The sequence below is a fragment of the Akkermansia sp. AE01SA01 genome, from assembly GCF_036417395.1.
GTDB lineage: Bacteria > Verrucomicrobiota > Verrucomicrobiia > Verrucomicrobiales > Akkermansiaceae > Akkermansia.
Genome location: NZ_CP143890.1, coordinates 3052784 through 3110454 on the forward strand (window position 1 = coordinate 3052784; position 57671 = coordinate 3110454).

The window sequence follows — 57671 nt, forward strand, 5'->3', positions numbered from 1 at the left end:
ATTCTGTTCATGCAGCTCCATGTTATTCCGCGAAGGAATCCCATACATGGATATCCCGATCCACACGGCATGAACGCGCGGCAATATCCTCCCACTGCCATAGCCGAAACTAAAAGCATGAACAATATGGCCGTTCCTGTCCATCACCAGCCACGAACTTAAATTAAGAAACTCGCCACTGAAGGAGAATACATAATATTTTCCTATCTTCAGATTATTTTTCAGGTCCAGTTTCTCCGGCAAAGGTTCCTGAAGGTCCATGTGGGCGCCCATCAGAGAGTCATACATGATGCCGAGAAGCTCCCGGGGTGTTTCCGGTTTTTGATCCGGAGGCCCTATGGTCATCCAGTCGCACCATTCTGACATCGACTTCTTCTCCACCGGGAACTGTTCCATTCCGTCAACGAAATACATGCCCACCCCGGCATGCAAGGGAACCGCCGTCCCGAACAATAAAAATGCCATCAATAATCTTTTCATATCAGTTAATCAATCGGTGTTCCGTATCTCCGTCAGAAATATACCATCGGTCATGGTCATCCACTATTCCTTCATTCCGTTGGTCAATGAATTCATCCAGGGTCACAGTTCCTGCTTTAGACGTTCCCAATGGAGGCCTCGGCTCATTCCCTTTTCTTTTATAAGGGGTACCGTCGTAAACTTTTCCTTCATAGATCCCGACCTCGTGGCCCCAGTCATGCTTGCGCAGGATGTCCTGCGCCACGGCTTCTCCATCCGTCACCATGTTCTGCATCGATCGGAACAAAGCCGCAGCTTCCACGCAAATGAGAAACATTTTTTTCTCAAAAAAAATCGTTCACCATTTTGTTGAGGAGAATGTCATACACATATCCCTTTCCTTTCGGATATTTGCGACTGTAATTTGTAATAAAAACTCCAGGATACCAGCTCTTCTGATAAATCCCCTGCACCAGCATCTTGGCATATTCCCCAGCCTTGGAACATGTTTGGGGATCTCCTTTGGGAGTAGGACGCAGGAGCTTATCGACCGCCAGTTCAATGCCCTTTTCCCAAATCTTGGTGTCCTTCGCCGCGCTCTGGTCGATTTCGTTCTGCCTCAAAATCAAGTAGACACGCGGCATCGTGGAGCGGTACAACTTTTTTAAATAAATATCTTCCTCCTTTTCCCGGAGAACCCATTCCAGGTCGATTTTGCCCTTGCGCATCTTCTCTCCAAGAGCTTCTTCCGCCACAAAATTACCCGTCAGCAACAGTTTTCCGTTCTTAATCGACTTCTCTATTTTTCCCTGCAATTTCAGCTTTTTCAGCACATTCTCCTTGTCTTCCTCTTCAAATTGTTCAGCCCGGGCGCCCCACTCGTATTTTTCCAGTTTGGCGGCAGAAAGTTTACGGGAAATCAACTGAAGCTCCGTTTTCACCACCGGGGTGGATTTGACGGGATAAACCACGATCGTGTTATCCTTCACCGGCTCGCCATCCTTGAATTCGGGCGTATTGTTGATGACTCTTCCCCTCGCTTTATCCACCACGTCAAACGCGTCATTGTCTATTTTACCGGGGGCGGTATTGAAGGAAATGGATTTGATCTGCATTTGCAACTGGGGGTCATCCACGAACACCCGGCGCAATTGTCCCTTCACGATCTTCATCTCCTTCTTTTCTCCCGGATATTTAAGGCGCGCCTGCATATACACCAGAATACGGTGGTTGTTGTCCGGCCCCATCTGCTGCAAATCCGCCTCATAAGGAGATTCCCAGGCCAGTTCCTCTTCCTGGGGAACAACCTGCCCTCGATCATCCTCCATCTTCCAGACCAGCTTGGCCTCCACTTCCGCATTCGTTTCCCGATGGACGACGGGAATGAATTTGCATGCGGCGCGGAATTTTTCCCTGTTGTTGTCCGTGGCGCGGAAGTAGACGAAGCGGTCGGAATCCTGGCTGTGTTCCAGTTCCTCCACGCGTTTGGTCACGTTCTCCGAGGTGATGGTCAGATTGTCCGTTTTTTTCCAGCGGCCGTCGTCTACGTCGACTTCTTCCGGTTTCTGATCCTGGCCGTAGCCGCAGGCAAGCAGGCAGCACCAGAAGCCGGTCAGTAAAGGCACGGGCCTCAAGAGGCGCAATACGTTATTCTTCATCATTGTTTTCTAGTTGTTGTTGGGGAGGGGCTTCCTTCAGCACGCGTTTCAATTCTTCCAAGGTCATGGGGGGCGTTGCTCCGGGCAGATATTGTTTCCAGTCCATGTCACGTTGTTCCATCCGGGAGAGTTCCTCCCGGCTCAGAGGCAGCACATGGGGACTGTGGGGACGCCATTCCGCGGAACGGTAGATGACGCATTGTGCCTGCAATCTGTCCCAGGAACGGATACAAGCCGCATCAAAGTCCTTTCTCAATTCCTCATTCCAGAGTTTCAGGACAAATTGCCAGACTCTCAGCAGTTCCCGGTACTGCGGGTTGTCCGCATGGGACTCCACGTATGCCCGCAGGCTTCGGTATGCCCGCAGGCGGTTCCGCTCCTCTCGGTCCCAGCGGGACGGGGAAGGCAGCAAATCCGGGGAAGTCCCGCTCCACAGAGACAGCAGGTCCGCAGGCAAATCGTCTCCGATGGTCAATCCCGCGACGGAGGGAATATAAGGGTCCCCCGGAGCCAGGATGGGCAGTGTGGGATATTTCCCGTCCATCCTGGTTACAAAGATGCCGTTGACGATGGTGTTGAACGAGGCATTGCGCCTCACCGTAAAGCTGCACGCCACCGGCCCCTTGACGAGGAATCTTTTGTACACCCCATTGCCGGCCATATCCTTCACGCGCGTCCGCGCCTCCACCGGATAGGCCTGCCGGGCGAAGACCTCCTCCTTCCTTTTGTCCGAGTTTTTCCACCAGGCGTCCCTGGGCGGCTCCTTTTTTTGCAGGCTCCGCATCCGGTTGCCCTGAATCAGGCAATTGACCAGGCCCGGATACCGGGATTTCCAGGATCTGGCCTCAATCAGATAGTCCCGGTAGCCTGCGTTTCCTTCCCGGCCGTTGGGATTGTAAAAATACAGCGCCACCTCGTGCAGTCCTTCCGGAATATCTACTGCCACGATGACATTCGGACCGTCAAACGTACCGGCATAGGCCTCCCCGTGGTCGTCCCATTCCGCCTCCGTCCGCGTTCCCACCTCCGGACAATAAAGTACGTTGCGGTTTTCCGGCCAGCTGGGCTTGTGGCACCAGGCGCGCAGGAAATCGTTTTTATTCCTGTGAAGCCCCATATATCCCTTGACGTCCACTTCCAGAATTCTTTCCCCTTGCGGAGCCACGCCCGGTTTGCGCCAGTCCGGATACCGCGTGGAGAAATAGGTATTGTTCAGCGGGGCATTCACGGCGCAAAGAAGAGCATGGTCCTGCCCGTAATGGCCGCACCAGTCCCCCCGCGTGGCCCAGTCCTCCCCGGCATACATCACTCCCGTAGCGGGTGAATTCCCTCCTTCCTTCACCGCCGCCGCATTCCGTATGCGTTCCACCGGCGCTTCCCGGGGATGCGGGGGCGTGGAGGCGGCTGGCGCCTGGATACGGTATTTGGCCGTCTCTCCCACCTTTTGCAGCCCTCCCCCGTTCGTGCAGGCGTACACATCCCCGCCGGGCAGCACTACAAAACTCCTGACCCACTTGGCCCTGCCGTTGCGCTGCCTGTCCAGCGACCTTTTTATCACCTTCATTCCCGCGGGATCCACCAGAGCCGCCCCCTCCTTGCGGAATCCCACCCACAATCCTTCGCGGCAGGGCAGCAGCGCCGTCACGTAATCCTCCGGCAGAACGTCCGGCTTCCCGATTTCCGACGGAAACCCCGTTTTGCGGAAGACGGAGGGAAGCCCTCCGTAAATACCCTTGTTCCTGGCCGCCGCATCCTTCCCGCGCGTATAAAGCCACTTGCCATCACGCAGCCATGCCAGGCCGCAACTGGTTGCAGCCCATACGTGCCGGGTTCCCGCCGCCGCCACGGCGTTGCACAGATTGGAGGGCAGTCCCGTTCCGTACATTTCTCCGGGCTGGTGCATGCGCCTGCCTTCATCCCAGTGCCAGGGCGACTGCGTGTTGTTCCATTTTTTCCATCCGCTCTCCGGAGTGGAAATCCCCACTCCGCCGCACTGGTAGCCCGCCACCAGGGCTCCACCGGCCATGAAGGCCAGGGATTCGATCTGGTTTTCCGCCAGCCCCTCGGCCCTGCTGACGGCCGTCCAATTTTTTTCCGCCGGGCTGTAGATGCTCAGTCCTCCGGAAGTAGCCACGGCCACATCCCCCGTCTCCGGACTGACCTGGATATCGAAAACGCGGTCTCCGGCGAGGCCGTTGAGCCGGTTATAGACCTTCCATTCCCGTCCGTTCCATACGGCCACCCCTTCATGCGCGGTGCCGGCCCAAATGCGTCCCTGGCCATCTACGGCCAGCGCGTAAATGTTGGGGGAATCACCGGGAAAACCGGGAGTCTTGTTCATCTGCTGCCAGGAGCCTCCCGGAATAAGCCTCCAGAGCCCCTGATTCTCGGAAGCGACCCAGAGGGCGCCCTGGCGGTCGACAACGGCATCCATCAGGAAGGAGGCAGGACACCGGGGAATGGAAGAGGAAGCCTGCTGTGGAGCTCCGGAGCTTTTGGGGGCGCCATGTACCGCCGTCAGGGTCAGGGCGCCCGCGAACAGGCAGACAGACAAACGGATCAGGGCGCGCCAGGTACAGGTCACTGAAAGAGAAAACATAGGAAAGAAAGATAGAGGAATTATTCTGATGGAATAATAAAGGAGACATTTCGTCAATTGAAAAATAATTGTTATAAAATTGTGATCCATCCTCCGGTTTTCAAATAGCCGGGAAATGCTCCAGGATGCCCCGTTGAAGGGGAAAATCCAACCTGCCGCGCCGGAAACAAAAATAAATAAAAATGCAGAACGGAATTTTTTGCAGGCACCGCCCGTATTCCTTCTTGTCATGACTTCCATCCCCTTTCCTGCGGCAACAGCTTTTATCCTCGCCCCTTTCTGCTGGGGAGCCCCTTCCGCCCCCGTCCAGGAGGTTCCCGCCATCATTCCACGGCCCGCTGCGCTGGAATTCCAGGCCGGACAACCCGGTTTTTCACTGAAAGGCGGCGTAAAACTGCCGGAGGGCCATCCCCTTTCCGTACAGGCGGAGCGGCTTTTCCGGGAAAACGGCGTCAAAACGGCGATGGTGGAACAGGACGCCGACATTTCCTTTACGGAAGACAAATCCCTGGGAGGGGAAGGCTACCGCCTGACCGTCACCCCGGATTCCATTTCCATTGCCTGCGGCGCGGCCAACGGCGGGCTCCATGCTCTGCAAAGCCTCATGCAGGACATCGTCACGGACGGCGTCGGCGCTCCCGCACTGGCCGCGCTGGAGGTAAGGGACCAGCCCCGCTTCTCCTGGCGCGGCATCATGATGGACAGCTGCCGCCACATGATGCCCGTGCGGGACATCAAGAAAGTGCTGGACCTGATGTCCAGGTACAAATTCAACATCCTGCACTGGCACCTGACGGACGACCAGGGATGGAGGCTTCCCGTTGCCAAATACCCCAGGCTCACGGAAACAGGAGGAACCCGTGCGCAATCCCCCATAATCGGCAGCCGCAGCAAGCCGGACGGCAAGCCCTATTCCGGCCATTACACGGCGGAGGAAATCAGGGAGGTAGTCCAGTATGCGAAGAACCGGGGCATCACCGTTATTCCGGAAGTGGAACTGCCGGGGCATGCAGCCGCAGCCATCGCCGCCTATCCGGAGCTGGGAAACGCAGACATTCCGAATTACGCCCCGAAGGTGCAGGAAACCTGGGGAGTCCACCCCTACACGTTCGCCCCTACGGAAAAAACCTTCCGCTTTCTGGAAGACGTCATTGACGAAGTGTGCCGCCTGTTCCCGGACAGCCCGTACATCCACATCGGCGGAGACGAAGCCCCCAAGGACCAGTGGAAGCAGTCTCCCGCGGCACAGCAGGTCATGAAAGACAAGGGCCTGAAAAATGAGCACGAACTCCAGAGCTACTTCGTCAGAAGGGTGGAAAAAATGATCAACGCCCACGGCAAAAGGCTGATCGGCTGGGATGAAATCCAGGAAGGGGGGCTTTCCCCGACCGCCACCATGATGGTCTGGCGGAGCTGGATGCCGGACAGCGCCAGGCATGCCCTGGAACAGGGCAACGACATCGTGATGACGCCCAACAGCCACCTGTACTTTGACTATGACCAGGGACCCGGAAAACCCGCCGCCGCGGAATACGAAACCATCAACAACGACTCTCTCACCTGGCAGCACGTGTACTCCCTGGAACCCGTCCCGCCGGGGACGCCGAAAGCCCGGGAAAAACAGGTCCTGGGCTGCCAGGCCAACGTCTGGGCGGAATACATACCCAACCTGCCGAAGTGGGAATACCAGGTTTTTCCCCGCGCTCTGGCGCTGGCGGAAGTAGCCTGGACGCCGCGCGAATTGAAGAACGAGCAGGACTTCCGGCTGCGGCTGGAACGCCAGCTCCCGTTCCTGGACGCCCGCGGCGTGAACTACAAGAGGCCGGACAACGGCGCTCCCGCACGCCCGGATGCCGTCATCACCCGGGAACTCCGCTGAATCCGGGAGGAAACCATGCCGTGCGGCCCTCCCCGAGGCCGCATTATGGACTAGCCAAGTCCCAGGAAAACCATTACATTGGCGGCATTATGAATTTGGAACTGCTTCGTCAGGTTTGCGCAACTCCGGGCGCTCCGGGGTTTGAAGACAAAATCCGCGACTTCATCATTCAGGAAGTGGCGCCCCTCGTAGACGCCATACGCGTGGACAACATGGGCAGCGTGATCGCCATTGTGGAAGGCAAGGATACGGAAAAAACCATGATGGCCGCCGCCCACATGGACGAAATCGGCTTCATGGTCCGCCACATTGACGACAAGGGGTTCATCAAATTCCTGCCCCTGGGCGGATTTGACGCCAAGACGCTGACCGCCCAGCGCGTGATCGTACACGGGAAAAAGGACCTCATCGGCGTCATGGGCGTCAAGCCCATCCATGTGATGTCCCCCGCGGAACGCACCAAGCTTCCGGAAGTGACCGACTTTTTCATCGACCTGGGCATGAGCAAGGAGGAAGTGGAAAAATACGTCTCCGTGGGCGACTCCGTCACCCGCGAACGGGATCTGGTGGAAATGGGCGACTGCGTGAACGTCAAATCCCTGGACAACCGCGCCGGATGCTACGTACTCATTGAAGCCCTCCGCGCCATCAAGGCTTCCAAAAAGAAACCCTCCTGCAACTTCGTGGCCGCATTCACCGTGCAGGAGGAAGTGGGCCTGAGAGGCGCGCAGGCCGGCACGCTGGATATTCTGCCGGACTTCTCCATCGCGCTGGACGTCACCATCGCCTGCGACATTCCCGGCACCCCGGCGCACGACCAGGTCTCCCGCCTGGGCGAAGGCGCGGCCATCAAGCTCTATGACGGCTCCATCATCGCGGACCGCCGCATGGTTCAGTTCATGAAAGCCACCGCGGAAGCCAACAAGATCAAATGGCAGGTGGAAATGCTGCCCGCAGGCGGAACGGACGCCGGAGCCATGCAGAAATTCGTGCCCGGCGGCTCCATCGCCGGCGCCATCTCCGTTCCCACGCGCAACGTCCACCAGGTCATTGAAATGGCCAGCAAGAGCGATCTGGATGCGGCCGTGGACCTGCTGGCCGCCTGCGCCATGAATGTAGACAAATGGGACTGGTCCTGGAATTCCGTCAATCAATGCCAGAGCGTCTGCGGCAAACCGGCCAAGGCATCCAAGGCCGCTGCCAAGACCGACAAAGCCGCCGCCAAGAAAAAGAAGGCCAAGTAAAGCCAGTCTTTGATACATCCCTGAACAGCAGGCCGCACCCGGGAACGGATGCGGCCTGTTTCATGGGAAAGCTTGTCCGCATCATTCCGGAAAACGTGCATGACCGGCAGGGCCATGTCTCCATAAACCGGGTCTGGCATTTCCCTTCCCCTTCGGCGGCATGCCGCAACCGGCAAAAAAATCTCCCGGCATCCTAAAGACACCGGGAGCGAATCAATGAGAAAAGGAAAATTACTTGGCGGCGGGAGCCGGTGCAGGAGTAGGAGCCGGAGCCGGAGCGGCATCCACTTCCACTTCTTCTTCCTCTACTTCAACGCCTTCTTCCGGGCCGGAAGCGCCGGTCTTTTTCATGGCGTCCTTCAGAGCCTGGCTGCCGAAGAAATCGGCCTGCTGCAAGCGCTGCATGTCAGTCATCATGCCCATGAAAATGGGCAGAAGTTCAGCTTGGCGGGCTTGCATGGCGGCGTCCACCTGGTCCGCCAATTTCTGGGCGTCCTTGGAAAGGGCCTCGCCCTTTTCATTGATCTTCGCCATCTTTTCGGCGGCCGCATCTGCGGTGGCCTTGTCCTTTACCGTGCTGAGCGTAGCGGACATTTCCTTCATCAATGCCAGCATCTGGTCTGCGGCTTCCTTCGCTTCCTTGGAAACTTCAGCGGCCGGTGCAGCCGGCTCCGCAGGCGTTTCAGCAGCCGGCGCGGGGGCCGGAGCCGGGGCATCCTGGGCGGAAGCCATACCTGCAAATGCCAGGGCACATGCTGAACTAATTGTTACAATGCTCTTCATAGCGTTCTCCTTGTACAGGCTCTCCATGTCTGCGTCAATGCCTCATTGTGTTACGGCTCCCTCTGATGCCGCAGAAAACGTGTTTTGCCATTTTTTCAAGCTTCCGGACTTTTTCAGTTGCATCTTTTTAGAATTATTATAAATTTAATTCCGATGACCAAGACCATAGAAAATCTGAAAGCCGCCATTATTGGCGAAAGCACCGCCTCCGCCACTTATGCGGCCTATGCAGCCAAAGCTGCCCAGGAAGGGCAGCCTCTCATCCAGAAACTGTTTGAAGCCGCTTCCAAGGCTGAATCCGTCCATGCCGCCAACCACAACAAGGTACTGGAAAAACTCGGAGCCAGCATGGACCCCTTTGACATCCAGATTCATGTGGGCACTACGGCGGAAAACCTGAAAGCCGCCATTGCCGGGGAAACCCATGAATTTGAAAGCATGTATCCGGAATTCATCGCCGCAGCGGAGGAAGAAGGGCAGAAGGCCGCCGTCCGTTCCTTCACCTGGGCCACGGAAGCGGAAAAGGAACATGCCGAATTTTACGCCGCCGCCCTCCAGGCCCTGGAAAACGGAGACACCAGCGCCCTGCCCGGACAATACTGGATCTGCCTTGTGTGCGGGGACACCTTCAAATCTCTGGAAGGTGTGGAAGCCTGCCCCCTCTGCGGCACCAAGGCTGAAAAATTCCTCGTCATTGGATAAACTCCGCTTGAGCACCGGAGACCTTCCATGACATTGCAAAACCGCCCGGGTTATTCCCGGGCGGTTTTTTACACCGGCTTCCGCAATACACGCGGGCCGGAAAAGAGCAAGAGTTTCTATTTAGCGAACTTTTTCTGCAGATTCTGCGAATATTGTTCCAGTGCCTCCTGCTGCTCCTTCTTCAGCTCCTCCACCTTCTTCAGGTCGCCGGCCTTCTGGGCAGCCTCGATTTTCTTTGCAAACTCTACCTGAATCTTGCCTTGATCAACGAGATTCAAATCCTTGGCTACGGAGAACAAATACCCACCCGTAGCTATGCCGCCGGCAATCATGCCCACGACGATCATGATGATGCCGAACATGGTGGCCTTTTTACATACGGCCACAATGGCGCATACGATGGACACGACCGCAAGCAGAATACCGATAAGGGCCGCCATCATGCCGAACCATGGAAGCACCACGGCCAGCACGGCACAAGCGACCGTAATACCTTTAAGGACTCCAGAACATTGACAGGCAACAGGTTGGTTTTGAGTTTCCATATGTCTCCTATATACCTTGCCGCAGCTGATTGTCAATCATTGCCAAAGAATCTCAGGTAAAAAATTCCAACATCATCCGGTTTACGGAATTCCGGGTAAATAATGCCGGTAGCCGGAAATTTGCTCCTGTGCAGCCACAGCCGCGCCCTCTTCCATGAAACTCCACTTGCAGGCAAATCCGGTAAAACCTGTTTACCTCCCTTTCCCCATGTGTACCAGGCGTCCTGACAGATACAGCGGTCATCATCTCCATTAAAGATGGGCTTGCAGAAATGAAAAAGCAGTGCTAATGGTTGGAGATCAACTAATTCCAATAATGAAAAAAATCTTCCTTATACTGACCGTTTGCTGTCTGTGGCTGTGTACTGCCGCCGCCTCGGATGAAACTTGGCTGCAGGACATGGAAAAGGCCAAACAAGCTGCGCAAAATGATGGCAAGGATATCCTGGTGCTTTACAAAATCGGGGAATACCCCCTGTTCAGTGACGAAAATCCGGAGCCCTTATTCCATTCCATTCACTTCACAAATGCCGCACGCCGCAACTACATTCTGGTGAAGTAGCAAATGCCCCTGTCCGACCCGGAGGATTCTCCGTCCACCGCCATCGTTTTTTGTGATGCCTCCAGCCGCCCCTACTACAGTTTCTCCGGTGAATGGACCATGGGAATGGACTGGGTCCTGGAAGAATTGGTTATTGCGGCCGAGCGCAAACCCGTCATACAGAAAATTCTTCAATCCCTGGACAGGCAGCCCGGCAAAAATCCGGATTTCCGCCTCATCGGACAATTGTTCCTGTCGATGCCTGACGGAATAGAACAATTCCATGCTTCCTACCGCAACTGGATGGAAAAAACGCTGAAAAACGACGGCGAAGATTCCAGCGGATTAAAAAAACGCGCTCGCCGTATTGAGCAGATGAACCAGCTTTTGAGTGAACTTCTCAAAATCATCTCCAACGCAGAAAACATGGAACAGCTGCAATCATTCCTCCAGCCTTATCAAACACGGCTCAATGCCTCTCCTGTCGTAAAGCAGTTCCTGGAATCTTACCTGGCTGTGGAACCATACATCCACCCCCTGAAAAAGGACCCCTCCTTCCTGGATTCATTTCTACAAGAGCCAGTGGAAAAAGTGCAGGCCCGAATTATTTCCATTTCTCCCCATTCCAAAATGTCCCGTTACCTGCGTACGCATGCCTGGGACAATATCCGCATGGGGGCAGAGATTTTCAAATTGGACGACACTTATAAAAATAATCCGTCACTAGCCCTTCAACGTCTGGAAAAATCTTTCTCCAAATACACCTCTTATGCATCCCGTCAGTTGCTGCTGTTGCTCAAAGGCCGTTTTTTTGCGGAACAAGGAGAGTGGGACAAAGCCCGGCAGGCTTTGAACCAGGCAATCCCCATGGACCCTCTTTCCGGCAATGCCGGGGAAGCCAAAAAACTGCTTCAATCACTCTCCTCCAACCGGGTGCGTCTGCAGGAACTTTTTTATTTGAAACGTCGGGAAAACCAGGAAATAGATGACGAATGGGATAAACTATTGCTCATAGAAACGTCAGGAAATGTATTTTTCAATTTTTCCACCTTTGACGAATACTTCAATTAGATAAACCCTCGCCGCCATGAAATTCATTCCGGCATAATTCTGCTTGAGCCTCGTTTCCGAGGCCTTACAATAGCTTCTTTCCGGGGCGGAAGGAACCCCGCCCCGTTCATCTGATGGCAATACCCCGGACAACTACCGACTCTCCGGCACGGCACCTTGCAAAACAACACGTATGGACGGCGGTTTTGCAGGCTTTGCGTGCCGCGTTCGTACCCCGCCGCATGCGCTGCCTGTGGGCGGCCAGCCTCGTAGCGGCACTGGTGGTCAATCCATATGTACTCAATGACGGTCAAAGCGTGCTGATGAGCTGCATGGGGATTGTCTGCTCCGCCAGCCTGCTCTGCGGCGTCATCCTGCTCTGCCTGAAATACCGCTTCACGGCTTACGCCGTTCTTCCGGCCGTCATCCTGTTCAATGCGGGCCTGTACATGATGCAAATGCGGTACGGAGTGACCCTGAGCCTCTCCGTCCTGGCCAGCATCGCAGAAACCAATTTCCAGGAAGCCTGCGCCTTCTGCACGGCCGGCTCCATAGCGGGAACGCTGCTGCTGGCCGGCTTTATCTACCTGGCCATCTACTGGAGCCGCCGTTCCCTTCACCAGACGGCCACATGGGCCGCCCTTGCCTGCATCTGGAGCCTTTACGGCGTTTCCCTTCTTTTGAGCATCCCGGCCGTTTCCTGCAGTGCGGAACCCCTTTACCTCTATTATACTTCCGACAAGGCGAAGGGCTGGCCGCTGGTGGATTTTGTAATGGCTCACAAGCTGGTCAACGAGTACGTTGCAAATGACGCCAGGCAGTTCAACCTGCTCCAGGAGCTTCCCTCCTGCGCGGAGCCGCTTTCCCATTGCGATGCGCCGGACAACCTGGTCGTCGTCTTCCACATGGGCGAGAGCGTCCGGGCCGACCATCTCCCTCTCAACGGCTACCACCGCAATACAATGCCTCTGCTCTCCCGTGAGCCCAATGTCGTTTCCTTCCCCCACGCTACCTCCTTCGGCATCGTTACGCGCATTTCCGCCATCGGCATGTTTACGGATGCGGAACTGGAGCGGCGCCAGCCCGGCCATTCCTCCTTTATTGACCTTTTCAACAAGCACGGCTTCAAATCCATCCGCATCATGGACCTGAACGGGGATTCCGTGCACAACTATTCCCTGGGCATCCTGACCCGGAACTGCCGGGTGCAGAAACAAACGCCGCCGCTTCACCGGACACCGGACATGATGCAGGAGCGCACTTCCCTGGTAATGGAGGGATGTCTGGGAGAGTACGGGAACGCCAGACAACTGTACGTCATTTACAACGAGGGCAGCCACATGGCGTTTTCCTATCCGGAAAAAGCCGCCCGTTTCACTCCGGCCCGCTGCAACATGGACGACCCCAAGGCGCATCTGGATGAAACGATCAATGCCTACGACAATTCCATCGTGGACCTTGACGCCTCCGTGCACCGCATGATCAGCCGGCTGAAAGACCGGCCCGCTATTTATTTCTACTGTTCCGACCACGGCGTGGCCCTGGGAGAAAAAGGAAAAATGTTCCAGGGCCACACGCTCCCCTGTGTTTACCGCCCTGCCATGTTCGTCTGGTATTCGGACGCTTTCGCCGCGCGTTACCCGGACATGGTGCGCGCCCTGAAGGCCAACCGCCTGAAAGCCGTTTCACACGACCATATTTTCCATACCCTCCTGTCCCTGGCGGCCATCCGCTCAGAGACCGTGCGGCCGGAATTGAACCTGGCCGCCCCGCAGGCAAAAGAAACCGCCGTTCCCATCCAGCCGGAAGTGCTGGCGGACTGGCAGCCGTTCGCAACGGCCACGGCAGCCAGCCTGTGAAGGAAACCACGACATTCTGCGATAAAACGGCCGCCGCCGGAACTCAACGCACTTTTACCTGGAGCGGAGTCCGGATGCAATCGCGGACGCGGCGCACCTCTTTTTCCCATTGTTCAGCGGACTTGACGGGAGAAGCCTTGCTCCATACCGCCCCCATGTACCAGTCAAAGGAATTCCCGCTTTTCATGGAGCGGGTCCAGTAGGAGCATCCCTCTCCATCCTCCGCGGCGCCATCCGGCGCCCACGGCACCATAACAGCGGTTCCGAAACAGCCGTTATCCTCCTTGGGCCTGCTCCATGCGGCCATGATTCCGGCTTCACGGTCCGCCGTGACAACTTCATAACTGTTCCTTTTCTTCCCGGTATCCATGCCAGCACCGACTCGGATTTCCGAAGAATTGCCCCTGTTCAGAGTCACGGAACTTCTTACCCTTGTGAAATGGCTTCCGGCATCCAGAGTCACCTTCCTGGTCTCGGCAGCCTTCATTCCTCCTCCCACGTTCCACGGCGCGTAACTTACTTCAAAAGCGGTCTGAACAGGTCCGTTGTACAGGGTCCGTACCCTGGCCCAGTTGCCGGAAACATGGGCTTTCCCGTCTCTGAATACGGCAATGCCGCCGCATCCGCGTCCGGGCCCCACATTGTACATGTCCAGTCCGTTGCCGTGGTCACGGTGATAATCTCCCTTCTTGTAAAATTCATTAATTACAGGCACCCCTGCCTTCTTGCTCCATACGTCCGTTCCGCTGGAAACAAGCCCCTCCCCCTCCGGCGCAGGCCTGGAAACTGCCGGACCGTAAATACGGTGGGCCGTACGGTCGTTTTCCCACGCAAAATCGTCCAGCCGCTCCGGCACATGACGACTGAAGCACACCCCTTCCACAGGAGCGGCATCCAGGGAGGAATTCTCCAGAATCCAGAAATCGCGGGACGCTCCCGCGCGGAAATTGCTCTGGAACAGCAGGGTGTCCATCCTGCCGTCTCCGTCGGTATCCGCCAGCTGGTGAACGATCACGCAGCCGTTGCGCACATCAAACACGCGCAGCCGGGAAGAATCCCGCCCTTTTCCGGGATTCCACGGAACGGACACCGTTTCCCGGGGTCGGAAAACATTTAAGGGATTGGTGACGGAAACGGTTTTCCGACGCGGATGATCTTGACGAATCACCCATTTGCGCAGTTCGCAGCCGGCCAGCAGATAGGCTCCGGAACCGTACACTTCCGTATCATTCCCGGAATAATGACCCGGCTTGTCCGCGATCGGCTGCACCCAGCCCAGCGCTCCCTCCGCATTCACGGCGCCGCAGGCCGCCTGCCATGCCTTCCGGATAACGGGCAAATATTCCTTTTCATCCAGATAACCCTGGTTCACGCCCCACATCATCCCGTACATGATAAAAAGGGTGCCGCTCATTTCCTTCAAGGGCGGTTCGGCGGGGTCCATCAGGCTGGCGTGCCAGGAGCCGTCGGGAGACTGGCATTTCTTCAATGCCGCCGCCATGCGCTTGAGCAGGTCCACGTAAAAGTGACGTGTGGGCCAGTCCTGCGGCATGTCCTGCAGAATCATCGGCAGTCCGGCAATTACCCAGCCGTTTCCGCGGCTCCAGAACATCTTTTTCCCGTTGGCCGCCGGAATGGTGAAGTAGCGGGAATCCCGGTAAAACAGGCCTTCCTTCTTATCGAACAAATAATCGTATGCGGCCTTGTATTCCCGGTCCATGAACTCCAGATACCGGCGGTCCCCGGTATAGGCCGCCAGCTTCGCGAATACGGGGGGCGCCATGAACAGGGCGTCCGACCAGCACCAGCGGTCCTGGCATCCGGGCGTCTGGAATTCAAGGGAAGCGGAAGAGGGCCGGGCCATCACCTTGTCCAGAACGGCCCGGATCTTTTCGGCGGCGGCGGGGTTTTCATCCTCCATGGCCATTTCCATCCAGGCATGGCCGATCGCATGGTCATCCGCATGGTAAGGCCGTTTCAGAATGCCCCATTGGCTGCCTTCCCCGACCGTCCTCACGGTTTGAAGCTTCATGCTCTGCGGATTGGCCAGGGCATACTGCATCAGGCCGGAATAAAATGCCCCATAGGTCCAATGCAAATGGGAACGCTTGACAGGATGGGCTATCTGCCAGGCTGCTACAAGTTCAAGATTTTCCTTGATGGTTTTTTCCTTCCAGTCCGCAGGAGCGCCGGAAGCAACTCTGAATACGGACAAAAAGAACAGAAACAGAACCAGTATGCTTTGTTGCAGCCTGTTGAATGAGAAAGAAAATCCTTGCATACTCATATATACAAACAAACCAGTTTTAAAATTTCTTCCTTAATCATTTTTCGGAATTATATGAAATAATCCCGCAGAATCGTTTTACCCCTTTAATGATAGCGTTTGAATGATAAACGCAGAAGTTTGATGGCGCCGTCCAATCAGTTGATATGCATAACCCGGACGGATCAGGCAAGACAAAAGTAAAACAAAGAACCCGTAATTTTTGATCCATTTTCTCATGCCGTCCTCAGGGAAGCCCTTCCGGGCACATATGGTGTCATGACGAAGGCGGATGCTGTATTTTCAATCATCCGCTTCCAATATTATACAATATGTTGTATAATAAAAAATATTTAATACATTATTTGCACATTTTCCTTGCAGCCCCATATGTTCTATGGTTCATTGCATTTCAGCGCAGGTAACGGAAGACGGTGAAAATCCGTCGCGGACGCGCCGCTGTAACCGGTAGACGATGGACCGGACACTGATTGCCAGTTAATCGGGAAGTCTCCATCACATGTCGCACCGGGAGCCAGAAGACGACCTGATGCTGCCGTATCTCCCATCCCGCGGACAGGATGAACATACGCACAGGTTTCCTCGTGTACCGCTTTCCAGACGGGCTGCACGCGGCTTCCCCTGCTTATGATTTTCCAGGCTTGTGCCAGGCTCGCGGATGAGCGGTCATCATCCTTTCAAGCGAGACATCACCATGGCGACAAGCATCATCAAACGTTCCGGAAAGAAGGAACCATATCAGGGCTACAAGATCGAGGAAGCCATTAAAAAGGCGTTCCACAGTTCCGGCACTGTTTACAACCGCGCCATTTATGAAGAGGTGGAGGCCAAGCTGGGCCACCAGGACAACGCAACCGTGGAGGAAATCCAGGACCTGATTGAACGGGCTCTGTTCCGCTGCGGATATTTTGAAACCGCCAAGGCTTTCATCACCTACCGCTTCCTGCACAAGATGCAGCGCGAACAGATTGCCGGCCTGTATTCCGGCAATACGTATGTGGACTGCAAGCTGACGGTGGAGGAATACATCGGCCAGAGCGACTGGCGCATCGCCGCCAACTCCAACACCACATATTCCAATGCCGGGCTGATCAACAACACCGCTGGCAAGGTGATCGCCAACTATTGGCTGGACCAAGTCTATTCCGCACGGGAAGGCACCGCCCATCGGGAAGGGGACTACCACATTCACGACCTGGACTGCCTGACGGGCTACTGCGCGGGCTGGAGCCTGCGCAACCTTCTGAATGAAGGGTTCAACGGCGTGCGCAGCCGCGTAAACAGCCGGCCTCCCCGCCACTTCCGGGAAGCCCTGGGCCAGATGGCCAATTTCCTGGGCATTCTGCAGAGCGAATGGGCCGGAGCCCAGGCGTTCAGCTCCTTTGATACTTTCCTGGCCCCTTACGTTTTCAAGGACCAGGCGGACTTCACCCGCATCAAGAAGGACATCCGCAGCTTCGTGTACAACCTGAATGTGCCTTCCCGCTGGGGGCAGTCCCCCTTCACCAACGTAACGATCGACTGGACTGTTCCGCGCGACCTTCAGGACCAGGCCCCTTTCAGTGGCGGAGAACACCTGTTTGAAGGAGTGGAAGACCCCGCCCTGCTCCTCCTGGCGAAGGAACGCGGGGTGAACAGTCTGACTGAATTGACCTACAAGCACTTCCAGAAGGAAATGAACCTGATCAACAAGGCCTTCTATGAAGTGCTCACGGAAGGCGACAGCACGGGGCAGCCCTTCACGTTCCCCATTCCCACGGTCAACATCACGGAAGACTTCGACTGGGAAGGGGAAAACGTCCCGCTCCTGTTTGAAAATGCTGCCAAGATAGGCTCCTCCTACTTCCAGAACTTCATCGGCAGCCAGTACACTGTCAATGAAAACGGGGAACGCGTGCCTGACGAACGGGCCTACAAGCCGGACGCCGTGCGTTCCATGTGCTGCCGCCTCCAGCTGGACCTGCGGGAACTGCTCAAGCGCGGCGGCGGCCTGTTCGGCTCCGCGGAAATGACCGGTTCCATCGGAGTGGTGACCATCAACCTGGCGCGCCTGGGCTACCTTTTCAAACAGAACCGGGAAGCTCTGTTCGCACGGCTGGGGGAACTGCTGGACCTGGCCAAATCCTGCCTGGAAAAAAAGCGTGCTTTCGTTCAGGAAATGTATGACCGCGGCCTGTACCCCTACACCAGGCGCTACCTGCCCACCTTCCGCAACCACTTTTCCACCATCGGCGTCAACGGCATGAACGAACTGCTGCGCAACTTCTCCAATGACACCATGGATATCACCACGGAAGAAGGCAGAAAGTTCGCGGAAGAAATCCTGGAGTTCATCCGCCTCCGCATGCAGGAATACCAGGAGGAAACGGGCAACCTCTACAACCTGGAAGCCACGCCCGCGGAAGGCACCACGCACCGCTTCGCCCGGGAGGACCAGAAACGCTACCCGGACATCATCCAGGCGGGCCCCGTGGGCCAGCGCTATTACACCAACAGTTCCCAGCTCCCCGTGGGCCATACGAGCGACTTGTTCCGGGCACTCCAGCTCCAGGACGAACTCCAGTGCTGCTACACCGGCGGAACCGTCTTTCACATGTACATGAATGAAGCCATCAGTTCTCCGGAAGCCTGCCGGGACATCGTCCGCAAAGTGCTGACCCGTTTCCGCATGCCGTACCTGACCGTCACCCCGCTTTTTTCCGTCTGCGAGAAACACGGCTATCTGCGCGGGGAGCACCAGTACTGTCCCTTCTGCGACGAGGAGCTGCTCCGCCTTCACAGACACGAATAACCGCCTTTTCAACCGGCCGCCTCATTTCAATCCAACCATCAAAACAACAATGACCAAACAGGAAATACTAAGCAAATACGCCCAGGACCGCACCCGCTGCACCGTGTACACGCGCGTCATGGGCTACCACCGCCCCGTGGAAACCTTCAATGCCGGCAAGCAGGGCGAATTCCATGACCGCGTCCACTTCGTTGAACCGGACGCTCCCTGCAACTGTTCCCCTCGTACGGGACAGCCACGTTAATTTTCCCAATAACATATGCGAAGTCAATGGGAACGGGTCGGGGCATAGCGGACATCACGCCGCTCACCTTGCTGGACTTTCCAAACAAGGTGGCCTGCATCTTCTGGCTGGGAGGCTGTAATCTGTTTTGTCAGTACTGTTACAACGTCTCCCTGGTTAAAAATGCGGCCCCCGGAACCGGCGGACGAACGGACTACCTCGATTTCCTCAGAGATCGGGTGGGATTTCTGGACGGAGTGGTCCTGTCCGGAGGCGAATGCACGCTGTGTCCCGACCTTATTCCCATCTGCCGTGAAATCCGGCAGCTCGGCTTCGCCATCAAAATAGACACCAACGGAACGCGGCCCTCCGTCGTGGAAACCCTGGTGGAAAAAGGGCTTTGCGACTACATTGCCCTGGACTACAAGGCCCCCGCCGAACAGTACGGCGCCGTCACGGGAAGGCCCGGGCTGTTTCCGTTCTTTTCCAGAACGCTGGACTATCTGATTGCCTCAAAAATCCCTTTCGAAGTCAGAACGACCGTGCACCCGGACCTGTTGACGGAAGATCACGTCAACACCATCATACGCGACTTGACAAAGCGGGGTTATGAAGGCAACTACTTCGTGCAAAATTTTTACCAGACCACACAAACGCTCAACTCTCTCCCCGCGCCGAGTCGCCCGTTTGACCGGAGCCGGGTGGATTCATCCTCCCTCTCCGTCCAATTCCGCAACTTCGACCTCGGCAACGGAAAAAACTGATACCGCCCCGCATGTTCGACATTCTGCTCAACCACAACACCCTGGTTCTCTTTGGAATCATCTTCTTCGGCATCGCCCTTGGCAGCATTAAAATATACGGCCTCAACCTCGGCCTTTCCGGCGTGCTCTTCGTGGCGCTTGCCGCCGGCCACTACCGGTTGGCCATTCCCAATGGAGTGGGGCAGCTTGGCCTGGCGCTCTTCGTGTACTGCGTGGGGCTGAGCGCAGGCAACCGCTTCTTTTCCGCCATCGCCAAGCAGGGCAGCAAACTGGCCGTGATGTCCGCCGTAATTGTGGGCGTTTCCGCCCTGTTCACCTGCCTGTGCGGCATCTGGTTCAATGTGCCGGCGGGTATTTCCTCCGGCATCTTTGCGGGGGCCTGCACCAGCACTCCGGCGCTTGCGGCCGCCACGGAAAGTCTGCCCGGAGCCTCCGGCAGCGGCGTCAGCATCGGCTACGGCATCGCCTATCCCTTCGGGGTCGTGGGCGTGGTCCTGTTCGTCCAGCTCCTGCCGCGCCTGCTTCATATTGACCTGAACAAGGAAGCCCAGGTCATGCATTCCAGGCAGGAAGCCAGCATCATTTCCCGCCTGGTGCGCGTCAACCAGCCCAACCTGCTCGGCCAGAACATTGCGGACTGCAAGCTGCTGGACGGCCTGCACTGCATGGTGACCCGCGTGGTGCGCGACGGCAGGCTGATGCCCCTGACGCCGGAAGACACCTTCCGGGAAGGGACGGAAGTCCTCATCGTAGGCAACAGCGATACCATGCCGCACGACATCGCGTTCCTGGGGGAAGCCTGTGAAAACCCCTACCCCATGGACTCCCAGAAGGAACGCCGCAAGCTGATCCTGACCAACAAAGACTATGCCGGACGCAAGCTCCGCGACCTGAAAACCCTCCGCACGGACGGCGTCATCATCTCCCGCATTTCCCGGCTGGGGTTCACCTTTGTCCCCACGGGTGACACGACATTGGAACGAAACGACGTGCTGACCGTCGTCGGTTCGCCGGAAAACCTCACCAAATACGGGGAAAAAATCGGACACCGCAGCCAGGACATGAATCAGACGGACCTCCTTTCCCTGGGATTCGGCCTGTCCCTCGGCATCATTCTGGGGCTGGTCAACTTCAGCCTGGGCAACGGCATGGGCATTTCGCTGGGAATTGCCGGCGGTCCGCTGATCGTCGCCCTGCTCCTCGGCCACTTCGGCCGCCTGGGCCCCATTGTGGGGTACATCCCGCGCCCCACACGCCTGCTTCTTCAAGACCTCGGCCTGGTCTTCTTCCTGGCAGACGCGGGCATCAAGGGCGGCGCGGACCTGGTGGACACGGTGGCCACCCACGGCGCGGCTGTCTTTGTGATGGGCATCATCGTCACCTGCGCGGGCATGTTCTCCGGCTACTTTGTCGGCATGAAAGTCTTCAAGATGAACATTCTGGAATGCCTGGGCGGCATCTGCGGCGGCATGACCTCCACCCCGGCTCTGGGCGCCATCGCCAGCAAGACGGATTCCCAGGCCCCGGTGGTCAGCTACGCTACCGCCTATCCCGTGGCCCTCATCCTGATGACGATCATCGCGAAGGTCATCATCCAAACCATCGGCGGCGTAGTGGGAATTTAAAACCCGGCGGCACGGGGCGGAAGACAGAAAAAGGCGGCATTTCTACGCATGGACTTTCCCTTTGTCGTTCTTTTTACTCTTGTTCAGCCACTTCCAGGCAGACGGACTGAAACGCCCTCTTCCAATGGATGCGGATGCCTGCGTTCATCAGGAAATCTCCGCCCAGAACTCGTTCATGAACATTCGTGATGGAGCCGTTTTCATCCATGTTCAGCTCCCGGAGCATATACCTGGCTTCGGGTTTCAGGCCCTTCAGGCGCAGGGGCGGCGGGGCGTCCGCAAGCCACTTGTCCATCAGCCACGCGAACACGACGGCGCGGTCCTCCCGCACGTACATCAGGGAAGCCACACGGCTTTCATACGGCGAGGACAGGCGGTACAGGTCCCCGAACTGGACCACGGGGCGAATGCGCTTGTATTCCGCCAGCGCGTGTCTGGAAAAGGCCATTTCCTCTTCCGTCATATCGCAGGGCTGGAGCTCGAAGCCCAGGCGGCCGGACATGGCTGCGTCAAAACGGAATTTCAGCGGCGCGGCGCGGCCCGTCTGATGGTTGGGGGAAGCCGTCACGTGGGCGCCCATGGAAATGGCCGGGAACAGGTGCCCGATGCTCCACTGCATGAACACGCGTTCGCAGGCATCCGTATTGTCGGATGTCCAGAACTCGTGATGCCGCCGCATGGTGCCGTAATCGGCGCGGCCGCCCCCGGAGGAACAGGCCTGGAACACCACCTGCGGAAATTCCTCCGCCAGCGCGTCCAGAACGGATTCATAGCCGCGCACATAATCAATGGCCAGATTTCCCTGATGGCGCGCATCCAGCCATGCGGAACCGGGATCGGAAATCTTGCGGTTGCAATCCCATTTGACGTAGGCGATGTCGGGATGCTTTCCAAGCAGTTCGCGCATCACGTCCAGGATATGGCTGCGAACTTCCGGATTGCTCAGATCCAGCAGGTACTGGCTGCGCTCCAGCCTGTTTTCCCGGTCAGGCAGGCCGATCACCCAGTCCGGATGATTCGTGAACAATTCCGACTGCGGATTCACCATTTCAGGTTCCACCCAGATGCCGAAGCGGATTCCCAGCTCTTCCGCCTTTTCCGCCAATCCGTCAATTCCGTGCGGAAGCTTGGCCCGGTTCACCTCCCAGTCCCCCAGCCCGGCACGGGCGTCATTGCGCGGGAACCGGCTGCCGAACCATCCGTCATCCAGGACAAAAAGTTCTATCCCCAGCTCCGCCGCACGCTTCATCATGCCGTGCAGCACTTCCTCGGTAAATGTGAAATACACCCCTTCCCAGGAGTTCAGCAGCGTCATCCGCTCTTCCTCACCGCCGCGCAGGCCGTAGCGGCGCGCCCAGCGGTGCATGCTTCGGGAGGCTTCCCCCTTGCCCCTACCACTGTGGGCCAGGATCAGGGGAGGCGTCTCAAACACGCCGCCGGCATCCAGCACATACGGAGCGGGAGCCACATCCATTCCTGCGCCTGCATACAAATAATGGTACGGACTGTGCCGGAACCATATCCGGTAATTGCCGGACCACGCCACCGCGCCCATGATCACTTCCCCGGAATCCTCACGGGCCGGGCCGTCCAGAGAAATGATGAAACCGGGGCTTCCCTCCTGCGCGGCGCGGGTTCCGGTACCGGAAGACAGGACGAGTTCATGGCCCCGCGCCACTTCTTCCTCGCTCATCAGGGATTCTCCGCCCCAGGTGCCGCGGAAGCTCGTCACAAAATACCGTTCCGCCTTCAAATTCAGATGGCCGGAAGCCGCCCGGTGAATCCGGATGTCTTCCTTTCCTTCATTGCGGATGACCATCCACTCCATGAAAACGCCTGATTCCCGGTGGGCGCGCACGTGCGCTTCCACCCGTACCGGATAGGCCGGATCCTTCAGGTAAAAGACGGCCTCCTCCCGGTCTCCGTCCAGCCGCACAACTTCCTGCCGTTCACACTCCAGGCACAGGGAGAGGAAACCGTCCCCCTGGGTGATGCAAAGATCGTATTCCCCGGACGCATTCGGCAGACCGTCCAGGGAATCCGCCAGTGTCGTACACAGAAGAGGAGCGGAAGCGGAATCCGTAAAAGCGTCTTCCGGCTCGTGCAAGGGCGCTCCGTAATAGGCGCGGCGCACCCTTCCCTTTCCATCGAGGAACAGACTCATCTGGGAGGAACGGGTCAGCAAATGCACGGAATCCGGCGTCATGGTCGCAAAAAAGATGGATGGTTCTATTCCAGACCGGCCGTCCGGGCCGCCCCTGTCATCTTCATTAACCCTGCACCGGAACGGGAAGTCAATGGCAAAATGGAAAGGGCGGCCCGGCGGATCCGCCTACTTTCTCCATAAATGGCCGGAAGGCCGGAATTTCATGGTGCTTGATTCATGCACGAATAATTTGCCTCCATGGCCCGGGTGCCTGACCACGCGGGCCTGGCGCCGCTTGATGCCGAAAGTGCCGAAACCGCGGAATTTAACCTGCGACTTCCGCTGCACGGACCGCGCAATCGTGTTCAGCACGGCGTCAAGCACCTGTTCCGCCTCCCGGGAAGTGGCTTCGCCTCCCAGTTCCCGCCGCAATTCCTGAATGAATTCTGTCTTGTTCATAAGGCCGCCAGCATGAAAGGCCGCCTTCTTCCGGTAAAGCGAAGACGGCGCAGCCCCATTCCTGCCACCTGAACCGTCCCATTCGCGGCCGCGGAGAATCCGCAAGTTTCTCCCTTGCCTCCCCGCGCCGCCGCCATTAAGGTCCGTGAGAGCATGCTCTCTTCTTCCATGAATTATTCCAGTCCGGAAAGAACCTTCAACACGGTTCTGCTGGAATGGCACACCTGTGCCTGGCTGCTGCTGCCCGTGCTGGCGTTCATGGCCGGATGGATGCACTGGTACATCTCCCTCCCCGTGGCGGCGCTGCTCATCCGGGGAATCGGGAAGGGGGCACGGAGCGGCGCGCCGGGGCAGCAACCTTTTCCCCTTTTCACGCGGCAATCCCTGTACGTACTGACGGCTTTCACCATCGTGATGGTCCTCTCCGGATGGGGAGGCTGGGTCAACCAGCATCCGGACCACATCGTCAGAAACGCCTGTCTTCAGGAACTCGTTTCCTCTCCGTGGCCCGTCGTCTTTCCCGACGGAGACGCACTGATATACAACATCGGCTTCTGGACCATCCCCGCCCTGGCGGGCAAACTGGCCGGGCTGGACGCTGCCCGCCTCCTGCTTCCCCTGTGGGGAGCCTGGGGGCTGTTTCTGGCCTGGTGCTGGATTTGCGTCTTTTCCGGACGCCTCTCTACCGCCTTCGCCCTTCTGCTGATCCTGTTCGGCTCCCTGCTGAACCTGCAATGCTGGTTCTCCCTGGATCTGTTCCGGCTCCATTACTTCGGCATTGCGGAACAAATCATGTGCAGCGCCAACGCATCCATCCCCGTCGTTCTCTTCTTCGTCTGGCTTGCGTCAGGCCGGATGCCGTCCGGCTGGCTGCTGCCGCTGTTCTCCTGCATTGCCTTCTATTCGCCTCTGGCAGCCGTGGGCGGCCTGCCGATAACAGTCTGCCAGGGAATCAGGCAATGGAAGGCCGAACGCAGCGGTACGGCAGTCTTGACTGTTCCTGCCGTCCTTGCCGCCGTCATTCCGGGAATCTGCTTCCTGCTCTACTACGTCCATGTGAACGCCCCGGCCTCCCGGATGGGCCTGCGGCCTTTCTACACAAGCTGGGGAGACCTCCTGCTCATCGGCACTTCCTTCCTTGTATATGCCCTGTTCTGCTGGCACGACTTCCGGCGGAATCCTCTCTTCCTCTGCACGCTGGCAACCGGCCTGCTTCTCCCCTTCCTGTACGTCAACGGAGACGTCAACGACCTGCTCTGCAAGGGAAGCGTTCCGGCGCTGGCCTGCCTGCTCGCCTTTCTGGCCTCCGCCTGGGTGCGGCATCCCAACCTCCGGATGTGGATATGGCTCCTGCTGGCGCTTGGGCTGGCGCCCCGGTTCAATATCCCCTATTACTGCTGTTCCTTCAACGCCCTCCAGGCATTTCTGGCGCCTCCGGCTTCAGAAACAAAGCCTTCTTCCTTCGCCTACGGGGAATGGCGGCAACTTGCCTATGCGCCGCAGGCGCGCCGTCAGGATGAATGGGGTTCTACCATGCACCATCCCGGGCACCGGTGGTATCCTTATTATTCCGGCACGCCGCAGCCATGGCTGCGTTTCATTTACCGTTTTTAACAAAACCGTGCAGGCACAGAAAAGGAATGCCGTCTCCCGGCCTTTCTTCGAAAGGGCTGAAGCCTCAGGAATTCTTTTCCTCTTCCTCCTGGAAATTCTTCCAGCATTCCTTGATGACCGCAGGCAGGGATTTGCCTTCCTTGTCCATATCCCCCTGGCCTGCCATCCTTTTAATCACTTTTCCGGAAACGGGGTCCAGAATGATCACGGCGGGAGGACCAAAGACAACATAAGGAGCCTTGGAACCTGCGCATCCCACCACCTTGGCAGCTTCCTCCGGAACAAACTGAAAGGTAAAGGAACCCGGAGACCTGCCCGGCGCCTGCCTGGTATCCACCAGCCAGAAGATGAATTTTTTGCCGGATTCCCTCTTAAAAACCCGCTCCTTGATATGCTTGTTCGTAAAGATGTTGCAGTATGAGCACCAGGAAGACCCCGTCAGGTAGATGACGAGGGGAACCTTCTTGGCAATGGCTTCGTTGCGCAGTGTGTCAAAGGCGGGGCTTCCCGATTCATTCACGGCGGGCAGGGGCGCCTGCTGTGCCAGAGCGGAAGCGGGATGGAGCATGCCCGTCATGGCGGCGGCACAAAGAACGGAAATGGCAAACTTGATCATATTATAATAACCATAGGTTCCCCTGCGCAGAAGTCAAACTTCAAGATTCCGCCATTGCCATCATTTGCCGTTCAAGGTATATACATTCGCCATGCGCCATTCCAACCCTTATAACCGCAGGCATCCTTCCCGGAATAAATGGCGGCTCATTTTCTGGTTGTTCATGGCGTTCCTGCTCCTGTGCGGAGCTCTGATTTACTTCCACCCGGCGGAAAACTGGAAAACCGCAGACCGCAGCAGTAGCGGACTGGCCCCGCTGCCCTCGGAAGAACCGGAAGCCGTCGTCCAGGTCTATGCCGCGCGCGCTTTCGGCTGGCGCAAGTATTTTGCCGTGCATACCTGGATAGCCGTGAAGGAGAAGAACGCCGGTTTTTACACCGTGTACCAGGTTATGGGTTACCAGCTTCCCTCCCGGGGAACCAGCGTTTCCATCTCCCGGGATATTCCGGACCGTAAATGGTTCGGCGCGGAGCCGGAGTTGATTCAGGAACTGCGTGGAACAGCAGCGGAAAAGGCCATCCCCGTCATCAGCCGCACGGCACAGGATTACCCCCATGCCGATACCTACTGGATTATTCCCGGACCCAACAGCAATACATTCACTGCCACGCTGATGAGGGAAGTGCCGGAATTGACCGTGGAGCTTCCGCCTCATGCGGTGGGGAAGGATTACCTGCCCGGTGGCATTGCCGGACGAACGGAGAGCGGTACAGGCATCCGCATCAATTTATGGGGTCTCGCCGGGTTCAGCCTGGGACTGGCGGAAGGAGCGGAAATCAGCCTGCTGGGCCTGAATGCGGGGTTTGACCTGCTCCGCCCCGCCCTCAAACTCCCGATGATCGGGCGCATAGGCCTGCCGGACGCCCCCGTGGGCTGGAACTGGTGGAGCGTCACGCTGCTTCTTTTCACCGTGGGATTCATTTTCTTCCGAATATTCCGCCATATGCGCCGGAAGCGCAGGCAGGCGCACAGTATTCCCCATTTCCGTCATCCACGGACAAAAACGAGCGAACGTATCTGAACCAGTCTCATTCCGCTCAAAATACATTGACATTTCAGGATTATTGGTTAACCCTGCCACTCAATAAGCGGGGAAGATCGCACTGTTTTTATTCTATAAAACGCCTATTCTCCCATCGCCGGCAAATGGGTAATCAGCCATAGGCACGGTGAAATACCATCCAAACTCACATGAATATCATGATGATGGTACATGGATTAATACAGTTCGCCATACAGAACCTAAAAAGGAATCCCGGCCAAGAGGGACCAATTCAATTCCGGGTTGAATTCTCCTTTAGACATGAGAAAATTTCAATAGAATGACATATGAAAAAATCACTCATCGTTTTTATATTATCCAACATTTTATTTCACTCCTATGGCGCCCTGCCTGCAACAATTCCCTCTTCTCATTTTTCTGCCATTCCATCCTCTGAAGCCATGAGAAAAAATGGTCATGATGTCGAATCAGAAATAGCTAATCTTATCCAGGGAAGCGCTCCATTAACTTTTTCCCAGAGAAAAGTTATTTTTGATCTTCTGAACCGTCTCTCCGGAAAAGATTATATAAATTTCCTGCATGAGACCATTGATTTATTTCATGAAAACGCGGATCTGCCAGAGAGTAAAATAGAATTAGTTCTTTTTCCAAATCTTCTGGAAATGCCGGACATCGTCGGAAATAAGGATTTATTTCTCATATTCAATTATAAAAACAAGCATGTCCAGTCCCTTAAAAACAAGATTCTCGGCTCTGAAAAAATCTCCAAACTTCTCAAGGACAAGCTGGCCTCGCGTCTAAGTTATAAAGAAAAGTCTAGAGCTTATGATACTGTGGCATTTGGGCAGGGCCTCCTCCCGGAAATATTGCCTTCCACTCAATGGGCTCCCTCTTTTCTCAACAATCCGGCTTCTTTACGAATCCAAGAAGAAACCCTTTCCTCCCTTACTTTGGAATTAAGAAATATCGTTGCTTTATTAAGCAACAACCGCCATTTCACTGAAGACCAGATCAAACAAATATCATCATCGGCGCGCCAAATGCTCCTTGATTTAAAAAATCTTATGCTGTATACACCGCTTCCCGATTTACATGAAACCAAGTATCTGGAAGAGAAATTCTATGCGGAAACATTCCCATCAATTCAAAAACTAAAAACCGTTTTATTTGAAATCCAACAAAATAAAGATGACAATCAGCTAACGGACATTATTGGCCATCACTTTTTTGATATTGGAAATTCCTGCGATAGTTATTTTATTGAGTATGTGGTTTGCCGGGAATTATTGAAACAGCAAGTTGAAGAAAATTCCACCTCCCCAAGAGCGACAAAGTGAATACATCTTTTTTTTGTCATCCATTATTCTTCAAAAATGCTTTCAGACTTTATTCGATAGTTAACTCATCCTTCCACTTTTAGGATCATTTTAATCATAGGCAATCCCGGCAATTCACTTGCCAAGCGCGGATGAAGCTGTAAGAATCCGCGCCATGAAAAGACTCCTGATCCGCTCCTGTCTGATTGCCGGGTTGGTCTGCGCCGCTTCCTGCGCCTCCAATAAGGAAACGGCCGCTCAGGAACCCGCCGCCACTCCGGCAATGCAGCTGGAACAAACGGCCGCTGCCAGCCGCCCGGCGCCGCTGCCCCCTGTTCCCGTCACCACCAGCCTTCTTCCGGAAGAAAGGAATGAAAGCGATATTTCCGGCCCGGACGTGCTCCCCGGTGACTTTCGCCCCGGGCTGCGCACCCCCAAACTGCCGGATACCCTGTTGTACGACCTGGACGGCAAGCTGATTACCCCCGCTACTCCGTAATCCATCCCTCTGAACTATGACCGCCACCATTCCCAAGGGCTTCCATCCCGAACCTTTTTCCTACCACCAGGAGCTTGAACTGGACATTGACGCCCTGTCCAACGCGGGCGACGGCATCGGCCGTGTGAACGGCTGGGTGGTGTTTGTTCCGTTTGCCCTGCCGGGAGACCGGGTAAAAGCCCGCGTCTGGCGCAACGACAGGAATTATTCCTCCGCAGACTTGGTGGAAGTGCTCCGCCCCAGTCCGGACCGCGTGGACCCGGTGTGCCGCCTGTTCGGCACCTGCGGCGGCTGCCAGTACCAGCACTTTTCCTACGACTGCCAGCTTTTCTGGAAAACGCGCCAGGTGGCGGACCTCCTCCGCCTGCAGGCGGGGCTGGAACTCCCCGTAAACCCGGCCATCGCCTCCCCGCGGGAATACCATTACCGTTCCAAGATTACGCCTCATTTCGACAAGCCCAAAGAAGGCGGCAAACCCGCCATCGGCTTTCTGAAAGCCGGCTCCAGAAGGGAAGTGGTGGACGTACCGCAATGTCCGATTGCGATGGAATGCATCAACGAGGTCCTGCCGATGGCCCGTAAAAGCGTCTATCAGGCGGCGGCCCGCTTCAAGCGCGGAGCGACGATTCTGCTCCGGGCGTCGGAAGGCGGCGTCATCACCAATAACAACGCCGTGGCCTGTGAAAAGGTGGGCACTCTGGAATTCCACTTCCTGGCCGGAGATTTCTTCCAGAACAATCCGTTCATCCTGCCCCTGTTCACGGATTACGTGGCCCGGCAGGCCAGCATGGACGGCGAGGAATTCCTGGTGGACGCCTACTGCGGTTCCGGCCTGTTCGCCCTGAGCCTGGCGGAAAAATTCAAAAAAGTGCTTGGCGTGGAAGTCAGCGAGACTTCCGCAGACTGGGCGCGGAGCAATGCCCGCAGCAACGGAATCAGCCACGTGGAATTTCTGGCGGCGGACGCCGGAGCCATTTTCGCCCAGGTGGACTTTCCGGCGGAAAAAACTGCCGTGGTGATCGACCCCCCGCGAAAGGGGTGCAGCATGGAATTCCTGACCCAGCTATTCGCTTTCAGCCCCGGAAAAGTGGTGTACGTCTCCTGCAACCCCGCCACCCAGATCCGGGATCTGGCAGAGTTTGACAAGGCCGGCTATGCCGTCACCGCCGTCCAGCCTTTTGACCTGTTCCCCCAGACCAAGCATTTGGAATGCGTGGTCACTTTGAAAAAGAAAAACTGACCTTTCCATGCCCAAGCTTTACATCAAAACCTACGGCTGCCAGATGAACGAACGGGACTCCGAACAGGTGGCCCGCATGTTCGTCCAGAAGGGGTACACCATGACGGACCGCGAGGACGAGGCGGACGTGATCCTGTTCAACTCCTGCTCCATCCGTGAACAGGCGGAGCAGAAAGCCCTGGGCAAGATGGGGCTGCTCGCCAAGCAGCAGCGGCACCGCCCCCACGTGGTGTACGGCATGATGGGCTGCATGGCTCAGAGCCGGAAGGACGAACTGTTCAAGGAACTTCCGCGCCTGGATCTGGTGATCGGCACCCAGAAATACCACCGCGTGTTCGAACACGTGGACGGCATTCTCCGACAGCGGCAGGAACGCCGCATGGACAACCTCCGGAGCGCCTTTTCCGGCAGCCATGTATGCGATGTGGCGGAAGAGGAGGACTCCCAGAACCAGATCCGCGACCACCTGGACCCGGGTGCACGCTCCACGGCCTACGTTTCCATCATGCAGGGGTGTGAAATGAAATGCGCCTACTGCATCGTGCCCTACACGCGCGGAACGGAGCGGAGCCGCCCCATCCGGGACATCGTGGACGAAGTGGCCATGCTGGTGGACTCCGGCGTGAAGGAAGTCACCCTGCTGGGCCAGATCGTCAACCGGTACGGACGCCAGATGGACAGCGTGAATGGAAAAGGCGGCTTCGTCCAATTGCTGGAGGCCGTCCATGAAGTGGAGGGCCTGCGGCGCATCCGCTTCGTTTCCCCCCATCCCATCGGCTTCCGGCAGGACCTGGTGCAGGCGTTCACCTATCTTCCCAAGTTGTGCAGCCACATCCATTTCCCGATGCAGAGCGGCAGCGACCGCATCCTGAAAATGATGCGCAGGCCGTACAGAAACGAGACCTTCCTGGATCTTTGCGCGCAAATGAAGCAGGCCCGTCCGGATCTCTCCATCACCACGGACATCATCGTGGGGTTTCCGGGAGAAACGGAAGAAGACTACCTGCTGACCAGACAGGCCGTGGAACAGGTTCAATTCGACAACGCGTTCATCTTCCGCTATTCCCCGCGCCGCGGCACGCCTGCCGCCGCCATGGAGAACCAGATTCCGGAAGAAGTGAAGGAGGCGCGCAACCAGGACCTGCTGGCCGTCGTCAATGAAATCGCCGTCCGGAAAAACCGTGAACTCATCGGCACGGTTCAGGAAGTCCTGCTGGAAGGGCCTTCCAAAACCAACGCCGCGCGCTTCTCCGGCCGCACCTCCCAGAACAAGCCCGTGATGGTGGATGCGGAGCCCGGCCTGACGGGACAAATCCTGCCCATCCGGATTGAGGAAAGCACCGGATTCACCTTGTACGGCGTTCCGTGCCCTTCCAGGGCGTGACGGTCACGCCGTCCTCTTCCGCCTTCAGGTACAGGGCTCCGGTTTCCGGCAGCCGGTACACGGCCACGCCTTCCGGCACGGGGCATCCCCATTCCGTCGTGAAAATGACTGTCCGGGCTCCGGTTTCCCTGATCCATGCAGCGCTGCTGACCGGGTCGCGCGGATGATGCCCGATAATCAGGACATCCGCCCTTTCCGTCTCTTCCGCCCGTGCCAGGGTGGAAAATCCGGCATTCCCGACCAGCAGCACGCGGCGTCCCCGGCACGTCCACGCCAGCACCGGGCTCCGGTCCTGATGCACCCCCGTAGGCAGCGGCTCCGGCAAATCCGCCGTACTCACCCTGTTGCCGGGGCGCAATACCCACTCCTTCGCAGAATGCTGCGCCCCGCGGCCCCAGTTCTGGATGCCGGGATACTCCTGCAGCAAGACTTCCACCCCGGCCCGTTCCGGCTTGCCGTTCCTGGTCGTCATCACGCCGGAAGGCTGTATATGAAGGTATTTCAATATGGGAAGAAGAGTGTAGCGGACTGTATTCTCCGTACCGGTATCCACCACCAGCGCTGGATTGGAAATGACGACGGACCAGGCGTTTTTCTGCATGGGAACCACCACGGCCCCGTTTTCCTGAGCAGGAAGCCGGGCGGGAAGATAGCTGCACGGCAGGGCGGCCGCAAACTGGGTAACACCCAGCATGCTCCCGGCCAGCCACGCCGCCGCGGCATTACAGACGGACAATGCCCAGGGACACCACGCAAACATCAGCCCGAACAGGGAAATACCCATCAGGAAGGGAACCAGCAACGCCAGGCATATGTTGGTGAATGGCGCATACAGGTTCCAGGTGCCGAAATGCCACGCCGTCAGCGGGATGGACATCAGCCATGCCCCCACGGACACAAGCAGGGTTCCGCGGCACGCTTTTTCCAGCCATACCAGTCCCCTTTCCCGTGCGTTGTAAATCCGGGGAGGAATGAACGGGTCCGGTCTCCACAGGGGCTTTTCCCGGTTCATGTATGCTACAATGCACACAATCACGGCAAACACGCAGAAAGAAAGCTGGAACCCCGGCTGGAAAACCTGGAGCGGATCCACGAAGCACAGCACGATAAACGCCAGAGCCAGAATGTTGGCGGGATGCCCCTTCCTGCGCAGGACGGAGGCCAGCAGCCAGACCACCGCCATGATCAGGGCGCGCAGGGCTGAAACGGACATTCCCGTGACAAACACATACAGGGCCAGCAGGGGGATGCAGGCCAGCCGCGCCACGGGGGGACGGATGAGCAGCAGCCTCAGCAGGCCCAGAATCAGCATGGCGGCCAGACCCACATGCATGCCGCTGACAGCAAACACATGCATGCAGCCGCTCTCCATGAAGCTGACCATGGTCTCCGGCCGGGCGGTCGTCTTGTCTCCCAGCACGGCAGAAACCATTACCTGCCGGGCCTCATCGTCCGGCGGCGCACCCTGTTTCAGCAGCCCTGCCGCCTCTTCCCGGAGATTCAGGGAAGCCGCCAGAAACCGGCTGCGCCAGTCTCCCGGCCCCAGCTCGGAAAATCTTTCCAGCCGGACTCCGGCCACTACCCGGTGCAGATAACCCCACCGTTCCCGGTCAAACAGGCCGGGTCCGCAAGGAGGTTTCAAGGAATAAACCTCCCCTTCAAGCCGGTAGCGTTTTCCCGGTTCCAGCGGAAGCTCTTTTTCAAGGGAAGAAACCGTATAAAGCCACTTGGCCCCGTGCGGCCTGAACAGGACGGAACGCCCGGAAATGGCATCAACGGAACCTTCCGCCGCAAATCTGCCGCCCTCTTCCACAGCCAGACTCCCGTATTGCCGCCCGTAATCCAGCAGACAGCCGCCGGCCCAGACCGCCAGCGCGACGGCCAGCAGACTCATGGCAGGCATCCGGAACAGACAGGGCAGCAAAACCCAGCAGGCGCAGAACGCCCATAACCACGGGGAAACGTCCACGGCCGCACAGGCGCACAGCATAGCCAGCGCAGGCGCCAACAGCGGAGCGGAAGTCATCATCCGCCCCGGCCACGGCCGCAGCAGATGCGACTCCTTCTCCATGCGGGGAACAGGTTACGGCATGGCGTCCGGGCCGTCCGGAATGAAGGGAAGAACGGAAGGCAGCGGAAGAACAACGTTTGCAGGGAGGGGAGCCTTGCGCTGGAGCACCTTGGGCGCCAGCGCCTCGCTCGTTTCATAGGCGCTGCGGAACATCTCCAGCTTGGCGTCCAGATTGTCGATATAATGAAGGGCCACCGCCTCCGGTGTTTTCGGGAACACCGGGGAGCCGAACGCCAGTTCCCCGTGGTGGGAGGCAATCAGGTGCAGCAGGTGCATGCGCACGTCCGGAGAGGGCGGGTCCAGCGTCTTCCAGGAATCCGCCTCCGGAAGCGCCATGATGCGCTTCCACAGATTGTTGACCAGTTCAATTCCCAGAGGGATGTGACCCAGCAGTTCGCCGGCTTCCGAATACGGCATCGTGAAATCCTCCTTCGGGTAACAGTTCTCCCACAGCTTTCCGCAGTCGTGGAACAGGCAGCCGGCCAGCAGCAGGTCGCGGTTCAGCTCCGGATTTGCCTGGCACACGGCAGAAGCTGTACGCATCATGCCGGCCACATGTTCCACCAGGCCGCCGCGGCGTGCGTGGTGGTACGTTCTGGCAGCGGCGGCGCGTTGAAGCCGTTCTCCGAATTGTTCGATGAATTCGACGCACAAGGCCCGGATGCGCGGATCGTTCATGTTCTTGATCAACACGCAAATCTCCTTTAAATCCGCCTCCTGCTTCTTCTTCAGGGTTCCGGAACCGGCCAGGAAGCTTTCCTTCTCCGTCTCTTCCAGCAGGCGCACGTCCAGATCGGCGGCCTCCATCCCGAAAGAACCCTTGGTCCACTGGCCGCGCAGGCTTACGAAACTGCGGAGCGGCAGGGAAGCCAGCACCCGAAACCAGGGCTTGTCTTCCCACACCTTCAATCCCATGGACCCTTCCGCATCGGCAAAAGTTACGTCCAGGTACGGCTTGTTGCTCTTGGTCAATTTCTGCGCACACTGGGAAATCTGGGCAAAAACCTCCGCTTCCACCTGGCCTTCCGCGGCCAGTTTTCCCAACTCCATGAGACTGACTTGTTCCATGCGTGCCATCTTGCCCCGCTTCTCCCCATCCGTCAAGAAAACGCCGGGCGCGCGGCCACTTATCCCCGTACCGTTACGGCAGGTTCCGTAAAAACAGGAATACGCTATTTTTCCAAAACGCCCAGTTCAGCAATGACGACATGACTGCCTTCCAGCACACGCCTGCCGACAAAACGCAGGTAGCGGGCTTTCACGGGAGCCTTTAAATCAATTCTCTGGAGGACGGGATTGGCCCGGATATTGGAAAACTCTCCTTCAGCCGCGGGCGTTCCCCATTCCCTTCCGTCCTTACTGAAATAGACGGCGTATTGGTCAATCGTACCTTTGGCGGAATCCGCGCGCGGAGTGTACAGCACGGCCGCCACATTCACCGCGCGGCCCATGTCGATATCAAGCGCCTGGGGCGGAGCAATCTCTCCCTGTGGAGCATGCGTGTGCCACAACGTTCCGGAATCACCGTCAAAAGCCAGTTCCGGCGCGGCGGCGGATCTTTCTCCGCTGATCACCTTCCAGTCACGCGAAGGTACCGGAACCACCCGGGCCGTGACAGAAGACTTCCTGCCGTTACCCTCGCTCACCGCCTTCACGGTTCCACCGCTGGAAAGAACAAACGGCTTTTCATAAACGGGAGACTGCGGCCCCGGCTCCGTTCCATCTATCGTATACCGGACAGCAGCTCCCGCCGCACCTGTTAGCGTTACCCGGCCGTCGCGGTCATAGCTGACGGAGGGAGCATTCAAAAAACCGGGATATTTCCACAATGAAACCTCGCAAAGCGCTGGAACGGCCTTAAATTCTTCCAGCACCACACGCACTTCATCCGTCGTCACGGGCCTCCCTTTCAATATGACCCTGGCCCCAATGCTGGATCCCTCCACCCATGTGACAAACCGCCCGTTCTCGCGCACTTCCACTCGGAACTTGCGCACCCTCTGCCCAAGCTGGATGGGCTCCGCCAGGCGGATGACGTCAAACGTCGCGGAATCGGGCAATTTCAGTGTGAGGAAAGGGTTCCTGTCTCCTTTGGAAGCGACCCAGTACGTAGCACGCTTACGGTCAAGCACATGCCGTGCCCCGTATCCGTTCAGAGCGGAGGAAGAGTTCGCTTCCGCTCCTTCGGCAAAATTGCGGGAATAAAGCTCGTTCAGCAACGCACGGAATCCCGCCAAAGACTTTTTATCCTCTTCATGAATGCGCCCGCTACGGTCCGGCGGCACATTCAAATTCAGGTTTGCTCCTCTCCCCACACTGTTGAAATACAGTTCCAGGAGATTCTCAGGCGTCCGTACACGGGAATTCTCGTGATCATGCCAGAACCAGCCCGGACGAATGGAAACGTCCACTTCCGCGGGAATCCAGTACTTCCCGTCCACCGTACCTTCCACGCCCAACTGGTAGCGGACCGTGCCGGGGGAAGGTTCCGTTCCCGCCTGCAAAGGTACGGGTGTATAGGTAGCCCAGCAGGGATAACCCGCATAACCGCTCTCATTCCCCACCCACCGGACATCAGGCCCCACATCGGAAAAAATGACGGCTTTCGGCTGGAGTTTTTTCAATTCGCCCCATGTCGTTTTCCACTGGTAATAGGTGCTTCTGTCAATAGATCTCTTTTCCCGCGCCCCCCCGTAATAACCGTCGCCACCGTTCGCTCCGTCAAACCAGGCGAGGAAAAGGGGGCCGTAGCCTGTCGCCAGCTCCTTCAATTGCCTGCGGTACATTCTGATATATTCCGGCGTACCGTAGGAGGACGCGTTGCGGTCCCAGGGAGACAGGTACACCCCGAACTTGAGACCGTATTTTTTGCACGCGCGGGAGACGTCTTTCACGACATCTCCCTTCCCGTTCTTCCACGGGGAGGAAGCCACGCTGTGCCGGGTAGTCTTCGTGGGCCACAAACAAAACCCGTCGTGATGCTTGCAGGTCAGCACCACTCCTTTGAACCCGGCATCCGCCAGTGTCTTGACAAGATCGTCCGCATCAAAATCGGAAGGATTGAAAAGTTCCGGCTTTTCGTCCCCATATCCCCATTCCTTTCCCGTAAACGTATTGATTGTAAAATGGACAAAGGCATACATCTCCATGTCATGCCAGGCCAGCTGCCCCACAGTGGGAGCGGGAAGCAACGGTGCAACCTTTTCCTTCGCACAGGCGGTTCCCATGCCGCACGCAAACACACACATTCCCAGCAGCGCCGGGACCAAACTGTTTAATCTTTTCCTGCAAATCATCTCGTGCAATCATGTACGTTGAAACAGATTCCCATTCTTTCCGGTAAATGATGCCTCTCCTTTGGTCTTTTTTCTCCAAGCCGGAATGCTACCATTCATACAACTTACGGAACCGCTTTCATGTTACACATCGGATGCCATCTCTCCTCCGCAAAAGGGTATGAAGCCATGGGCAGGGTAGCCCTCTCCATCGGCGCCAACACCTTCCAGTTCTTTACCCGCAATCCGCGCGGAAGCAAGTCAAAAACAATTGATGTCCAAGACATAACACGATTCCTGAAACTTGCCGAAAACAACGGGTTCGGCATTCTGCTGGCACACGCCCCCTATACCCTGAATCCCTGTTCAGCAGACCCCAAGGTCACCCGTTTTGCGGCTCAGGTCCTGCAAGAGGATCTGGCGCTGATGGAATATTTGCCGGGTAGCCTGTATAACTTCCATCCGGGCAGCCATGTAGGCCAGGGAGCGGAAAAAGGCATTGAATTAGTGGCGTCGCAGCTAAATGATGTGCTCTCATCCGGACAGACCACAACCGTGCTGTTGGAAACCATGTCCGGAAAGGGCAGTGAAATCGGAAAAACCTTCGAAGAACTGGCTGCCATCATCGAACGGGTGGAACTGAAGGAAAAACTGGGCGTCTGCCTAGACACGTGCCACGTCTATTCCGCGGGCTATGACCTCGTCAACCGTCTGGACAGTGTGCTGGAGCACTTTGACTCCGTCCTGGGCCTGAAACGCCTGCGCGCCATCCACCTGAACGACAGCATGACGCCATTCGCCTCCTTCAAGGACCGCCATGAAACCATCGGCAAAGGTTCGCTGGGTGAACAGACCTTTATCAACCTCATCAATCATCCGGTCCTGCGGGAATTGCCCTTCTTTCTGGAAACGCCCCGGGACGAAGCCGGCCACGGCCAGGAAATAGCATGGCTAAAAGAACATTACCGCGCGTGAACCCGGCACAATGCAGAACTGGCGGCGGCAGGCATCCAATTTTTCTCCGGGTCTTCTCTGAAAAAAAACTTGCAAGACAGTCCGATCCAGAATAAACAGAAGCCGTAAATTAGTTAAAACTAACTCATGCGTCCGCTTTTTCACGGGCCATATCACTCGGTTTTATGAAAGAAATGCGCATCGTAAAAATAACAGGGCGTGAAATTCTGGATTCACGCGGCAACCCCACCGTTGAAGCGGATGTGTACCTGGCAGGCGGAGCCGTAGGCACGGCGGCCGTCCCCAGCGGAGCCTCCACGGGCGAACATGAAGCCTGGGAGCTGCGCGACGGAGACCCGGCCCGCTACCAGGGCAAGGGCGTCACCAAAGCCGTGGACAACATCTGCAATATCATCGCTCCCGCCCTCATTGGCCTGGAAGCGACGGAACAAACCACGGCGGACGCACTCATGCGTTCCCTGGACGGCACGTTCAACAAGGCCAAACTGGGCGCCAACGCCATCCTGGGCGTTTCCCTGGCCCTGGCCAAAGCCGCTGCCGCGCAATTGCAGCAGCCCCTGTACCGGTACTTGGGCGGTCCCAATGCAAAGGTGCTTCCCGTGCCGATGATGAACATCATCAACGGCGGCGCCCACTCCGACGCCCCCATCGACTTCCAGGAATTCATGATCGTTCCAGTTGGGGCGCCCACCTTCCGGGAAGCGCTGCGCTACGGCGCGGAAGTATTCCACGCGCTCAAATCCGTTCTTCACGGCCGCGGATTATCCACTGCCGTGGGGGATGAAGGCGGTTTTGCCCCCAACCTTGACTCCGCTGAAGATGCCTTGGACTGCATCGCCCAGGCCGTGGACAAGGCGGGCTACCGTTTCGGAGAAGACATTGCAATTGCCTTGGACGTGGCTTCCTCCGAATTCTACGATCCCGAATCCGGCCTGTACGTCTTCAGGAAGTCCGACGGAAGCCGCCGCACGGCGGAAGAACTGACGGATTACTACGTGGAACTGAAAAAGAAATACCCCATCGTCTCCATTGAAGACGGCTGTGCGGAAAACGACTGGGACGGCTGGAAAATCCTGACGGACAAGCTGGGCAAAAGCACCCAGCTCGTCGGGGACGACCTCTTTGTGACCAATGTCGAATTCCTGCGCAAGGGTATCAGCTTGGGCGTAGGCAACTCCATTCTGGTAAAGGTCAACCAGATTGGGTCCCTTACGGAAACGCTGGATGCCGTGGAACTGGCCATGGGCAACCGCTACACGGCCGTCATCTCCCACCGTTCCGGAGAAACGGAAGACGCTACGATCGCGGACATTGCCGTAGGCACCAATGCCGGACAGATCAAAACCGGCTCCCTGAGCCGTTCCGACCGCATGGCGAAATACAACCGTCTTCTCCGCATTGAAGATGAACTGGGGGAATGTGCCCGCTACGGCAACGGGTTCGGTCTCTTTTAACCCATTTCTGCCGAGGCCGATATAAGGCAATCTCCATCCCCGCGCCGCTTTTGCGGCCGGGGATTTTTCGTATCCCGATGGAATGGAAACTTTTCTTTGCAGTGAAATATGCCATGCTGTGGTGTCCACCTGCCCTGCATTGATTGACTCTTTATCTATCTTTCCTCCATGCCAGCTCGCCTTTCGCTACCCGCACGTCCCTTGTTGTACGCGGGACTGCTATATCTGGCGCTGCCCATGATTCTGTTCCTGTGGGGATGGCTTCAACCTTTCTTCTCTCTCCCTCTTTGCGCCACCCTGGCCTACGGTTTGCATGCCACGGTCCGGAAACTGCCGGAATGGCGGTTTTCCCTGACAAAACGCGGAACAGTTCTTCTCCTCCTTCTGTCCGCCGGGTGTCTGCTTCTGACATTCCTGTGCGGTTTTACGGGCCACTTCCAGCAACATGCGGACTTCACCATCCGCAATGCCGTTTACGGACAGCTCATCGCGGAACCATGGCCTCTCGTCATGCCGGACGGCCACCATTTCATCTACTATCTGGGTCATTGGCTGCCGCCTGCCTGCGCAGCGGCCTTCTGCCCTGCTGCATACGCTTCCTGGCTGCTGGCAGGGTGGACCTTCCTAGGGCTGGAACTGGCGCTCCTGACAGCGGCCTGCCTCTGGGGAATCCGGAAAACCGCCTGGTGGACCCTGCTACTCCTCTGTCTCGGTTCGCCTGCCGCGTCTCTGGACTTCCTGGGCATGCCTCTCTCGCACCTGTTTCCGGAATATAACGCCCAGATGGCCCTGTTCATCGGCATTCCGTCCCAAATATTCAACACGTTCAACCACGCCGTCCCGGCTCTTCTATGTACGGTCCTGCTTCTGACGCGTTCCCTGCCCGCCTCCGGCTACTATCTCATGGGAGCCCTGTTGCTGCCCGGTTCTCCTCTGGCAGCCCTGATTCTGCTCCCCTTCATTCTGTATGAAACACTTTTCCGGGACAGCGCATGCGGGTTCCGTACGGGGGAACGCCTGCGCCCCCTCCTGCTCCACCCTGTTTTCTGGGTCGCGTTCCTGTGCGTGGGGGTCATGAGCCTCTTTTACGCCCACCTGGACGGAGGCGGCCAATTCTCATGCCTGCTTTCGGACCAATACGCGGAGGCGTTTCACTACACCATGCGGCGGATGGTGCTCTATCCGGACTCCGTCAAATATGCCAGCTTCCTTCTTTCCCTGCTTCTAAATGTACTTCTGCCGGGGGCGCTCCTTTTCGCCGCCTGCAGGCGCATGCCCCTGTATTACATCACTCTGGGTGGGATGGCATGTTGCTTCTTCTTCCGGATGGGTGTGATGAACAACGAGCTCCTGTTCAAGGCACCCGCCGTGCTTTACCCCTTCCTGGCATTCCTCTTTCTGCACGCCTTCCGCACCGGAAGCACACGGTCCCGCATCTTCCTGGCCGTTTATGTGACATTCACGGCCATTCCCTCCATGATCTGCGTGGCGGAAAAACTGGGAACATTCTCTACGGACAGCGCTCTGATGCAGGCACACCGGCAGGAAAACTACGGGGGAACCCTCTACCACCCGGAACAACCGTTCCACCGCCAATTTATCAAAAAAGATGGCCATCCCCTCCCCGCCTGGCTATTCAAGAGATGCCGGAAGCCGTGAAACGGGAAACCGGCTCAGTCCAGCCGAATCCCGAACATGTCGGACAGGGAGCCTGCATCCCTGTCCAGGGCGTCTTCTCCGCCGGAAACCGGTTCCGGAGCATCCGGAATCAGAACGGACGCGTCAATTCCCCTCAACATAAACAACAGTTCCGGCTGATCGTCCAGCATCACGCCGAACGCGTACAAGGCCGCCGCCGCATGCTTGCACAAATCCGCCCAGTCCGGGCAGGAACAGGAAAAACGCCACTCTTCCGGCGTAGGGAACAGCCCCCTCTCCGGATCGCACAGGATTCCCAGCAACTCCGGGGACAGGTTCCCCTTCAACAAATCAATCCAGGATCCGATATGCCCGGCGCACCGTGCGCGCAACCGGGCAAGCGCTTCTGCATCCGGGGGGGCGGCCTGAACACAGACCTCATATACATGCTCCCCCATCACCAGCGCATCAATGCGGCCGGGAGTCCCCTTCACGTCCAGAACGCAGCCATAGCGCAAGTAGGTGCGGCCAGGGGCCAGCCGCATGCCGTACACCTCGCACGCGGCCAGGCTCTTCATCCACTCCTTTCCCCAGAACTTTTTCGCCAGATTGCGTCCGGAAGCCGTTACGGGATGCAGTTCCATTCCCTCCGCGGCCAATTCCACCGCTTTCTCTTCCGCACGTTTCCGCAAATCCGCCCGCTTCAGCGGCATGTTGTCATCCATGCACATGGACGGACAATAGCACACCAGCATCCTCCACGCACGGAGAAAGAACGCTGGATTATGACTGTCCTTTTTACGGGAAGGCGAGTAATGGGAACAATCAAATTCTTAAAAAACAATCTGAATATACTCGCAAAGAAGATCAACTCAAGTATTGGGGACATAATATAGTGGCTATCGTCTCCAATCCTGCAAAACTTTCCTCATCCAGCTTCATGATCATTTTTAGAACATTGATTTGATATGCCATGAATAGGTTCAGCATTCTTTCCGCCGGAAAACCCGCGGCTCCGGCAGGAGGCCCACCGTATCACCCGGTCGCCCTGCATTCCTATCCATCTGCATAAAGACAGGAAGAAACCATGTTTTTTTCTCCATCGGGAAACGCTCCATACCCGTGCAGCTTTGGCTTTTTCCACTTTAATGGGCATATTCCCCGAAATATCCGACACCATGTTTTCCGCGCAATGCCACGGAGCCGGAGTCACATAAAACACTTCATGAAATGGCGTGAACCAGCGCTGCAACCAATAATCAATAGCCTTGTACTGCGCTATCCACGTCCAGACATGCCGGTGGTCGGGAAGCTTTTGCAATATCTTCCGCCAAACTCTCCGGTGCAGCAGCATGGAAAAGGTGCCCAATACGCCGGAACACCGGTAAATATTGAAAAAATCCCGCTGCTTGCCCAGCTTTCCGGCATAGAGGGGTTCTCCGTGATATCCCACATAAAGCAGTTCCCACCTTGGATCATGCATGAAATCCTGAAACTGCGGAGTCATCCTCTCCAGCCGCTCCACATCCAGACGGGCGTCATCCTCCAAAACCAGGATGACCTGCCAGTCTTCATGCTCCAGGGCATACTGCAATGCCCTGGCATGGGAAAGAACACACCCTGCCGCTCCCGCACACGTTCTGGCCCTGTCTCCTGTTCTGGCAGTAAACCAGGGATGGGAAAGGTATCCGGGAAGCTCCGTCCCGCGCACGGCCGCAATACGGTGTATCTTTTCGATGGGAACCACTCCCTCCAGATGGTTCATCAGTTTTTCCCATCTTTCCGTACTCCCGTCCAGATTAATGACGAGGACGGCGTCTATCTGCTCCCATAGCGTGGAACGGCAGGCTTCGTCACGATCAGTCATAAGGATATCCCTTTGGGTACATCATTTAATTGAAGCTCCACTTGTTAGCCGCGTGTCCCCTCCATAATGGCCAAAGCCGCCGGACGAAGCATTGTTTCAAACACCTCCCTCAGCCCATGGTCGATCAGCTGTATTTCAAGCATCCCGTAAGAGCAGTTAGCCTCTATCAATACCGGACCGGCAGACGTGACGGCTACATCCCATCCCACACTGTGGGTGCATGGGAATCCCTCATGGGCACGGCATACCAGATCCACGCACTCTTTCCAAAAGGGAATGCGACGTCCTTCAAAAACGATTCCGGTATCAGGATGGGCAGAAACGCCTTTTTTCCGTGGGTCCTCCGTATATCCCCATTTCCGCAGAACTCCTGTCGGCTCAATTCCCACGGCCAACCCGCCCCGGGAAAGATTGTCCAGGAACATCTCTCCTGTTCCCGTACGCTGCATGCCAGCTACATACCGGCTCCGGCCGTCCAATCCGCGCATGGTTACCAAACGCAAAGTGTTAAGGGACTCCGGGTGTAGTGCAGCTACATCGGGATGCTGCCGCACTGCTTCTTCCACCAGCAGGGGCAACGTGACCAGCCGGGAAAATTCAGTGAACCTCATAATATGTCCGCTGACGCGGCATCTCTCTTGATCCACCCATTCCACAAGAAACGAATCCTTGCCTTTCATTCCATCAGCAGGTTTGATAAAAATACAGGGACAGCAATGCCGAAGAAACCGGTTTAACGGAATGACACTGGCCCCTCCCGCAGTCTGAATCAAAGGAGTACCCCCCCCAAAAAAAACGCCAAAACGCCGGGGAACCGGCAGGCCCTGCCGGACGAACACATGCCATGCGCTGTCCTTATTGTTCAACACTGCGCATTCGTTTCCCGCATATTGCAAAAGAGGATGGGCATATTTGAGCCACTCCGACTCAAAAACATACCCGGATGAATCCGCTCCTTCATACTGCAGCCGGAACTGGAAATAATAATTGATGAGCATGCGTACGGGAAATGCCTTTCCCGTGGAAACCCATTGATGCAATTCGCGTATCACCTGGGTGAACGGCTTGGAATCCTCACGCCGCGTCGCCTCATACAATTCACGTATTTTTTCCCGTCCGCGTTTCAACTTGAGATGCCCGGAAATCGTCTTGCGTACCATCCATAACCTCTCGGAAAGAGCAGGTTCAGGCAATGGCGCATCGACTCCCAACGGCAACGGGACATTCTTCTCCATAATCTTAAGACGTTGTAAAATAAACTAATTCCAGTCATCGGCAGAGAAATCCGATTTCCCCTCGCGGCTGATCCGCACAAAAGGGGAGGGCTCACAGCGGCATCTGTGATCACGCCTGCAACGTGTCCTTACCCCCATGCGCACGGCTGTTTGCCTGAACCATTGCGCGAAACGGGAAAACCAGCGCCTTTTTCCCGATACAGGAGGGAGAGGCTTGTCTGCCATGGCGCGCAAATGCTCCTCCCAAGTCGGTACCGGCTTCAGCGGATGGGCATCCAGATATTCCAGCAGTAAAGACATTTCCAGCTGTTCCACAGGAGTCATGGTGAAATCAAGCAACTCCTTCTCACTCTGCAGTGGCGGCATGCAGGGTAAATCCTCCACTCCGACCGCAAGGAAATTCAGCCGTGTCCTTTTGCATTTTTCACACGTTCCGCAATTGCGGGACAAATCCTTCCCCTGATAACATACGCGGAGCTTCCGCAAAGCCAGCGGCCATGACGCAACCACAGCGGCTTTCTCCGTGCGGGTATATTCGGAACCGTCCGTAACGATTTCCACCCCGTGGGAGGAAAGGAAATGATTCGTCACCGGATTGTTGCCGCTGGCCAAGTGGAAATACCGGAAACAATTATCACTCCCCAGCATCAAATGCCCGTATTGCCTCCCAAACACCCTCATGCACGCCACCAGCATGGAAAAGTAGGACATGCCGTAAGCACAGTGCATATCGCGGAAATTCGTTTCCACCGTATAAAACTGCGGGATGCCCAGGTCCTCCACCAATTCCCCGGCTATGCGGGAAGCCCCGTTCCAGTCAACTTCCTTATCCTTGCGGATGTCGGCGCCTCTTATCATCAGGCAGGCTTCCAGCCGCTGATTCTGTGCGCCGGCCAGCCCCCTCGCATGCCGGAAAGCCATGAAACAGGCATCCAGGCCGCCTGAAAAACAGGCCAAACATCCAGGCTGCAGGACTCTGCCACTGTCATCTTCCACCACCTCCGGCTCCAAAGTCACGGTCCCATACTGGGCAGGCTGCAAATTAACCCAGGCCGTCACATAGCGGTCCAACCCGGTCAAGAGAGATGCGGACACCGCTCCGCGCACCTTGTAACGGCCCCCGTACTCCATCATTTTATGCAGAAACAGCACGGCCCATACATCTCCGCTGTTGTCCAGCCGATCAGGATGGAGAGAGTCTCCCCGGACCCTCAAATATTGCTTCCAGCGTCTCACTCCAATACGGAGGCAAGCGGAAAGCTCCACGCCACCATCCGCCATCATCCTGGGTTTTTCTATCTCAATCTCTCCGCTCATGATTCGGTACGGGTACATTGCTCCTTCTGAGCTGAAGGAGAAGCTCCTCCATGTTTCTGCAAAAGCTTACATGCGATAGCGACTTCATGGACTGTTCATGAACTCCGGAAAGCTTTCCATACGAGTTATCGATCATCATCGTCTCCCTGCCTGCCATGGCTGCGGCAATAGAAACGTGCAATCGATCCGTGACCACCACATCCACCGCGTTGACGGCATGCAGGAGCATGTAAACGCCCATCATGTTATAGTCGTGCCAGCGGCAATCTCCTCCCCCGTAACGGGAAACATCCATGCGGGGGACCGGGGGAAGACAGGAAGCAAAGGCTTCATCCCTTTCCTGGTCCTCTCTTAAAAACCAGCCCACACGGCGGCCGTCTTCCAGGAACTGAACCCGGGAGGAAAGATGCCTGAGCAGGCGACGGCAGGTCTTGCGGTAAAAACGGCAGAGATGGGCCTCCCGCTCTTTGATCAGATTCATGCCGGAGAACAATCGAAGCAGGATGCCCGGTTCCGCACACCTTTCAACCAAGGACTCCCATGAAGGCAGCAGGAGAAGAGAAAAATAAAAAGCCATATCATCCGCTGGCAGAAAAAACGCTTTTTGATTAAACTTCCGGCAGTATTCCAAACTGCGGTGCTCCCGACAAAACACTGTAAACCTTTCGTCCATCAACCGCAGAATACTCCTGCACCCGCGGATGCTGTGAGGTAAAATCACACACCGCGACAATCCCGGAGAGGAAAAGACAGGAGCCATCACCTCATGCCAACCCCATTCAGACACCAAACCTCCGCCACCGCCATACACCAGTGTGTAGGCTTCCCCGTAATCTTTCCCTTCTTCATATACTTCATAACTTAGCCCAATCCGGTCAAAAAGTGTCACGGTGGAGGCGGCAATCAACTCATCTCCCAAATTGCCGGGATTAGGATAGTAAATGAAATGCTCCAAGCCCGTCAGGCATTGGTAAAGAGTGTCCGGAACCGTGTAAGGGAACGTACTGTAACTCCTGTTAATGCAAGGAGCCTTCATGACACCATGGACGAGGTTGATTATTCATGACGGCCAAGGCATTGGGGCGCAGCCAGCAATTCAACAATGGACGCAACCCTCCATGAATAGGTTGAAACAACGCCCAATGCACATTACCTTCCTGAACCAGAGGACCCTTCTCGGTAACGGCAATATCCCAGCCAACACTGAACATCTGAGGGCACTCATAATGCGCTTTCAGCGCAAGCTCTACGGACTCCTTATAGAATGGAACCTGAAAACCGGCAAACGAGATTCCTGTGTCAGGATGGCGTTCGCACGCCCCCTTACTTAAATCCTCAAAAAAGCCTCTATTTACCAATTTACCATCAGAATTAATTTTTACACACAACCCTCCGGAGCACCAGTTATCAATACTTGAACTTCCGGCTCCCATTCTAAACAATGAGAAAAGTACCTCTATTTTTCCTCCGGGAGTATACATGGTTACTATACGCAAAGTATTCAGTGAAGAAGGATGGAAAGCAGACAGCCGGGAATGCCCCCGTACCAATTCCTCTACAATTAGAGGCCCATCCTCAAATCTGTCCTTTAGTTCTTCCCATTTTATGAAATGTCCATCTGCCAAACACCCCTCCTTTATATCAGTTGCCTGAAGTTTCATGCACCCCTTCCCCTGATATGAGTCTATAGGTTTTAAGAACAGATCCTTTGCCGAAGCCAGCAAATCGCTCAACTTTCTCATTTCTCCTCCTGTAAGCCGGCATACAGGCATATTCTGTTTCCAGACAGCTTCACCAAAACTCATTGATACAGGAATAGAATGACCGCGCAAATACTGCCTGGTGCGATTCTTATCGAGCAATATGTTGGCCATTTCGCCGGAAGCCTGAGCCAGAACTAAATTCCATCGAATCCATTCATCCCAAGTGCAAAATTCACTTACATTTCTGCCTTTAGAATGGAGATGCTCATCAAAATACTCTTTTTTCAGATGTTTCAGATTGCCATCATACTCCCAGATAATTTTTTTGATATCTGCCAAGACTTCCTCCTCTGATTTGATTTCATTCGGGTCACATTCGTCCAAGAGTGCGCGTATTTTCGCACGATCTTTACCATACAAACGCCGGGTATCTGCAATTTTTTTACGAACCGACGTTTTTAAAGGTCTTTCCCCAGTTGTCTCCGGTTGTTTTTGTTTTCTAGTTAGCATACGGATTTAGTTTTTAATAATTGTTTCTGCAATCTTCTGTAAACAAACATCCAGCCGCCATGCATACGCTGCATGGTCGCAGTACCTCCGTGGGGATTAGACTCAATAATCAGGGGACCTTTCTGCGTAACAGCCACATCCCAAGCAATGGCAAATACATGTTTGGAAAAACATTCGTGCGCCCGGATAATCAGCTCTACAGCTTCCTGAAAACCGGGTATTTTCGTTCCTTTGAATATCAGGCCACTATCCGGATGTCTGTCCATAATCAGGGAAGGAATCTTGTAAACGCAACAGCCCCAGTCACCCATCACGCCCTCATGGTCCAAACCTACGCAAACTCCCCCAGTCTTGGCATTGTCCGTACAGGATCCGCCAACTCCTATTCTGATAATGCCATCCAGAAAACAAATTCTCCCTGAGTTGTCTCTTATAGTCCACAAACGGAGTGTATTAATACTTTGCATATGAAAAGCAGAAATTTTCGCGTGCTGAGTTACCACCTGTTCAATCAATAAGGGGGGAAACCCTTGCAAAGAATCATTCAGTTCCAACCAACTCCGGTACTGTCCGTTTACCAGACACCCACTGGTATCCCCAGGGAGAATTTTCATGCAACAAAAACCGCCACAAGTATCATAGGGTTTGCTGAACAGCCCTATCTCGTACCTGTTTAAAGCTTCTGCAAGCAACTCTTTTTCATTATTGGCGCTAATTATTACGGGTTGCGCATCTCCCCTCACAAGAACACCCAGACGCTCCGGCATGGGAATACCACGGCGGGTGAAAAAAAAGTTCTGTTTCGGTTTAATGAGTAGAACATCTATTTCATGAGTGACCAAACGATCCAATTTTTTCCAAGTAGAGTCCCATTCATTCCAAAGTACAAAATCTTCGAATTTTCTATCTTTATAATTCAAGCCTATTCTAAAATAGTCCGACACAATATCACGGAAGGGCAATGCGTTCCTTTCCCGGATAATTCTCCTGAATTCGGCCAACACTTCCTCGCCGGACTTGACCTGCTCTGCTGGATAAAGGGAATTGATATGACGTATATGATCCGCCGCCCGCCAGCACTTTCCGTATGCTCGCCATCGCTTCCGCTCCATGTTCAACTTCCGGAAAACGCGGAATCTCTCAATTTCCGGATTTGCCGGCATCCTACTCATGAAATTTTCTCCAACTGAAGGAGTACAAAATATTCCATTTATTTCGCGGAATGGGACATGGATGCGTCATGCAAAACACCCAGCCCATTCCCCTTATCTTCATTGCCTAAAAGGCAAAACTGTAACCAACATATGCCGTCGTCGTCGAAACGGCGTTGATCTGACAATTAACCATCATTCGCTGTAAACCAAAAATCAGGCAATTATTAGAATTGGGGAAATAATGCTTAATGCCCAGACCCAGACCCATTTGAGCTCTGTTGGTCGTCGTAGATTCTTCATCTTTAAATTTTGTCTCGATCTGATTCATTCCAATACGAGTACCTACAAAGAAATAAGTTCTTTGTCCTACCGCTATATTATAATCAATACCTAGGTTCAAAGTCAGATGAGAAACATCCACATCATGCTCACTACCTTGAGCATAACCTAAAGAAATGCCGGCATTCCAAAAACTTTTTTGTTCAATGGCAAAATTCCGCCGCCAATCTACTCGAAAACCGTATAAATGGTCAGGAACAGCATCCCCCTTGTCATAATCAATAGCAGTATATTCTGCGTTAATCATCAATTCCGCATCCTTGATGATGTTTGAAGGTGGAGTAGAGTAATCGGAAAGAGTTTTCCGAGGAGCGGCGTCTGCGAATCCGGCGGAACACGCAACTCCGCACACCAGTGTAGATAAAACATACTTCTTCATAAATATATTAACTGTTGAATATCAATAAAATGCCAAAGACTTGCCTTGACGTTTTCAATGTAGCGGATTCTCAATCCGTACAGACAACAATTTGTCTGTTGAAGTAGCACCTTTTATGTAACACCCAGCCTGTATCCTTCAATCACTCAAACGAAACAAAGAATCTCAACAATAATCATATCATCTTGAAAACCAGTCCATACTAAAAAAACATTTTTTGCTTGATTACGGATTGAGAATCCGATGGCACTAATATCAACTGCCATGGCCACGCACACCCCTGATCAATTAACGAATATCGCCGCCGTCAAACTCATCGAAGATACCGGAATCAGCATTCTGGAGGCGGCCCTCCTCGTCCGTGAACTGTACCAAGGCCTGGGCGGCCGCGGAAAAGGCATCATGAGAGCCAGATTGTGCATTCAGCTGGGAAAAAAGGAACTGCATCAACGGGAAAAAACCGTTTCCTTCCATCAGGGGGTGGAGGAAACCCTGAAGGCCAAACAGCACCGCAGACCGCGCACGCTGGCGGAAATCAACTACATCTGCACACGGCTGATGAAGAGCTGCCCGGAGCTGAAAACCAGGCCTTTAAGAGCCATGTACATGCAGGAATGCGCCGATTGCATACGGCGCACTTTTTCCACGCTCCGCCAGCAGCACAAGGCAAGGGTGGTTTTAAGCGGCATTTTCTCCACGGCACTCAAACGCGGCTGGTGTGCGGAAAATCCGGCGTTACAAATAGAATTGCCTCCCCTGCGTGAACAAGCAATCCGTCCCTTGGTTATAACGGAAATCCGCACTCTGTTCCATTCAGCCCGGCAGCTCTACGGCAGCGCATGCATCCCGCCGCTGGGCCTGATGCTGTATGCGGGAATCCGTCCGGCAGAGGTAGAACGCCTCACCTGGGACGCCGTCAATATGGAGGAGCGGGTCGTTTGCCTGAAAGCCCTTCACAGCAAGACGGGAGGGAGCCGGCACGTTCAAATCCATCCCGTCCTGCACCGGTTGCTTAAGGAGGCGCAGCCATCCCGGAAAGAAGATCCCGTCTGTCCGCCCAACTGGGCGGAGAAATGGCGGCGCGTCCGGCAGCACGCCGGATGGAACGCGGCGCACGGCCTCCCCTGGATACAGGATGTGCTGAGACACACTTATGCAAGCTACCACGCCAAGCATTTCCGCAATTTCACGGAACTTCAATATGAAATGGGCCATTCCGGCCTTCATTTGCTCAAATCCCGCTACCTGAACATGCAGGATATTTCCCGGCAGGACGCTTCCCGGTTCTGGGACGTCAGGGAATCTGGACCGCCCCGGAAAGCCATTTGATTCTATTACCCATTTCAGGCTTTTAAAACTGCGCGGCTTGGGGCAAAACAAGTGGGTCATGTGGAAAGGCAGATTTTCTAAACCCACCGCAGACCTGGTTCAACGCTATGGCGAGTCCGTCTCCTACGACTGGAGGCTCTTCCGCCAGGACATTGCCGGGTCCATTGCCCATGCGCGGGCGCAGCTCAAGGCAGGATTGCTCAACCGGGAAGAGTTCGACGCCATCGAATCCGGCCTCCAAGGCATCCTGAAGGACATTGAAGAAGGAAACTTCACGTGGAGCCGGGAGCTGGAAGACGTGCACATGAACATTGAGAGCGAGCTGACCCGCCGCATCGGCGCGCCCGGCGCCAAGCTGCACACGGCCCGCTCCCGCAATGACCAGGTGGCTACGGACACGCGCCTCTACTGCCGCACGGAGATCGATGAAATTCTGGAAAAGGTGCGCCGCCTGCAGAGGGCCCTGGTCATGAAGGCCAGAGAATACGCGGATGCCATGATGCCCGGCTACACCCATCTTCAGCGCGCCCAGCCCGTCACGATGGGCCACCATCTCCTGGCCTACGTGGAAATGCTGAACCGGGACGCGGACCGCCTGAAGGACTGCCGCAGGCGGCTGAACGTTTCTCCGCTGGGTTCCGGAGCCATTGCCGGTTCCACCATTTGCCTGGACCGCCACGGAATAGCCGTGGAACTGGGTTTTGACGCCGTCACGGAGAATTCCATGGACGCTATTGCGGACCGGGACTACATCATGGAAACCCTGTTCGACCTGGCCGTCATCGGCGCCCATCTTTCCCGCCTGAGCGAAGACGTCATCCTGTGGTGCACGGCGGAATTCGGCTTTGCCACCCTTTCCGACGCCCATACGACGGGGTCCTCCCTGATGCCCCAGAAGAAGAATCCGGACGTCGCGGAACTGACCCGCGGCAAGACGGGGCGGCTGTACGGCAACCTCACCGCCGTCATGGTAGCCGTCAAGGGCCTGCCGCTGACCTACAACCGCGATCTTCAGGAAGACAAGGAACCGCTTTTCGATTCCATCGACACCATCAAGCTGGCCCTGGATGTCAACGCGGAGATGATCGCCGCCATGACGGTCAACACGGAGCGCGCCCTGGAAGCGGCATCCGACCCCATGCTGCTGGCCACCGACCTGGCGGATTACCTGGTGCGCCGCGGCGTTCCCTTCCGCAAGGCCCACGAACTGGTCGGCAAGGCGGTTGCCATGAGCATTTCCACCGGAACACCGCTCAATCAGTTGAGCGACGAACAATTCGCTTCCATCTCGGACGCTTACGGAACGGATGCGCGCAGTGTATTTGAATTGACAAAAGCCTTCTCCCAGCGTACCAACCCGGGGGCTCCCAATTCCGAAAACACCCGCCGCCGCATCGCCTGCTGGGAAAACATCCTTTCCAAATAGCATGGCTCCAGGAGGCGGCCGGAACGGAGAAACAGCCGTCCGCCTCCGCGGCGCGCCCTCAGGCGCAGACAGGGGGGAATTTTCAACCATCCCCGGCCATGGCCCAACGCCATAGCCTCCAGATCCGGCAGTCATGTTCAAACCAGCTCTCGTTTCCTCTCTCAAAACCTACACCAAGCAAACTTTTTTCTCAGACCTCTTTGCAGGCCTGACCGTGGGCGTCGTAGCCATTCCTCTGGCCATGGCCTTCGCCATTGCATGCGGGCTTTCCCCGTCCCAAGGGCTTGTCACCGCCATTGTGGCCGGGTTCCTCATTTCCCTGTTCAGCGGCAGCAAGTACCAGATAGGCGGCCCCACAGGCGCCTTTGTGATTATCATTATGGGCGTGCTGGAACAGTATCACGCCTCTGGCCTGCTGATCTGCACCTTGATGGCGGGCGTCTTTCTCATCATCTTCGGCGTCTGCCGCATGGGGGCGCTCATCCGCTTCATCCCCTTCCCCGTCACCACGGGGTTCACCTCCGGCATCGCCGTAGTGATTTTCTCCACGCAGATCAAGGACATCTTCGGCCTCACCATTGCAGAGAAAATTCCCGGTGACTTCATTGACAAATGGGCGTGTTACTTCCAGCACTTCCACACCGTCAACTGGGCCGCGCTGGGACTGGCCGCCGGAACCGTCATCCTTACCCTGCTGAGCCGCCGCTTCTGGCCCAAGGGCCCGGCCATGCTGGTAGGCATGCTGGGAATGACGGCCGTTTCCGTGGCTTTCACACTCCCCGTAGCCACCATCGGGCAGGCCTTCGGCAGCCTGCCGAACACCTTGCCATTGCCCTCCCTCCCCCACATCGACTGGCACAACGTGGGCGCGCTGACGGCGCCCGCCTTCACCATCGCTCTGCTGGCGGCCATTGAATCCCTGCTGAGCGCCTCCGTGGCGGACGGCATGACGGGCGGACGGCACAAGCCGAACATGGAGCTTATCGCCCAGGGAATCGGCAACATCGGTTCCGCGCTGTTCGGCGGCATTCCTGCCACCGGAGCAATTGCCCGCACGGCCACCAACATCAAGGCGGGAGCAAAAAGCCCCGTTTCCGGGATGATTCATTCCCTGACGCTGCTTGCCATCCTGATGGCCTTCGCGCAATACGCCCAGCAAATCCCTCTGGCCGTGCTGGCAGGGATCCTGACAGTGGTGTGCTATAACATGAGCGAAATGCACACCTTCAGCCGCCTGCTGAAAGGGCCGCGGCAGGACGCGGCCGTGCTGGTGATCACCTTTCTGCTAACCGTCTTTGTGGACCTGGTCGTGGCCGTGGAGGTGGGCGTGGTGCTGGCCGCCCTGCTCTTCATGGGCCGGATGGCCCAGATCAGCGACGTTTCCGCCATCAAGAACGAACTTCTGGACGACGATTCCGAAGACAGCGGAGACCGTTCCACAGCCAAACTCAATATCCCGGAAGGGGTGGAGGTGTTTGATGTCAAGGGCCCCTTCTTCTTCGGAGCAGTGGAGCAATTCAAGGACCAGGTACTGAAAACTCTGGAACACGATACGAAGGTAGTCATCCTGCGCATGCGATTGGTTCCCGCGCTGGACGCCACCGGTCTGAACGTCCTGTCCGACTTCTGCCACCAGTGCCGGGAACACGGCTGTACCCTGCTTGTCTGCGGCGTGCAGCCCCAGCCGCTGGATGTCATCCGCCACGCTCCCTTTTACCGGGAATTGAAGCGCTACAACATTTGCGAGAATATTGACGCCGCCCTGACCCGGGCGGACAAGATTCTCAACGGCCCCGCTCCAAAACATCTGTAAGAGAGAAGGAGGACGGTCAGGCTCCGTGTGCCTCCAGATAGGAAGCTCCCCACGCGTTCATGGCTTCCAGCACGGGAAGAACGCTCCTGCCGAACGGCGTCAGGGAATATTCCACCTTCGGAGGAACGACGGGATAGACTTTCCGCTCCACCAGCCTGTCCGCCTCCAATTCCCGGAGCTGCTGGGCAAGCATCTTGGTCGTGGCCTCCGGAACCAGCCGGTGCAGTTCATTGAACCGGAGAACGGAGTTCTGGTAAAGAAACCAGAGGATCACGATCTTGTATTTCCCCCCGATCAGGGAAATAGTTGCCCCGCAGGGACAGCGGTAGGTGGAAGGGGGTTTCTTCATGGCTTCAGTAACTTTTTGGGTACTATATTACAAAACAGTGCCTACTTGTCAAAAAATCCCTGTCGCCCTATTCTGGCCGGAATTCCATTTCACCAGATATGAAAGTGACTATTGATCAAGAAAAGTGCATCCATTGCGGCCTGTGCAAAAAAGCATGCATCCTCACCCGCTTTTGCGGGTTCGACTCCCTGGAACAAGGCGCAGAACAGCACTGCATCGACTGCGGCCACTGCGTCGCCGTCTGCCCTCGGCAGGCCATCAGCCATGCCGCCGTCAAAAAAACGGAATCTATCGGCTCCGTCCCGGATGAGCAGGGATTCCTGAATCTGCTAATGAAAACCAGGAGCGTCCGGCATTTTAAACCCCTTCCCGTCGGCAGGGAGGCCTATGACCTCATGCGCCGCGTGGCGGAATACTCCCAATCCGGCCTGAACGCCCAGGAAATCCGTCTGATAGTCATCGAGCATCCGGACGCCCTCTCCCACATCAGGAAGGCGACCATGCGCATGTACGGGAAACTGGAGAAGCTGGCCCGGTTCCCTCTGACGCGCTTTTTCCTCAAAATGGCCCTGAACCGGAGGGACTATCGTTCCGTGATTTTTGAAAGCGCTACGCACAACCTGCGCCAGCAGGCTCAGGCGCAGGGCGAAGACCCCATTCTGTACGGAGCCTCGGCGCTGATCCTGCTAACCGGACCGGCAGCATTGCAAACCGGCAGGGAAGACGCCACCGTCATTTCCCAGAATATCATGCTGGCCATGACCTCCCTGGGTATGGGGTGCTGCTACATGGGAGGATTGGTCCTGGGATGCCGGATGCTCAAATACAAGCCCCTTCTCCGGGCCCTCCAACTGCCGGAAAAGCAGGAAGTGTACCAGGCCTTCGTTCTCGGCATCCCCTCCCTGCAACTCAAACGCATGCCGGAACGGAAACGCCGTGAAATAACTTTTCGCCGGTTCTCCGATCAATGACCGGAATCCTCTTCCTCATACCGGGAAAGCAGGAAGTCCAAATCTTCCAGCAAATGCTGGCTGGTACTGCTCCACCGCTTCTTTCCCTGCAGGGCCAGAACGCATTCCTTTTTATCCGTAAAGCGGTAGCGGGTAATGCCCTGCTCCCGTAGGCGGGAAAGGTACTGCCTCAACTCACCATCAAAAAACAGCCAGAACGGCACGCTACGCGCGATCTCCGCCACGCTGACCGTTATGGGCGGCGTCATGTCTTTCAATTCCCTGGCCAGATGGGAAAGGCCCACGTCCCGGAGCATGCGGCGGATGCGGTCATACAAGTCGGACAGGGACATGACGGACAAGTCGCATTCATGCTCCAGATAGTAGCGGACGGAAGCAAGCAGGTCTTCCTTGAACGGCAGAGTCGTTCCCGCCTGGCGCGCAGCGGATTCCAGCGCGTCGGCCAGCCACTGCTCTCCGTACTCGGCGATCAGGAAGTCGCCAAGCTTGAGCAGAGGTCTGTTATTTCTGAAGCCGATCATGGGAAATGAATGGAAAGACGTTATAAAATGGGCAGTTTGCGCTGGAGGGGATCAATCAGCGTCTGGTGGCGCATCTGGGTGATCTCCTGAATGAATTCCTCCACATTGGAAAACTGGCGATACACGGACACGTAGCGGATGTAGGCCACGGGATCGATGGCGTACAGTTTTTCAATCACCTTCTTGCCGATCTCGCTGGACGGTACTTCCCGCAAGTGGTCCCGGTGCAATTCGGAAATGATTTCCTCCACCGCCCGGTCCAGGCGGTCCATGCTGACGGGACGCTTTTCACAGGCTTTGACAAGGCCCCTTAAAATTTTTTCACGGTTCAGGGCTTCCCGCAAGTTGTCCCTCTTCACAACGCGCAACTCCGTACGCTCAATTTGTTCATACGTCGTGTAGCGGTAATCGCATCTCAGGCAGACACGGCGGCGGCGAATCGTCGTCCCGTCCTTGGACATGCGGGAGTCGATGACCTTATCTTCCAGATGACCGCACTGAACACATCTCATGTCGGCACCATACTACCATATAGCGCGCCCATAAAGAAAAAAGTACGCCAAATATAGTGCAGAAGGCTTAACCATCAATATTTCCCAAACACGTCTCCTGTGAATAAACCGCGTGTGCAAATCCCTTTTCCCCGCCCTGAAAAGGATTCCCGCGCATGCCGGAATTGTGAATAAGCGGCAAACAAAAGCCCACAGGATTTGCATGGAAGGATGCCATTATTTTCATGCGTTCTCCCTGCCGGGGAAAACCGCACTCGGCAGTACCTCAAGACATGTTATTTCCCATTACCGTCATTCATTCACCGTACCACCTTCATTGACGACAGAGCCGGAGGGCAATCTGGTTCCGTTCAAATTCAGGACCGCGCCTTTCCTGACAGTAATCCGTCCCAAATTCAATAACTGCCCGGCCATTCCCTCCAAAGACATCTCCGTTCCTGCGGACAACACCCAGGAACATTTCAACGAGGAAGCCCGTACATTCCTGAATACAACTTCAGCCGCACCTTTCTGCCCTCCTTCATCCTTCCGGACGACATGCACTTCCGCCTGTCCGGACAAAAACCCAGACAGAGCCTTCCCGTCCAGCACCGCAGGCTCCTGTGATGCCATCGTTACAGCAGAACCGCCGGGAACGTTCCAGATCTGCCGTCCCGCAAGTTGAACATTCCCCCTGATGAGCAGATTTTTCCCTTCCTCCAAGCGGATTCCTCCCGGGCCAATCATCAGCCTGTCCCCGGGCGCGCCAGCACCTTCAATCACTACCGTATTCACGGCCGGATCTTCCACCTGTATGCCGAACAATTTTACTGTGCCGGACACCACGCTCGGCTTGATGGAAGAAGCCACATTCCACACGCACATATTTTTTCCCGGCTGTTTCCTGTTCATCCATGCTTCCGGAGTTCCCAGAGGAGCATCGTAGCAACCACTGCGGACAGAACCAGCCTCCTTTCCCGCCAGCCGGGCCGCTTCATAGGCAAACCGCGCACCGATGCTGATTTGGGCCTTCCCACTGTAATGCACTCCCATATTATCCCCGGCTGTAAGCTTGGGCAGGTCCCTGGTAGGAACATAGCCCATGCCCGGACGGGAAGCCGCCAGACTTTTCATGACCTGCTGCGTCGTTTTTCCCTGTACTGTGGTATCGCGGCCTTTCAGCCCTCCGGTAATATTCCCGGTCTCCGCATCCGTTTCATTCCTGCCGCCCCAGTTGGCATTCTCCCCGATGATGGCCTTTTGCGCAGCCAGCGCGGACGTGTCTCCGTAGGGTTTCAAATCCACTGACAAATCTTTCAGCAATCCCAGAAAACGGGACGCACTTTCCGGGATGGAAGCGCCAGCGTTGCTCTCCCCCTGCAAATACAGGAGCCCGGAAAACGTCACTTTGGAATATTTGGACCTGTCCACGGCCCCGCAAGCGTTTTTAACAGCCTGCACCAGCGTCTGATAAGCCTGGCCGTGCTTTTGCCAGTGGGAATTGTCCCCTCCGTCCCTGGAAGCCTTCACAACTGCCACATCCGCATCCTTGAACCAGCCGTTTTTTT

At 56.2% G+C, this 57671-nt stretch carries 48 protein-coding genes and 1 riboswitch (2 of these 49 running past the window's edge); of the genes, 23 read left to right on the plus strand and 25 right to left on the minus strand.

The genetic code is table 11. The features are described 5' to 3' along the window. The 4 genes in view from V3C19_RS12400 to V3C19_RS12415 are tightly spaced (at most 7 nt apart) and all read right to left on the minus strand, a layout consistent with a single transcriptional unit that may run on beyond the window. Positions 1-480: the beginning of a hypothetical protein gene (locus V3C19_RS12400; RefSeq protein WP_295934662.1), read on the minus strand. It extends 1101 nt beyond the left edge of the window; only the first 480 of its 1581 coding nucleotides appear in the window; the start codon lies at positions 478-480; the stop codon falls past the left edge of the window. A gap of 1 nt (position 481) precedes the next feature. Beyond that, positions 482-796: a hypothetical protein gene (locus V3C19_RS12405; protein ID WP_302389273.1), complete on the minus strand. Its 315-nt coding sequence runs from the start codon at positions 794-796 to the stop codon at positions 482-484. Positions 797-803: 7 nt separating this feature from the next. Beyond that, positions 804-2120, minus strand: coding sequence for a hypothetical protein (locus tag V3C19_RS12410; protein WP_330937112.1), 1317 nt, complete (start codon positions 2118-2120; stop codon positions 804-806). Beyond that, on the minus strand, positions 2107-4716 hold the full coding sequence (locus V3C19_RS12415) for a two-component regulator propeller domain-containing protein (protein ID WP_295934665.1): 2610 nt from the start codon (positions 4714-4716) through the stop codon (positions 2107-2109). The genes V3C19_RS12410 and V3C19_RS12415 overlap by 14 nt, the downstream gene beginning before the upstream one ends. 229 nt (positions 4717-4945) lie before the next feature. Here V3C19_RS12415 and V3C19_RS12420 point away from each other — a divergent pair, with 229 nt between their 5' ends. Both V3C19_RS12420 and V3C19_RS12425 read left to right on the plus strand, forming a co-directional pair. Further along, positions 4946-6595, plus strand: coding sequence for a beta-N-acetylhexosaminidase (locus V3C19_RS12420; RefSeq protein ID WP_295934667.1), 1650 nt, complete (start codon positions 4946-4948; stop codon positions 6593-6595). 89 nt (positions 6596-6684) lie between these two features. Further along, positions 6685-7839 carry a M42 family metallopeptidase gene (locus V3C19_RS12425; protein WP_130084179.1) on the plus strand — a complete coding sequence of 385 codons (1155 nt, stop codon included), beginning with the start codon at positions 6685-6687 and terminating at the stop codon, positions 7837-7839. 231 nt (positions 7840-8070) lie between these two features. On the opposite strand, the gene V3C19_RS12430 is transcribed toward V3C19_RS12425, so the two are convergent. After that, positions 8071-8571, minus strand: a complete 501-nt coding sequence (locus V3C19_RS12430) for a hypothetical protein (protein ID WP_130084178.1) — start codon at positions 8569-8571, stop codon at positions 8071-8073. 204 nt (positions 8572-8775) lie between these two features. Here V3C19_RS12430 and V3C19_RS12435 point away from each other — a divergent pair, with 204 nt between their 5' ends. Further along, positions 8776-9324, plus strand: coding sequence for a rubrerythrin family protein (locus tag V3C19_RS12435; RefSeq protein ID WP_130084177.1), 549 nt, complete (start codon positions 8776-8778; stop codon positions 9322-9324). Between the two features lie 116 nt (positions 9325-9440). On the opposite strand, the gene V3C19_RS12440 is transcribed toward V3C19_RS12435, so the two are convergent. Further along, a complete protein-coding gene (locus V3C19_RS12440; protein WP_149873780.1) occupies positions 9441-9767 on the minus strand; it encodes a hypothetical protein in 327 nt (108 codons plus the stop codon). Between the two features lie 418 nt (positions 9768-10185). On the opposite strand from V3C19_RS12440, the gene V3C19_RS12445 reads away from it, so the two are divergent. From V3C19_RS12445 to V3C19_RS12455, 3 genes are all read left to right on the plus strand, one after another. Beyond that, positions 10186-10431, plus strand: coding sequence for a hypothetical protein (locus tag V3C19_RS12445; protein WP_149873362.1), 246 nt, complete (start codon positions 10186-10188; stop codon positions 10429-10431). Between the two features lie 3 nt (positions 10432-10434). Further along, positions 10435-11481, plus strand: a complete 1047-nt coding sequence (locus tag V3C19_RS12450; protein ID WP_295934669.1) for a hypothetical protein — start codon at positions 10435-10437, stop codon at positions 11479-11481. A gap of 113 nt (positions 11482-11594) precedes the next feature. Then, positions 11595-13319, plus strand: a complete 1725-nt coding sequence (locus V3C19_RS12455; protein WP_295934671.1) for a phosphoethanolamine transferase — start codon at positions 11595-11597, stop codon at positions 13317-13319. A gap of 43 nt (positions 13320-13362) precedes the next feature. Here the strand turns inward: V3C19_RS12455 and V3C19_RS12460 are convergent, their stop codons facing one another. Then, positions 13363-15534 carry a glycoside hydrolase family 88 protein gene (locus V3C19_RS12460; RefSeq protein ID WP_295934673.1) on the minus strand — a complete coding sequence of 724 codons (2172 nt, stop codon included), beginning with the start codon at positions 15532-15534 and terminating at the stop codon, positions 13363-13365. 432 nt (positions 15535-15966) lie between these two features. Beyond that, a riboswitch (cobalamin riboswitch) is annotated at positions 15967-16151 on the plus strand. A 149-nt stretch (positions 16152-16300) separates the two neighbouring features. On the opposite strand from V3C19_RS12460, the gene V3C19_RS12465 reads away from it, so the two are divergent. The 4 genes from V3C19_RS12465 to V3C19_RS12480 are packed head-to-tail and all read left to right on the plus strand — an operon-like array spanning position 16301 to position 21009. Continuing rightward, positions 16301-18397, plus strand: a complete 2097-nt coding sequence (locus V3C19_RS12465) for a ribonucleoside triphosphate reductase (RefSeq protein ID WP_130084172.1) — start codon at positions 16301-16303, stop codon at positions 18395-18397. Between the two features lie 49 nt (positions 18398-18446). Continuing rightward, complete coding sequence (nrdD, locus tag V3C19_RS12470) at positions 18447-18641, plus strand: anaerobic ribonucleoside-triphosphate reductase (protein ID WP_295876301.1); 195 nt, start codon at positions 18447-18449, stop codon at positions 18639-18641. 26 nt (positions 18642-18667) lie between these two features. Continuing rightward, positions 18668-19384, plus strand: coding sequence for an anaerobic ribonucleoside-triphosphate reductase activating protein (locus tag V3C19_RS12475; protein ID WP_295934675.1), 717 nt, complete (start codon positions 18668-18670; stop codon positions 19382-19384). An 11-nt stretch (positions 19385-19395) separates the two neighbouring features. After that, positions 19396-21009 (plus strand): aspartate:alanine exchanger family transporter, encoded by a 1614-nt coding sequence (locus V3C19_RS12480; RefSeq protein WP_295934677.1) that lies wholly within the window; start codon positions 19396-19398, stop codon positions 21007-21009. Positions 21010-21082: 73 nt separating this feature from the next. On the opposite strand, the gene V3C19_RS12485 is transcribed toward V3C19_RS12480, so the two are convergent. Both V3C19_RS12485 and V3C19_RS12490 read right to left on the minus strand, forming a co-directional pair. Next, positions 21083-23215 (minus strand): alpha-galactosidase, encoded by a 2133-nt coding sequence (locus V3C19_RS12485; RefSeq protein WP_295934678.1) that lies wholly within the window; start codon positions 23213-23215, stop codon positions 21083-21085. 126 nt (positions 23216-23341) lie between these two features. After that, on the minus strand, positions 23342-23614 hold the full coding sequence (locus tag V3C19_RS12490; protein ID WP_278432739.1) for an HU family DNA-binding protein: 273 nt from the start codon (positions 23612-23614) through the stop codon (positions 23342-23344). Positions 23615-23782: 168 nt separating this feature from the next. Between V3C19_RS12490 and V3C19_RS12495 the strand changes: the two genes are divergently transcribed. Then, positions 23783-25228 (plus strand): hypothetical protein, encoded by a 1446-nt coding sequence (locus V3C19_RS12495; RefSeq protein ID WP_302389278.1) that lies wholly within the window; start codon positions 23783-23785, stop codon positions 25226-25228. A gap of 64 nt (positions 25229-25292) precedes the next feature. On the opposite strand, the gene V3C19_RS12500 is transcribed toward V3C19_RS12495, so the two are convergent. Then, the gene (locus V3C19_RS12500) at positions 25293-25844 is read right to left on the minus strand and encodes a hypothetical protein (protein WP_295934688.1); all 552 of its coding nucleotides are present in this window, start codon (positions 25842-25844) and stop codon (positions 25293-25295) included. Between the two features lie 91 nt (positions 25845-25935). On the opposite strand from V3C19_RS12500, the gene V3C19_RS12505 reads away from it, so the two are divergent. The 5 genes from V3C19_RS12505 to miaB all read left to right on the plus strand — a co-directional run bounded on the left by V3C19_RS12505 (position 25936) and on the right by miaB (position 31286). Next, entirely contained in the window at positions 25936-26865 is a 930-nt protein-coding gene (locus tag V3C19_RS12505; RefSeq protein ID WP_130084222.1) for a DUF3750 domain-containing protein, read from the plus strand. Positions 26866-27173: 308 nt separating this feature from the next. Continuing rightward, positions 27174-28184 (plus strand): hypothetical protein, encoded by a 1011-nt coding sequence (locus V3C19_RS12510; RefSeq protein ID WP_295934691.1) that lies wholly within the window; start codon positions 27174-27176, stop codon positions 28182-28184. 154 nt (positions 28185-28338) lie between these two features. After that, positions 28339-28662: a hypothetical protein gene (locus V3C19_RS12515; protein WP_295876277.1), complete on the plus strand. Its 324-nt coding sequence runs from the start codon at positions 28339-28341 to the stop codon at positions 28660-28662. Between the two features lie 16 nt (positions 28663-28678). After that, positions 28679-29902, plus strand: coding sequence for a class I SAM-dependent RNA methyltransferase (locus V3C19_RS12520; RefSeq protein WP_130084159.1), 1224 nt, complete (start codon positions 28679-28681; stop codon positions 29900-29902). A gap of 7 nt (positions 29903-29909) precedes the next feature. Continuing rightward, positions 29910-31286: a tRNA (N6-isopentenyl adenosine(37)-C2)-methylthiotransferase MiaB gene (miaB, locus tag V3C19_RS12525; RefSeq protein ID WP_130084158.1), complete on the plus strand. Its 1377-nt coding sequence runs from the start codon at positions 29910-29912 to the stop codon at positions 31284-31286. On the opposite strand, the gene V3C19_RS12530 is transcribed toward miaB, so the two are convergent. The 3 genes from V3C19_RS12530 to V3C19_RS12540 all read right to left on the minus strand — a co-directional run bounded on the left by V3C19_RS12530 (position 31249) and on the right by V3C19_RS12540 (position 36584). Next, positions 31249-33357, minus strand: coding sequence for a ComEC/Rec2 family competence protein (locus V3C19_RS12530; RefSeq protein WP_295934694.1), 2109 nt, complete (start codon positions 33355-33357; stop codon positions 31249-31251). The two genes, miaB and V3C19_RS12530, sit on opposite strands and share 38 nt — an antisense overlap. Before the next feature lie 12 nt (positions 33358-33369). Beyond that, complete coding sequence (locus tag V3C19_RS12535; RefSeq protein WP_295934696.1) at positions 33370-34425, minus strand: HD domain-containing protein; 1056 nt, start codon at positions 34423-34425, stop codon at positions 33370-33372. A 104-nt stretch (positions 34426-34529) separates the two neighbouring features. Further along, positions 34530-36584 (minus strand): alpha-L-fucosidase, encoded by a 2055-nt coding sequence (locus V3C19_RS12540; protein WP_295934698.1) that lies wholly within the window; start codon positions 36582-36584, stop codon positions 34530-34532. 189 nt (positions 36585-36773) lie between these two features. Here V3C19_RS12540 and V3C19_RS12545 point away from each other — a divergent pair, with 189 nt between their 5' ends. The 3 genes from V3C19_RS12545 to V3C19_RS12555 all read left to right on the plus strand — a co-directional run bounded on the left by V3C19_RS12545 (position 36774) and on the right by V3C19_RS12555 (position 40720). After that, positions 36774-37607, plus strand: coding sequence for a deoxyribonuclease IV (locus tag V3C19_RS12545; RefSeq protein WP_130084154.1), 834 nt, complete (start codon positions 36774-36776; stop codon positions 37605-37607). 164 nt (positions 37608-37771) lie between these two features. Next, positions 37772-39061 (plus strand): phosphopyruvate hydratase, encoded by a 1290-nt coding sequence (gene eno, locus V3C19_RS12550; RefSeq protein ID WP_192907210.1) that lies wholly within the window; start codon positions 37772-37774, stop codon positions 39059-39061. A 168-nt stretch (positions 39062-39229) separates the two neighbouring features. Continuing rightward, entirely contained in the window at positions 39230-40720 is a 1491-nt protein-coding gene (locus tag V3C19_RS12555) for a hypothetical protein (protein ID WP_130084153.1), read from the plus strand. A 14-nt stretch (positions 40721-40734) separates the two neighbouring features. Here V3C19_RS12555 and V3C19_RS12560 read toward each other — a convergent pair whose 3' ends face one another. The 8 genes from V3C19_RS12560 to V3C19_RS12595 all read right to left on the minus strand — a co-directional run bounded on the left by V3C19_RS12560 (position 40735) and on the right by V3C19_RS12595 (position 49203). Further along, positions 40735-41424, minus strand: a complete 690-nt coding sequence (locus V3C19_RS12560; RefSeq protein WP_161981366.1) for an SWIM zinc finger family protein — start codon at positions 41422-41424, stop codon at positions 40735-40737. Between the two features lie 203 nt (positions 41425-41627). Then, positions 41628-42566, minus strand: coding sequence for a glycosyltransferase family 25 protein (locus V3C19_RS12565; protein WP_130084151.1), 939 nt, complete (start codon positions 42564-42566; stop codon positions 41628-41630). A 44-nt stretch (positions 42567-42610) separates the two neighbouring features. Then, positions 42611-43801, minus strand: coding sequence for a sugar-transfer associated ATP-grasp domain-containing protein (locus V3C19_RS12570; RefSeq protein WP_295934700.1), 1191 nt, complete (start codon positions 43799-43801; stop codon positions 42611-42613). A gap of 24 nt (positions 43802-43825) precedes the next feature. Continuing rightward, positions 43826-45118 (minus strand): hypothetical protein, encoded by a 1293-nt coding sequence (locus V3C19_RS12575; RefSeq protein WP_295934702.1) that lies wholly within the window; start codon positions 45116-45118, stop codon positions 43826-43828. Continuing rightward, positions 45102-46154 (minus strand): polysaccharide pyruvyl transferase family protein, encoded by a 1053-nt coding sequence (locus tag V3C19_RS12580; RefSeq protein WP_130084148.1) that lies wholly within the window; start codon positions 46152-46154, stop codon positions 45102-45104. The genes V3C19_RS12575 and V3C19_RS12580 overlap by 17 nt, the downstream gene beginning before the upstream one ends. After that, positions 46135-47331, minus strand: coding sequence for a sugar-transfer associated ATP-grasp domain-containing protein (locus V3C19_RS12585; RefSeq protein ID WP_295934704.1), 1197 nt, complete (start codon positions 47329-47331; stop codon positions 46135-46137). The genes V3C19_RS12580 and V3C19_RS12585 overlap by 20 nt, the downstream gene beginning before the upstream one ends. Beyond that, a complete protein-coding gene (locus V3C19_RS12590) occupies positions 47325-48503 on the minus strand; it encodes a sugar-transfer associated ATP-grasp domain-containing protein (protein ID WP_330937113.1) in 1179 nt (392 codons plus the stop codon). The genes V3C19_RS12585 and V3C19_RS12590 overlap by 7 nt, the downstream gene beginning before the upstream one ends. Positions 48504-48609: 106 nt before the next feature. Next, positions 48610-49203 (minus strand): hypothetical protein, encoded by a 594-nt coding sequence (locus V3C19_RS12595; protein WP_295876251.1) that lies wholly within the window; start codon positions 49201-49203, stop codon positions 48610-48612. Between the two features lie 264 nt (positions 49204-49467). Here V3C19_RS12595 and V3C19_RS12600 point away from each other — a divergent pair, with 264 nt between their 5' ends. The 3 genes from V3C19_RS12600 (at position 49468) to V3C19_RS12610 (ending at position 53771) form a co-directional block, all read left to right on the plus strand. Continuing rightward, positions 49468-50532 carry a tyrosine-type recombinase/integrase gene (locus tag V3C19_RS12600; RefSeq protein WP_161981364.1) on the plus strand — a complete coding sequence of 355 codons (1065 nt, stop codon included), beginning with the start codon at positions 49468-49470 and terminating at the stop codon, positions 50530-50532. A 58-nt stretch (positions 50533-50590) separates the two neighbouring features. Beyond that, a complete protein-coding gene (gene argH / locus V3C19_RS12605; RefSeq protein ID WP_130084143.1) occupies positions 50591-51958 on the plus strand; it encodes an argininosuccinate lyase in 1368 nt (455 codons plus the stop codon). Between the two features lie 133 nt (positions 51959-52091). Further along, positions 52092-53771, plus strand: a complete 1680-nt coding sequence (locus V3C19_RS12610; RefSeq protein WP_130084142.1) for a SulP family inorganic anion transporter — start codon at positions 52092-52094, stop codon at positions 53769-53771. A 16-nt stretch (positions 53772-53787) separates the two neighbouring features. Here the strand turns inward: V3C19_RS12610 and V3C19_RS12615 are convergent, their stop codons facing one another. Further along, positions 53788-54120, minus strand: a complete 333-nt coding sequence (locus V3C19_RS12615; protein WP_295934706.1) for a helix-turn-helix domain-containing protein — start codon at positions 54118-54120, stop codon at positions 53788-53790. 98 nt (positions 54121-54218) lie between these two features. Here V3C19_RS12615 and V3C19_RS12620 point away from each other — a divergent pair, with 98 nt between their 5' ends. Further along, entirely contained in the window at positions 54219-55091 is an 873-nt protein-coding gene (locus V3C19_RS12620; protein WP_295934708.1) for a nitroreductase family protein, read from the plus strand. Here the strand turns inward: V3C19_RS12620 and V3C19_RS12625 are convergent. From V3C19_RS12625 to V3C19_RS12635, 3 genes are all read right to left on the minus strand, one after another. Next, complete coding sequence (locus V3C19_RS12625) at positions 55085-55612, minus strand: hypothetical protein (RefSeq protein WP_130084139.1); 528 nt, start codon at positions 55610-55612, stop codon at positions 55085-55087. The genes V3C19_RS12620 and V3C19_RS12625 overlap by 7 nt on opposite strands. A 20-nt stretch (positions 55613-55632) precedes the next feature. Further along, positions 55633-56124 carry a transcriptional regulator NrdR gene (nrdR, locus tag V3C19_RS12630; protein ID WP_012419886.1) on the minus strand — a complete coding sequence of 164 codons (492 nt, stop codon included), beginning with the start codon at positions 56122-56124 and terminating at the stop codon, positions 55633-55635. 291 nt (positions 56125-56415) lie between these two features. Beyond that, positions 56416-57671: the 3' portion of a sialate O-acetylesterase gene (locus V3C19_RS12635; protein ID WP_161981363.1), read on the minus strand. Its footprint extends 307 nt past the window's final position; 1256 of the gene's 1563 nt are visible here — the last part of the coding sequence; its start codon lies off the right edge, out of view; it ends in the stop codon at positions 56416-56418.

Bases quoted from the DNA above. Each gene is read 5' to 3' on its own strand.
- V3C19_RS12485 (WP_295934678.1), bottom strand. From the start codon at position 23,215: ATGACGCCGGATTCCGTGCATTTGCTGACCCGTTCCTCCCAGATGAGT.
- argH (WP_130084143.1), top strand. From the start codon at position 50,591: ATGTGGAAAGGCAGATTTTCTAAACCCACCGCAGACCTGGTTCAACGC.
- V3C19_RS12600 (WP_161981364.1), top strand. From the start codon at position 49,468: ATGGCCACGCACACCCCTGATCAATTAACGAATATCGCCGCCGTCAAA.
- V3C19_RS12535 (WP_295934696.1), bottom strand. From the start codon at position 34,425: ATGGAACAAGTCAGTCTCATGGAGTTGGGAAAACTGGCCGCGGAAGGC.
- V3C19_RS12620 (WP_295934708.1), top strand. From the start codon at position 54,219: ATGAAAGTGACTATTGATCAAGAAAAGTGCATCCATTGCGGCCTGTGC.
- V3C19_RS12570 (WP_295934700.1), bottom strand. From the start codon at position 43,801: ATGGAGAAGAATGTCCCGTTGCCGTTGGGAGTCGATGCGCCATTGCCT.
- V3C19_RS12575 (WP_295934702.1), bottom strand. From the start codon at position 45,118: ATGAGCGGAGAGATTGAGATAGAAAAACCCAGGATGATGGCGGATGGT.
- V3C19_RS12455 (WP_295934671.1), top strand. From the start codon at position 11,595: ATGGCAATACCCCGGACAACTACCGACTCTCCGGCACGGCACCTTGCA.
- V3C19_RS12490 (WP_278432739.1), bottom strand. From the start codon at position 23,614: ATGAACAAGACAGAATTCATTCAGGAATTGCGGCGGGAACTGGGAGGC.
- V3C19_RS12530 (WP_295934694.1), bottom strand. From the start codon at position 33,357: ATGGAGAAGGAGTCGCATCTGCTGCGGCCGTGGCCGGGGCGGATGATG.
- V3C19_RS12590 (WP_330937113.1), bottom strand. From the start codon at position 48,503: ATGAGTAGGATGCCGGCAAATCCGGAAATTGAGAGATTCCGCGTTTTC.
- V3C19_RS12545 (WP_130084154.1), top strand. From the start codon at position 36,774: ATGTTACACATCGGATGCCATCTCTCCTCCGCAAAAGGGTATGAAGCC.
- V3C19_RS12555 (WP_130084153.1), top strand. From the start codon at position 39,230: ATGCCAGCTCGCCTTTCGCTACCCGCACGTCCCTTGTTGTACGCGGGA.
- eno (WP_192907210.1), top strand. From the start codon at position 37,772: ATGAAAGAAATGCGCATCGTAAAAATAACAGGGCGTGAAATTCTGGAT.
- V3C19_RS12480 (WP_295934677.1), top strand. From the start codon at position 19,396: ATGTTCGACATTCTGCTCAACCACAACACCCTGGTTCTCTTTGGAATC.
- V3C19_RS12435 (WP_130084177.1), top strand. From the start codon at position 8,776: ATGACCAAGACCATAGAAAATCTGAAAGCCGCCATTATTGGCGAAAGC.
- V3C19_RS12565 (WP_130084151.1), bottom strand. From the start codon at position 42,566: ATGACTGATCGTGACGAAGCCTGCCGTTCCACGCTATGGGAGCAGATA.
- V3C19_RS12465 (WP_130084172.1), top strand. From the start codon at position 16,301: ATGGCGACAAGCATCATCAAACGTTCCGGAAAGAAGGAACCATATCAG.
- V3C19_RS12450 (WP_295934669.1), top strand. From the start codon at position 10,435: ATGCCCCTGTCCGACCCGGAGGATTCTCCGTCCACCGCCATCGTTTTT.
- V3C19_RS12580 (WP_130084148.1), bottom strand. From the start codon at position 46,154: ATGAAGGCTCCTTGCATTAACAGGAGTTACAGTACGTTCCCTTACACG.
- V3C19_RS12615 (WP_295934706.1), bottom strand. From the start codon at position 54,120: ATGAAGAAACCCCCTTCCACCTACCGCTGTCCCTGCGGGGCAACTATT.
- V3C19_RS12415 (WP_295934665.1), bottom strand. From the start codon at position 4,716: ATGTTTTCTCTTTCAGTGACCTGTACCTGGCGCGCCCTGATCCGTTTG.
- V3C19_RS12500 (WP_295934688.1), bottom strand. From the start codon at position 25,844: ATGATCAAGTTTGCCATTTCCGTTCTTTGTGCCGCCGCCATGACGGGC.
- V3C19_RS12505 (WP_130084222.1), top strand. From the start codon at position 25,936: ATGCGCCATTCCAACCCTTATAACCGCAGGCATCCTTCCCGGAATAAA.
- V3C19_RS12585 (WP_295934704.1), bottom strand. From the start codon at position 47,331: ATGCTAACTAGAAAACAAAAACAACCGGAGACAACTGGGGAAAGACCT.
- miaB (WP_130084158.1), top strand. From the start codon at position 29,910: ATGCCCAAGCTTTACATCAAAACCTACGGCTGCCAGATGAACGAACGG.
- V3C19_RS12475 (WP_295934675.1), top strand. From the start codon at position 18,668: ATGGGAACGGGTCGGGGCATAGCGGACATCACGCCGCTCACCTTGCTG.
- V3C19_RS12515 (WP_295876277.1), top strand. From the start codon at position 28,339: ATGAAAAGACTCCTGATCCGCTCCTGTCTGATTGCCGGGTTGGTCTGC.
- V3C19_RS12425 (WP_130084179.1), top strand. From the start codon at position 6,685: ATGAATTTGGAACTGCTTCGTCAGGTTTGCGCAACTCCGGGCGCTCCG.
- V3C19_RS12560 (WP_161981366.1), bottom strand. From the start codon at position 41,424: ATGGATGACAACATGCCGCTGAAGCGGGCGGATTTGCGGAAACGTGCG.
- V3C19_RS12625 (WP_130084139.1), bottom strand. From the start codon at position 55,612: ATGATCGGCTTCAGAAATAACAGACCTCTGCTCAAGCTTGGCGACTTC.
- V3C19_RS12440 (WP_149873780.1), bottom strand. From the start codon at position 9,767: ATGATGGCGGCCCTTATCGGTATTCTGCTTGCGGTCGTGTCCATCGTA.
- V3C19_RS12410 (WP_330937112.1), bottom strand. From the start codon at position 2,120: ATGATGAAGAATAACGTATTGCGCCTCTTGAGGCCCGTGCCTTTACTG.
- V3C19_RS12610 (WP_130084142.1), top strand. From the start codon at position 52,092: ATGTTCAAACCAGCTCTCGTTTCCTCTCTCAAAACCTACACCAAGCAA.
- V3C19_RS12520 (WP_130084159.1), top strand. From the start codon at position 28,679: ATGACCGCCACCATTCCCAAGGGCTTCCATCCCGAACCTTTTTCCTAC.
- V3C19_RS12420 (WP_295934667.1), top strand. From the start codon at position 4,946: ATGACTTCCATCCCCTTTCCTGCGGCAACAGCTTTTATCCTCGCCCCT.
- V3C19_RS12595 (WP_295876251.1), bottom strand. From the start codon at position 49,203: ATGAAGAAGTATGTTTTATCTACACTGGTGTGCGGAGTTGCGTGTTCC.
- V3C19_RS12445 (WP_149873362.1), top strand. From the start codon at position 10,186: ATGAAAAAAATCTTCCTTATACTGACCGTTTGCTGTCTGTGGCTGTGT.
- V3C19_RS12540 (WP_295934698.1), bottom strand. From the start codon at position 36,584: ATGGGAACCGCCTGTGCGAAGGAAAAGGTTGCACCGTTGCTTCCCGCT.
- V3C19_RS12430 (WP_130084178.1), bottom strand. From the start codon at position 8,571: ATGGCTTCCGCCCAGGATGCCCCGGCTCCGGCCCCCGCGCCGGCTGCT.
- nrdD (WP_295876301.1), top strand. From the start codon at position 18,447: ATGACCAAACAGGAAATACTAAGCAAATACGCCCAGGACCGCACCCGC.
- V3C19_RS12510 (WP_295934691.1), top strand. From the start codon at position 27,174: ATGAAAAAATCACTCATCGTTTTTATATTATCCAACATTTTATTTCAC.
- nrdR (WP_012419886.1), bottom strand. From the start codon at position 56,124: ATGAGATGTGTTCAGTGCGGTCATCTGGAAGATAAGGTCATCGACTCC.
- V3C19_RS12495 (WP_302389278.1), top strand. From the start codon at position 23,783: ATGAATTATTCCAGTCCGGAAAGAACCTTCAACACGGTTCTGCTGGAA.
- V3C19_RS12405 (WP_302389273.1), bottom strand. From the start codon at position 796: ATGTTTCTCATTTGCGTGGAAGCTGCGGCTTTGTTCCGATCGATGCAG.